The 51,073-nt window shown below is 57.5% G+C and carries 40 protein-coding genes and 1 tRNA gene; 13 read left to right on the top strand and 28 right to left on the bottom strand.

Translation table 11 applies throughout. The features are described from left to right. Nucleotides 1-93 precede the first annotated feature (93 nt). Nucleotides 94-2,622, bottom strand: coding sequence for a phosphoketolase (locus DXD77_RS07560; protein ID WP_117648337.1), 2,529 nt, complete (start codon nucleotides 2,620-2,622; stop codon nucleotides 94-96). 204 nt (nucleotides 2,623-2,826) lie between these two features. After that, entirely contained in the window at nucleotides 2,827-3,855 is a 1,029-nt protein-coding gene (locus tag DXD77_RS07555; protein WP_089573627.1) for a LacI family DNA-binding transcriptional regulator, read from the bottom strand. Nucleotides 3,856-4,038: 183 nt separating this feature from the next. On the opposite strand from DXD77_RS07555, the gene murB reads away from it, so the two are divergent. Then, nucleotides 4,039-5,001 (top strand): UDP-N-acetylmuramate dehydrogenase, encoded by a 963-nt coding sequence (murB, locus tag DXD77_RS07550; protein ID WP_117648336.1) that lies wholly within the window; start codon nucleotides 4,039-4,041, stop codon nucleotides 4,999-5,001. Nucleotides 5,002-5,224: 223 nt separating this feature from the next. Here the strand turns inward: murB and DXD77_RS07545 are convergent, their stop codons facing one another. After that, nucleotides 5,225-6,430, bottom strand: coding sequence for a hypothetical protein (locus DXD77_RS07545; RefSeq protein WP_117648335.1), 1,206 nt, complete (start codon nucleotides 6,428-6,430; stop codon nucleotides 5,225-5,227). Between the two features lie 268 nt (nucleotides 6,431-6,698). Between DXD77_RS07545 and galE the strand changes: the two genes are divergently transcribed. Next, nucleotides 6,699-7,760 (top strand): UDP-glucose 4-epimerase GalE, encoded by a 1,062-nt coding sequence (galE, locus tag DXD77_RS07540; protein ID WP_117564856.1) that lies wholly within the window; start codon nucleotides 6,699-6,701, stop codon nucleotides 7,758-7,760. An 88-nt stretch (nucleotides 7,761-7,848) separates the two neighbouring features. Here galE and DXD77_RS07535 read toward each other — a convergent pair whose 3' ends face one another. After that, nucleotides 7,849-8,160, bottom strand: coding sequence for a hypothetical protein (locus tag DXD77_RS07535; RefSeq protein ID WP_117564855.1), 312 nt, complete (start codon nucleotides 8,158-8,160; stop codon nucleotides 7,849-7,851). Nucleotides 8,161-8,466: 306 nt separating this feature from the next. Here DXD77_RS07535 and DXD77_RS07525 point away from each other — a divergent pair, with 306 nt between their 5' ends. Both DXD77_RS07525 and DXD77_RS07520 read left to right on the top strand, forming a co-directional pair. Continuing rightward, the gene (locus DXD77_RS07525) at nucleotides 8,467-9,753 is read left to right on the top strand and encodes an ATP-binding protein (RefSeq protein WP_158549112.1); all 1,287 of its coding nucleotides are present in this window, start codon (nucleotides 8,467-8,469) and stop codon (nucleotides 9,751-9,753) included. Nucleotides 9,754-9,895: 142 nt separating this feature from the next. Continuing rightward, complete coding sequence (locus DXD77_RS07520; protein WP_124786586.1) at nucleotides 9,896-10,414, top strand: hypothetical protein; 519 nt, start codon at nucleotides 9,896-9,898, stop codon at nucleotides 10,412-10,414. 899 nt (nucleotides 10,415-11,313) lie between these two features. Here the strand turns inward: DXD77_RS07520 and DXD77_RS07510 are convergent. The 10 genes from DXD77_RS07510 to DXD77_RS10665 form a co-directional block, all read right to left on the bottom strand. Then, nucleotides 11,314-12,948, bottom strand: coding sequence for an ABC transporter ATP-binding protein (locus DXD77_RS07510; RefSeq protein WP_084591801.1), 1,635 nt, complete (start codon nucleotides 12,946-12,948; stop codon nucleotides 11,314-11,316). Then, the gene (locus tag DXD77_RS07505) at nucleotides 12,932-14,230 is read right to left on the bottom strand and encodes a radical SAM protein (RefSeq protein WP_117648334.1); all 1,299 of its coding nucleotides are present in this window, start codon (nucleotides 14,228-14,230) and stop codon (nucleotides 12,932-12,934) included. Before DXD77_RS07505 ends, DXD77_RS07510 begins: the two co-directional genes overlap by 17 nt. Nucleotides 14,231-14,296: 66 nt before the next feature. Beyond that, nucleotides 14,297-15,085: a hypothetical protein gene (locus DXD77_RS07500; protein ID WP_035137757.1), complete on the bottom strand. Its 789-nt coding sequence runs from the start codon at nucleotides 15,083-15,085 to the stop codon at nucleotides 14,297-14,299. Further along, nucleotides 15,082-15,540: a hypothetical protein gene (locus tag DXD77_RS07495; RefSeq protein WP_147325429.1), complete on the bottom strand. Its 459-nt coding sequence runs from the start codon at nucleotides 15,538-15,540 to the stop codon at nucleotides 15,082-15,084. The genes DXD77_RS07500 and DXD77_RS07495 overlap by 4 nt, the downstream gene beginning before the upstream one ends. 358 nt (nucleotides 15,541-15,898) lie before the next feature. After that, on the bottom strand, nucleotides 15,899-16,819 hold the full coding sequence (locus DXD77_RS07485; protein ID WP_035137759.1) for an ABC transporter ATP-binding protein: 921 nt from the start codon (nucleotides 16,817-16,819) through the stop codon (nucleotides 15,899-15,901). A 702-nt stretch (nucleotides 16,820-17,521) separates the two neighbouring features. Beyond that, entirely contained in the window at nucleotides 17,522-17,851 is a 330-nt protein-coding gene (locus DXD77_RS07480) for a helix-turn-helix transcriptional regulator (RefSeq protein ID WP_158548972.1), read from the bottom strand. Nucleotides 17,852-17,859: 8 nt separating this feature from the next. Then, a complete protein-coding gene (locus DXD77_RS07475; RefSeq protein ID WP_035137761.1) occupies nucleotides 17,860-18,396 on the bottom strand; it encodes a hypothetical protein in 537 nt (178 codons plus the stop codon). A 120-nt stretch (nucleotides 18,397-18,516) separates the two neighbouring features. After that, nucleotides 18,517-19,008 (bottom strand): ATP-binding cassette domain-containing protein, encoded by a 492-nt coding sequence (locus DXD77_RS10500; protein ID WP_233505134.1) that lies wholly within the window; start codon nucleotides 19,006-19,008, stop codon nucleotides 18,517-18,519. A gap of 2 nt (nucleotides 19,009-19,010) precedes the next feature. Beyond that, nucleotides 19,011-20,120 (bottom strand): ABC transporter ATP-binding protein, encoded by a 1,110-nt coding sequence (locus DXD77_RS07465; protein WP_158548971.1) that lies wholly within the window; start codon nucleotides 20,118-20,120, stop codon nucleotides 19,011-19,013. 94 nt (nucleotides 20,121-20,214) lie between these two features. Next, nucleotides 20,215-20,547, bottom strand: coding sequence for a DUF3784 domain-containing protein (locus tag DXD77_RS10665; protein WP_369831499.1), 333 nt, complete (start codon nucleotides 20,545-20,547; stop codon nucleotides 20,215-20,217). A gap of 110 nt (nucleotides 20,548-20,657) precedes the next feature. Between DXD77_RS10665 and DXD77_RS10305 the strand changes: the two genes are divergently transcribed. From DXD77_RS10305 to DXD77_RS07450, 3 genes are read left to right on the top strand one after another with little or no spacing between them, the layout of a single operon-like run. Next, nucleotides 20,658-20,867, top strand: a complete 210-nt coding sequence (locus DXD77_RS10305; RefSeq protein WP_147324162.1) for a hypothetical protein — start codon at nucleotides 20,658-20,660, stop codon at nucleotides 20,865-20,867. Continuing rightward, nucleotides 20,867-21,913 (top strand): radical SAM/SPASM domain-containing protein, encoded by a 1,047-nt coding sequence (locus DXD77_RS07455; protein ID WP_117564845.1) that lies wholly within the window; start codon nucleotides 20,867-20,869, stop codon nucleotides 21,911-21,913. Before DXD77_RS10305 ends, DXD77_RS07455 begins: the two co-directional genes overlap by 1 nt. Before the next feature lie 12 nt (nucleotides 21,914-21,925). After that, nucleotides 21,926-22,108 carry a hypothetical protein gene (locus DXD77_RS07450; RefSeq protein WP_117564844.1) on the top strand — a complete coding sequence of 61 codons (183 nt, stop codon included), beginning with the start codon at nucleotides 21,926-21,928 and terminating at the stop codon, nucleotides 22,106-22,108. 319 nt (nucleotides 22,109-22,427) lie between these two features. Here the strand turns inward: DXD77_RS07450 and DXD77_RS10410 are convergent, their stop codons facing one another. Continuing rightward, nucleotides 22,428-22,658: a hypothetical protein gene (locus tag DXD77_RS10410; RefSeq protein ID WP_117564843.1), complete on the bottom strand. Its 231-nt coding sequence runs from the start codon at nucleotides 22,656-22,658 to the stop codon at nucleotides 22,428-22,430. Between the two features lie 829 nt (nucleotides 22,659-23,487). On the opposite strand from DXD77_RS10410, the gene malQ reads away from it, so the two are divergent. Both malQ and DXD77_RS07430 read left to right on the top strand, forming a co-directional pair. Then, entirely contained in the window at nucleotides 23,488-25,005 is a 1,518-nt protein-coding gene (malQ, locus tag DXD77_RS07435; protein WP_233506771.1) for a 4-alpha-glucanotransferase, read from the top strand. 129 nt (nucleotides 25,006-25,134) lie between these two features. After that, a complete protein-coding gene (locus DXD77_RS07430) occupies nucleotides 25,135-27,402 on the top strand; it encodes a glycogen/starch/alpha-glucan phosphorylase (protein WP_117648330.1) in 2,268 nt (755 codons plus the stop codon). Nucleotides 27,403-27,857: 455 nt separating this feature from the next. Here the strand turns inward: DXD77_RS07430 and DXD77_RS07425 are convergent, their stop codons facing one another. From DXD77_RS07425 to DXD77_RS07405, 5 genes are all read right to left on the bottom strand, one after another. After that, entirely contained in the window at nucleotides 27,858-29,057 is a 1,200-nt protein-coding gene (locus tag DXD77_RS07425; protein WP_117636044.1) for an ABC transporter ATP-binding protein, read from the bottom strand. 68 nt (nucleotides 29,058-29,125) lie between these two features. Continuing rightward, nucleotides 29,126-29,965: a carbohydrate ABC transporter permease gene (locus DXD77_RS07420; protein WP_117584245.1), complete on the bottom strand. Its 840-nt coding sequence runs from the start codon at nucleotides 29,963-29,965 to the stop codon at nucleotides 29,126-29,128. After that, a complete protein-coding gene (locus DXD77_RS07415) occupies nucleotides 29,965-30,819 on the bottom strand; it encodes a carbohydrate ABC transporter permease (protein ID WP_055252174.1) in 855 nt (284 codons plus the stop codon). The genes DXD77_RS07420 and DXD77_RS07415 overlap by 1 nt, the downstream gene beginning before the upstream one ends. An 87-nt stretch (nucleotides 30,820-30,906) precedes the next feature. Beyond that, the gene (locus tag DXD77_RS07410; RefSeq protein WP_055252173.1) at nucleotides 30,907-32,223 is read right to left on the bottom strand and encodes an ABC transporter substrate-binding protein; all 1,317 of its coding nucleotides are present in this window, start codon (nucleotides 32,221-32,223) and stop codon (nucleotides 30,907-30,909) included. A 306-nt stretch (nucleotides 32,224-32,529) separates the two neighbouring features. Beyond that, complete coding sequence (locus DXD77_RS07405; RefSeq protein WP_055252172.1) at nucleotides 32,530-33,249, bottom strand: GntR family transcriptional regulator; 720 nt, start codon at nucleotides 33,247-33,249, stop codon at nucleotides 32,530-32,532. 224 nt (nucleotides 33,250-33,473) lie between these two features. Between DXD77_RS07405 and DXD77_RS07400 the strand changes: the two genes are divergently transcribed. From DXD77_RS07400 to DXD77_RS07385, 4 genes are all read left to right on the top strand, one after another. Next, entirely contained in the window at nucleotides 33,474-35,924 is a 2,451-nt protein-coding gene (locus DXD77_RS07400) for a PTS transporter subunit EIIC (RefSeq protein WP_117648329.1), read from the top strand. A gap of 126 nt (nucleotides 35,925-36,050) precedes the next feature. After that, nucleotides 36,051-37,064, top strand: a complete 1,014-nt coding sequence (locus DXD77_RS07395; RefSeq protein ID WP_233506770.1) for a polyprenyl synthetase family protein — start codon at nucleotides 36,051-36,053, stop codon at nucleotides 37,062-37,064. A 139-nt stretch (nucleotides 37,065-37,203) separates the two neighbouring features. Beyond that, complete coding sequence (locus DXD77_RS07390) at nucleotides 37,204-38,109, top strand: peptidoglycan-binding protein (RefSeq protein WP_199409018.1); 906 nt, start codon at nucleotides 37,204-37,206, stop codon at nucleotides 38,107-38,109. A gap of 38 nt (nucleotides 38,110-38,147) precedes the next feature. Next, nucleotides 38,148-38,222, top strand: a tRNA-Gln gene (locus DXD77_RS07385). An 876-nt stretch (nucleotides 38,223-39,098) separates the two neighbouring features. On the opposite strand, the gene DXD77_RS07380 is transcribed toward DXD77_RS07385, so the two are convergent. The 8 genes from DXD77_RS07380 to acpS form a co-directional block, all read right to left on the bottom strand. Further along, nucleotides 39,099-41,291, bottom strand: a complete 2,193-nt coding sequence (locus DXD77_RS07380; protein ID WP_117648327.1) for a hypothetical protein — start codon at nucleotides 41,289-41,291, stop codon at nucleotides 39,099-39,101. A gap of 183 nt (nucleotides 41,292-41,474) precedes the next feature. Next, on the bottom strand, nucleotides 41,475-43,364 hold the full coding sequence (locus DXD77_RS07375; RefSeq protein WP_117648326.1) for a carbon starvation protein A: 1,890 nt from the start codon (nucleotides 43,362-43,364) through the stop codon (nucleotides 41,475-41,477). 677 nt (nucleotides 43,365-44,041) lie between these two features. Next, a complete protein-coding gene (gene tsaD / locus DXD77_RS07370; protein WP_117648325.1) occupies nucleotides 44,042-46,426 on the bottom strand; it encodes a tRNA (adenosine(37)-N6)-threonylcarbamoyltransferase complex transferase subunit TsaD in 2,385 nt (794 codons plus the stop codon). Then, nucleotides 46,413-46,919: a tRNA (adenosine(37)-N6)-threonylcarbamoyltransferase complex ATPase subunit type 1 TsaE gene (gene tsaE / locus DXD77_RS07365; protein WP_089573670.1), complete on the bottom strand. Its 507-nt coding sequence runs from the start codon at nucleotides 46,917-46,919 to the stop codon at nucleotides 46,413-46,415. Before tsaE ends, tsaD begins: the two co-directional genes overlap by 14 nt. Nucleotides 46,920-46,931: 12 nt before the next feature. Beyond that, the gene (locus tag DXD77_RS07360) at nucleotides 46,932-47,552 is read right to left on the bottom strand and encodes a uracil-DNA glycosylase (protein WP_117565042.1); all 621 of its coding nucleotides are present in this window, start codon (nucleotides 47,550-47,552) and stop codon (nucleotides 46,932-46,934) included. Nucleotides 47,553-47,560: 8 nt separating this feature from the next. Then, nucleotides 47,561-48,706: an alanine racemase gene (gene alr, locus DXD77_RS07355; protein ID WP_117565043.1), complete on the bottom strand. Its 1,146-nt coding sequence runs from the start codon at nucleotides 48,704-48,706 to the stop codon at nucleotides 47,561-47,563. A gap of 2 nt (nucleotides 48,707-48,708) precedes the next feature. Then, nucleotides 48,709-50,325 (bottom strand): NAD(P)H-hydrate dehydratase, encoded by a 1,617-nt coding sequence (locus DXD77_RS07350; RefSeq protein ID WP_117648324.1) that lies wholly within the window; start codon nucleotides 50,323-50,325, stop codon nucleotides 48,709-48,711. Beyond that, entirely contained in the window at nucleotides 50,326-50,865 is a 540-nt protein-coding gene (gene acpS, locus DXD77_RS07345) for a holo-ACP synthase (RefSeq protein ID WP_117565045.1), read from the bottom strand. Nucleotides 50,866-51,073: the final 208 nt, after the last annotated feature.

The following is a 51,073-nucleotide window of genomic DNA, read 5'->3' as shown; positions in this document are numbered from 1 at the left end:
GGCCTTGCTCCGGGAAGTTCGCGAAGCCCACTTCCCGGAGCAAGGCCACCCCGCCGGGCAAGGCCCCAGCGCGAGACCGTCCCGGATGCCCACTTACTCGTTGTCGCCCGCGGTCATCTGCGTTGCGGAAAGCGCGCCGTCGGCAGCAGTTGCAGCTGCAGCGTCGGGCCAGACCCAGTCGGTAAAGGCCGGGTGATCGTAGCCCTCATCGCACGCGAACTCGAAGGCCTCGGTGCGGAATGCCTCCCACTTATCAATCTGCTCGGCAAACTTATCGGCGTCGACCAGGCGCAGCACGTCGGCGGCCAAAGCCCAACGGTCCATGTTGTTCAGGCGCAGCATGTCGAACGGCGTTGTCGTGGAGCCTTTCTCCTCGTAGCCGTGGACGCGGAAGGCATCGTGGCCGGGGCGGTTCCAGATCAGGCGGCGAATCGTGCCGGCATAGGCGTGGAACGCGAAGAGGACGGGCTTCTCGCCGCAGCCGAACAGCTCAGCCCAGCGCTCGTCGCTGAGAGCCTGGTCGTTCTCGCAGACGTTCTGGATCTTGAGCAGATCGACCACGTTGACGAACCATACCTTGATGCCCAGCTCGCGCAGCATGTCGGTTGCAGCCAGAGCCTCAAGCGTCGGCACGTCGCCGCAGGTGGCGACCACGACATCGGCCTCGGCGAGCGAATCGGCGGTCGATGCCCACTCCCAGGTCGCAACGCCCTCGGCGAGCTCCGCCTTGGCCTCGTCGACCGTCTGGAAGGTCGGAGCAGGCTGCTTGCCGCAGAAGATGGCGTTGACGCAGTCGGTGGACTGGTAGACGCGCTCGGCAACGGCAAGGGCCATGTTGGCGTCGGCCGGATAGTAGGCATTCACGATGTGCGTGTCGTTGGCCTTGTTGAGCAGCAGGTCGATAAAGCCGGGGTCCTGATGCGAGAAGCCGTTGTGGTCCTGACGCCAGACGTGGCTCGACAGCAAAATGTTAAGGCCGCTGATGGGGGCACGCCACGGAATCTCGCGCTTGGTAGCCTCGAGCCACTTGCAGTGCTGGTTGACCATGGAGTCGACCACATGGACAAAGCTCTCGTAGGAGCTCCACACGCCGGAACGGCCGGTGAGCACGTAGGCCTCGAGGAAGCCCTCGCATTGGTGCTCGGACAGCTGCTCGACGACCTTACCGGAGCCTGCCAGCAGCTCGTCGTTGGCCTCGTCCTCGTAGAAGCCGGCGTCCCACTGCTTCTTGGTCACCTTGTAGGCAGCCTGCAGACGGTTGGACGCGGTCTCGTCGGGACCAAAGATGCGGAAGTCATCCATGTTCTTGGCCAGAACGTCGGCAGTGTACTCACCAAAGACGCGGGCGGCCTCGGTGGAGCCCCAGCCATGACCCTTAGTTGCGACGGGGACCTCGTAGGCATGAATATCGGGCAGCTCGAGCTCGCGACGCACCTTACCGCCGTTCGCGTTGGGGTTGGCGCCGATGCGCAACTCGCCGGTCGGCATAAAGGCCGTCACCTCGGGGCGCACCTGGCCCTCGGGCGTAAAGAGCTCCTCGGGCTTGTAGGAGCGCAGCCACTCGCGCAGCACGCGGAAGTGCTCGTGGGTGTCCTTGGCACTCGCCAGCGGCACCTGATGCGCGCGCCAGGAGTCCTCGGTCTTCTTGCCGTCGATCTGCTTGGGGCAGGTCCAGCCCTTGGGCGTGCGGAACACAATCATGGGGTAGGCCGGGCGGACCACGGTCTCGCCTGCGGCGGCCTGGGCCTGCGCGGTTGCCTTGATGTCACAGATCTCATCGAAGACCTGCTCAAACAGGGCAGCGAAACGCGCATGAATGCTTGCGTGGCTCTCGTCGTCAAAGCCGGCGACAAAGAAGTGCGGCTTATAGCCCATGCCCTCAAAGAACTTGGTGAGCTCTTCGTCGGACACGCGGGCGAGGATGGTGGGGTTGGCGATCTTGTAGCCGTTGAGGTGCAGGATCGGCAAAACGATACCGTCGGTTGCCGGGTTCACGAGCTTGTTGGATTGCCAAGAGGTCGCGAGCGGGCCGGTCTCGGACTCGCCGTCGCCCACCACGGCCACGGCCAACAGGCTCGGGTTGTCCATGACGGCACCGTAAGCGTGGCTGAGCGTGTAGCCAAGCTCGCCGCCCTCGTGGATGGAACCGGGCGTCTCGGGCGCAAAGTGGCTCGGGATGCCGCCGGGATAAGAGAACTGGCGGAAGAACTTCTGCAGGCCGGCCTCGTCATTGGTGATGTCGGGGCGAATCTCGCGGTAGGTGCCGTCGAGCAGCGACTGAGCAGTACCGGCGGGGCCACCGTGACCAGGGCCCATCAAGAAGATAGCATTCTGGTTGTGGTCGGCGATCAGTCGATTGACGTGGCCGAACAGGAAGTTGATGCCGGGCGTGGTGCCCCAGTGGCCAACCAGGCGGTGCTTAACGTCCGGACGACCGAAGTCGCGCACCTCACCGGTTTTCTCGTCGACAAAGTCGGAGCGCATCAGCGGGTTAGAACGAAGGTAGATCTGACCGACGGACAGATAGTTCGATGCGCGCCAATACAGGTCGACGCCCTCGAGCTCGGAAGCCGGCACCTCGTGGCCCAGCTTTTGCCACGGCGTCCCCAGTGTTTTAGCCATTGTTTATGTCCCTTCGCTGTGCGGTCACCCTCCAATACGGCAACCTTTCGTTGGGACCAGTATATTTGCTAAAACGTTTTATCATGGTGAAAAAACGTTTTACCACCCTTATCAATCCCATCGATTAGCAAAACGCGACATTCACCTGCGGCGTTGATTGTCACAGGTGCTCCACATTCGGTCTCTGCAAATTGGTAAACGTGTTTAGTTGTGTTTAGTAAGCTCGAGCACGCTGTCCTTAACGATAAGCTCCGGCTCCAGAACGACCTCTTCGGCACGCCTGCCGCCCCTACCGGCAAGACGCTTGGACATGCAGCCAAAAGCATGCTCCGCAAGGACACCAGGGTCCTGCTCAATCGCGGTCAGCGCCGGCTCAAAGAGAACGTCGGCCGCCGAGTTGTCATAGCTCACCACCGAGATATCGCCCGGGATGCTCTTCCCCATCTCGTGCAAGCGCTTAAGCAAACCGAGGGCAATGTTATCCGAGCTTGCGAACACGGCGGTGGCGTCAGTTGCGAGTACCGCCTCCGAGGCCTCGTATGCGCTCGGAATGTAGTACTCACTCTCAAACTCCAAACGCGCGTCGATTGGCAGGCCAACCTCGCGCAGCGCGCGCTCATAGCCGGCAAGTCGTTTGCGACCCGTATTGGAACGGCGCGCGTTAACCAGACAGGCGATGCGGCGATGACCCTGCTCAATTAGATACCGCGTGGCCATGTAGCCACCCATCTCGTGGTCGAACATCACCTTGTCGCACTCGAGTCCTTCAATGGCACGATCGACCATCACGGCAGGGATGGGTAGATGGCTGACCTCTTCGCGCAGGGCGCGGTCGTCGGAGAACTCGTCACCCACCACCAAAAAGACACCGTCGACGCCGCGCGTCACCAGCTGACGCAGCAGCTCAAGATCGTCGTCGGCACTTCCGCCCGAGCTGGTAATAAAGAGCGCATAGCCGTCCTCGCGGCAGCGCTTTTCCAAGCTGCCGGCAAGCGAGGCAAAAAAGCGGCTCTCGATGTTAGGGACGATAAGGCCTAGCGTGCGCGACTCGCGCATGACCAGGCTACGCGCAATCTGGTTGGGAACATAGTGGTTGCGCGCCGCGACCTCCTTGATGAGCTTGCGGTTTTCTTCTGAGATGCGACAGGGCCGATTATTGAGCACAAGCGAGACCGACGAGGGGGAAAGCCCCACCTCCTGGGCGATCTGCTTGAGGGTGACTTTGTTGGCCATCTCGCTCCTTCCGGGTTTACGCGCAATCTCTTGAAAGTATAGCGACTACCCCTCTACCTCGGTGATAAACACTTTACCAATCCGGTAGACGGCTGTTTTATCGCCGCAAGCGCACCAAATTCGTCCGGGTGGGGTATATTGCAATCGATTGATGACGACGACCACCAAAAGGCGGATATTCGTATGCACGAGAACGACTTTTTTAACGAGGACCTGCTGTGCGCGCTTGCTGGCGTTGCCGGCGAGGACAACGTACTGATGAGCGAGCCCATGCGCGAGCACACCACGTTTAAGATCGGCGGCCCGGCCGACGTCTTTGTCACGCCCGATACCGAGCAGGGCCTCGTCGCCACGCTCGATACCTGTTATCGCTGCGATTTGCCCCTCACCATCGTGGGCAACGGCTCCGACTTGCTCGTCGGCGACAAGGGCATCCGCGGCGTTGTCGTGGCGCTGGGCAAGGGCCTCTCCGACATTACGGTCGACGGCACGCACGTCACGGCGGCAGCCGGCGCCTTGCTTTCCGATGTCGCTGCGACGGCAGCCGAGGCCGGCCTCACCGGCATGGAGCCCATCTCGGGTATCCCCGGATCGGTCGGCGGCGCCTGCTACATGAACGCCGGTGCCTACGGTGCCTGCATGGCCGATGTGCTGGAGTCCGTGCGCGTCTACAAACCCGCTCGCCAGCTCGACGATGGCACCCGCGGCAGCGGCAACATCATCGAGTTCGATGTCGACGAACTCAACCTGGGCTATCGCAAGAGCCGCATCGCCGACGACGGCTTCATCGTACTTTCGGCCACTTTCAATCTCGCCCCGGGCAACGCCGCGATGATTAAGGCCGACATGGACGACTACCGCCAGCGCCGCGAGGACAAGCAGCCGCTCGACATGCCGAGTGCTGGCTCCACTTTCAAGCGCCCCGAGGGTTACTTTGCCGGCAAACTCATCATGGATGCCGGCCTGCGAGGACACGCCGTTGGCGGCGCGCAGGTGAGCGAGAAGCACTGCGGCTTCATCGTCAACGCCGACCACGCCACCGCCGCCGACGTCGACGAACTCATCCGCCACATCCAAACAACCGTCAAAGACCAATTCAACGTAGACCTCGAACCCGAAGTCAACCGAGTAGGCGAATTCCTCTAAACAAAGAAGGTCCCGAAAGGGGCCTTCGCCATCTTTATATCAGACAACCAGTCCGGTGAGTCGCGCTCAGGACCCGAGAGGGCCGCGTGCCCGCCCGCAATATATTTGATTGATCGCGAGTTCCGCACGCAAAGAAGGCCACTTAATGTGGCCTTCGTCTTGCGCAGGACTGCCCGAGCAGGCAATCAAATATATTGCGGGCGGGCACGCGGCCCAGTCGGCTTTACGACAACGCAATACCGCCGAGCCAGCCCCAGCGCACGCCAGAGCCAGTACCGTAGAACCGAATAAACGCATCAAGTGACTTAGACGTAATGGCGCCCTCGTTGCTCATAACGATGCCGCCACCAACATAGATGCCCACGTGTCCGTACAGCAGGCCCGGCGTACCGGTACCACTGTGCGACGAGTCGGCCACGATCATGCCCACCTGCAGCGCCGAACGATCGGAGCTGTAGCACCAGGCGTTAAACATGTCGCACGCGTTGCCGCCAAAGTAGCCCACGCCGGCGTTGCGGAATACGTTGGTAACCCAAGCGGCGCACCAGTTCAGGCCAGGCGAAGGGGTGGAGTAGCATGCGTTGACGACGGCCTGCTGCTTGCCCGAGCCGGCATTCTGTTGCGGAGTTCCGGGCGCATACGATCCGCCACCCGAGCTTGAACCACCCGAGTAGGAATTGTTCTTGTTTGCGGCAGCCGCGGCAGCGGCAGCCTTCCTGGCAGCCTCCTCTGCCTGGGCGGCAGCGAGAATCTCGGAATCACGCTGGGCCATGAGTTCCTTGACATCGTCGGAGAGGCCGTTCAGAACCGTCTGGACCTCCTGCTGCTTGGCCTGCATGTCCTGCATCTGAGCAGTCTGCTGGTCCTTGAGCTTCTCCAGGTCGGCCTTCTGCGACTCGAGCTCGGACTTCTGTGTATCGAGTTCTTTCTGGATGGTCTGGATGTCCTCAATGGCGTCGCGGTCGCTCTTGTTGATCTTCTCGACGTAATGCGCGTTGGCGACGAGCTCCTCAAACGAGCCCGAAGCCAGTAGCAGCGACAGGATATTGGTACCGCCCGACTTGTAGCTTGCCGCCACGCGGTCGGAAAGGTCGTTACGCTTCTTCTTGAGCTCCGACTTCTTGGTGTCGATCTGAGCCTGCGTCTCGTCGATCTGACCCTGAACGCCCTCGATATCGCTGAGGGTCTGGGCATTCTTGTTGGCGAGCGTCGCGTACTCATTGGCGATGCTGTCGAGCTGAGCCTGGACCTCGTCGAGCTGGGCCTGGGCGGCATTCAGTTTGTCGGTGGTTTCTTGGCTGGCCTCAGCCGCATGGGCGCGGGCGGGCAGGCCAAAAAGAACAGCCGCGGAAGCGGCGCCGAAAAGAGCCTTAAGGGCAGTGCGGCGCGAGAGCTCCTGCGTAAAGATGGAATCGTTGTTCGGTGACATATGTACTCCGTTACATGTTTATTTATATGTCGCTCAACTCAAACATATTAACGCACATCGCGCTTGTCCCAACTATTTCCACGAACGGCTGGAAAAGCATGGTCAGCGGCTCGCAAATACGTCCCACACCAAAGGTAAGGATTATGCAAATAACACCCTATGAGTACGTTAACATCAATCCTCTGGTTTTCCTGCCCCGCGTGTTTTGGGCGCCCCCAGCTGCGCTATACTCCCCTCAAGAAGTGTTCCTGATTCGATAGGAGACTACATGTCCAAAGCACTCGACCCCAAAGACACCTGCGTCCTCGTTACCGGCGGCGCCGGCTTTATCGGCTCGCACACCGTCGTTCAGCTGCTCGAGGGCGGCTACCAGGTTGTCGTCGTCGATGACCTCTCCAACTCCAGCGCCGTTGCCATCGACCGCGTCAAGACCATCGTGGGCGACGAGGCCGCCAAGAACCTCACCTTCTACGAGGCCAACGTGCTCGACCGCGATGCGATGAACAAGATCTTCGATACCCACCAGATCGACCGCGTCATCCACTTCGCCGGCTTTAAGGCCGTCGGTGAGTCGGTGAGCAAGCCCGTCGAGTACTACCACAACAACATCGAGAACACCCTGGTGCTCATCGACGTCATGCGCAATCATGGCTGCAAGTCCATCATCTTCTCGAGTTCCTCGACCGTCTACGGCGACCCGGACAACCCGCCCGTCACCGAAGAGGACCCCAAGAAGCCCGCGACCAACCCCTATGGTTGGACCAAGTGGATGATCGAGCAGATCCTTATGGACGTTCACACCGCCGACCCCGAGTGGGATGTCGTGCTGCTCCGCTACTTCAACCCCATCGGCGCCCATCCGTCGGGCCTGATCGGCGAGGACCCCAAGGGTATCCCCAACAACCTGGTGCCCTATGTCGCGCAGGTTGCCGTGGGCAAGCTCGAGGCCGTTCAGGTCTTTGGCAATGACTACCCCACTCCCGACGGCACGGGCGTGCGCGACTATATCCACGTTTGCGACCTGGCCTCGGGCCACGTTGCCGCCCTCAACTGGATGAACGGCAAGACCGGCGTCGAGATCTTTAACCTGGGCACCGGCACCGGCACCTCGGTGCTCGAGGTCGTTGCTGCCTTCTCCAAGGCGTGCGGCAAGGAGCTGCCCTACGTGATTCGCGAGCGCCGCGCCGGCGACATCGCCGCCAACTGGTGCGATGCCTCCAAGGCCGAGCGCATGATGGGTTGGAAGGCCCAGTACGATATCGCGGACATGTGCCGCGATAGCTGGAACTGGCAGAGCCACAACCCCAACGGCTTCGCCGACGCCGAGTAGCCACTCCCCCGTGCTAGGTTTTGTGGCATGCCTCAAAACCTAGCACGCGACATGCTCGGCACATGCCGCTTCCCGCATGGGTAGATTTCTAGACATGTCCCAAAAATCTACTGGCCCCGGCCTCCAATGTGAGGTCGGGGCTTTTTAGGAACTCGTTCTCGAGCTCGAGCTCGCGCATGCACTTGCGGGCGGCCCTCATCTCGGCGGTCTCGGTCTTGGCCGCGGCCGCCGCGACCGGGTGGTTGGCCAGTTCCTTCTTTCTGACCGTCACCCATCTTCCCAGGATCTTCTCATTGATGCCGAGGTCGGCGGCCACTTGGGCGATGGGCTTCCCCGACGCGACGGCGAAGTCTGCGGCCTCGGTGCGGTGCCCCGCTGTGCAGGAGAGCCTATCTGCCATGACTGAACACTCCTTTCTTTTTGGCGCTGAAACGATTATCGCCGCTCAACGCCATTCCTCTAAGTCAAGTGTCCTGGGATACAATACAGTTCAAATGGACGAGGAGGATCCGGCGCTCCTCTTGATGAGCCCGGAGAGGCCCCTGGTCGTCACCCTTCCCCGCGCGAACGCAAAGCGGACGGCGGCGAGCCATGTCCTCCCCGCGCGTTCCATTTAGGGAGTCCTCGAGAAGTCGATCTCCCTGTGCGATAATCGAGCTATTGAGTCTCGCGAGTTTAGAGCTGGTGATATGCATTGAAAATCAAGGTGAAAAACATCGGCAGGGTCGCTGAGGCCGATATCGAGATTAATGGCATTGCCGTGATCGCCGGGGAGAACGGGACGGGGAAAAGCACGGTTGGAAAAGCGCTTTATGCGGCCTTCAACAGCATGTCCGATTCGGAGAACAAAATCGACCGCATGAGGCGCAATAGTGTTGAACGCGCCATCAGGAAGGCATATGTGGGAGGCCCTCTCGACTCCACGTCTCGCCACAGGCGAACTGCTGGAAGAATGAATGGTTTCATCGACAGGGTTTTTTCGGGCGAGTGCACGAGGGACGAGCTTATTGATGAGATAAAGGAGTATTACGGGGAGGAGATCTCCCGTGAGATCGAATCCGATTTCACGAATGGCGTAGCAGGAGTTGCCGATCAGATTATCGAGATCATGGATATCTCCGATGATGAGGTATTTCGTGCGATTGCGACAAACAGGTTCCAAAGCGAGTTCAACGGCCAGATCAATTCGGTTTTCGGCGAAGAGCCCGGGAAGGTCGAACTCCAGATAAAGGACGCATCTACGGTTTTCTCGGTTGCAGGTGACGAGGTGGCGGAGGTGCACGATAGGAGGGTTTTGCGATTCAGGGCGCATTATCTGGACGACCCGTTCCTGATCGATTCTCTCGGAGGGCCCTACGGCCCCGCTTTTCGGTTCAGGCCCCTCCTTGGACACCAGGAGGAGCTGCGGCAAGATTTGATTCAGGCGACCATCCGTAACGATGACAGCGAGTCCTCGCTGTTCGACGAGATCGCGAAGGAGCGGCACCTGAAGGTTCTCATGGACAAGGTCTCCTCCTTATGTCCGGGGTATTTCGAGAGGAGCGAAAGTCGCGGTCACCTTACGTATCTCGAAGAGGGCTTCGCTCGGGGGTTGGAGCCTGGGAACCTTTCTGCTGGCTTGAAGACGTTCGCCATCATGAAGGTGCTCTTGAAGTCCGGCGCGCTAGATGCCGGAGGGACTATTATCCTCGATGAACCCGAGATTCATCTTCATCCTGCATGGCAGCTGGCCTTCGCCGAGATAATCGTGCTGCTCCAGAAAGAGCTCGGGATGCACGTCTTAATGAGCACCCATAGTCCATATTTCTTGAATGCGATCGAAGTGTATTCTAAGAAGCACGCTGTTGATGGATTGTGCTCATATTATCTTGCGGAGACCTGCGCTGATGGACGCTCTCGCTTTGCCGAAATAACCGGCTCGACTGAGGTCGCCTACGAGAAGCTGGCGGCTCCTTTTGATACGCTTGAGAGGGAGGAGTACGGCCTTGAGTAGCGACCTGTGCGCCTCCTGCCCTCATCCGAACTCTCCCGTGGTGCCAGATGGCAGCGATGGTTGCTCCCGTTGCAGGACCTGTATCCTAAGGGACTGCACGTCGACCATCTCCAAAACATCCAGAGACGGGAGCGTCTCTCTTGTGGATGACGATTTGCCTGTTGTCAATTTTGACTCTGTTAAAGAATGCTACTGCAAGAAGGTCAATAGGTGGATGCAACTCCCGCGCTCCGCCGATGCGCTGTATTGCGATCGGGAAACGTTATATCTAGTCGAATTTAAAAACGGCAGTCTGAAGGAGACGCTGGGGAAGAGGCTCAATCCCAAGGATGACGAAGAGCTTGGTATCAATCTTGGCCAAAGGGACGCCCTCATCGAGAAGTGCAAGGACAGCGTTTTGATCTGCTCGGACCTGTGGGGAAAGAGGACGAGATGGTTTCGCGAGCACTGCGTCTTTGTTTTGGTATACAACGAGGACAAGAACAAGACCGCGTTGAAGCGGGTTGCCAGCTCGATTAGGAAAAAAGCGCGTTTTGGGCTTCCTGACAAATTGAAAGGTTTTTGCGTGAAGGATGTCTTGACGCTAACCGAAAAGGAGTTTTCGACATCGCTCCTTTCAACTTGGCGAGACGCAGAAGAAATCGCGGAGGTCGACGCGTAGGAGACCGAAAAGCATCCGGTGGCTATTTGCTCCCGATATCGATCGTTCGTCTGCAGTCGGTTTTCTTTCCGCTGCGCCCGCCAGTTTGCGATGAGTCGCGCACCGTGTGAAGCTCAACACGGATGAAATACAAATATAATCCCCCCCCTTGCACTGTGTTGATAAATATTGCTCGTCGAACTCATCTGAACTGGGCTTTCTTGCATAGAACTGCCTGAAGCTGAGCGTTTTCGGGTATCGCATTGCCCGATCGAGCACCATCGCGACCTTCTCAAGCTTGTCCTCGGGCGGACTCATAGCCACAGCCCCGCATGTCATCCCGGTTGGAGCCGGGATGAGCCCTCAGGAAGCACTGCATGAAGTAGCGCATCCGGTTCACGGGCCCCAGCGGGTTCTGGCCGTCGGGAACGCCCTTGAGCAGCTTCGCGTTGTAGTGCTGGCTCTTCAGTGACAGATTGTTGACGGGAGCCGTGTGGCGCCCGGCTCCATGTCGTGGATGAGCGTGGAGCCGGGCGCCACACGGCTCCCGAACGTCGCCAAGGTCTTCGCCCTGCTTGTCTTGCCAAGGCCCTCCCGGATGAAGATTGAATTGCCTGGCTCATCGCAGCCGAGCGCGACACGGCCTCTACCCGAGACCATCATCTCTACACATAGCCCATCATTCGACAAGAACGCGCAGTTTGTCCTGCATAGGCGCATGGTGTCCCCCTCCGCCGCAAGAGGTGAGCAAAAGAGAGGCTCCCCTCGCCACTACCGGACAAAGGGACCTCTCTGGGGAAACACGCTATAAAACCTTCTTGCCGGGCGGTCGAGTACAGCACCGACGGCGTACCCGTGGAGACCTACCCAGAGCCCACGCCATTTCAAGTTTCTTGGTCTTCAACGCCACAATCCGATAATCATCCAGCCGTCGAAATGACCTCGTCACAGGCGGCAAGCATCTCCTCGTCATGAGTGACAACGATTACAATATGGTCTCTCTTAATTTCATGAAGCAATTTGATCAGCGCGCCTCGACTCTTCGCATCAAGTGCTGAGGTCGGTTCATCAAAAAGCATAACGTCCGGCGATTTCAACAGCTGTCTCACAATTGCAATCTTTTGCTTCTCGCCGCCGGACACCCCTCCTTTCCCGCCGTCAAGCATCGCCGTTGCCCCGTTCTCCACAGAAGCAACCATTTCGTCTAGCCCCAATATGACAAGCATCCGGTTCAGCTTATCCATCTCGTAATCATCAGAAAGCAGCGTAAGATTATCGAGAATCGTCCCCTCAACGATAGGGGGTTCTTGCTCCGTAATGCTGACTCGACACCGCCGCAATGCATATCGATCGATGCAACGCTGTGACACCCCGTTGTAGCGAACGGCCCCTTCTGTGTCATCTGGATATAGCCCCAATATCACTGACAGCAGCGAGCTCTTCCCCGAACCATTCGGCCCCGAGATTCCATATAGCCGACCCCTGGAAAACGCGAGCCCCTCAATGCTTAACGCGACCCTTTCCGCCCCTGGATAACGTAGCTTGATGTTCTCTAGACGGATTTCCTCAATCGGACCAAGCGCCAATTTGCCATTCGCTTCCACCGGGACATCCCAAATTCTTTTCAGCCGCTCATAGCATACGCGATTAGTCTGGTAATCCCTTCCCCAGCCCAACAAATACTGTACCGCTGAGCTTAAGTTCGAATAATATCCAACAGCAGTCACGAGAAAACCAGGCAACAGTCTCCCGCCCATCACTTCAACCGCGCCCACAGCAAGAAGACATCCTTGAGCGGCGGAAGCGACCAACGCGTTGCCAAAGGTAAATCTAGACCCTACTTCCTGATTTGCTCTCATCGTTGGATAGAGCCCATTAAAAGCTTCGACCAGTACAGCGCGGGACCTATCGAACAAAGCATGTTTGCGGATGAAATCAACTTTCTCCAACTGATCTTGTAGACAGGAAAAAAACCTCGCGCTCTGCTCTTGTACGTCAAAACTTCTCTCAAACAGCCTTGCGCGTGAAACCGCATAAAAAGCGGCACTCGCTGCCGCAAGAACAAGGCAGACCACACTCAACTTGATATTCAGGCTACCGAGAACAAACAGGGCGGACAAAAGGGTGATAACGTTGCTTGAAACCCCCACAACCGAGTTGATTACGAAGATGACAAGGTCATTAGCGTCGTGATTGATTTGCTGGTTATAATACGACGCGTTGAAGCCCTCGAAGAATGCCTGGGGAAGGTGCTTCACGTGCTCAAGCGTATCCGCATTTAAGCCGAACCCCGCATGCGACTGAAGGTTGATGTACAGCATCTCTGAGCAATACACTAGTCCCGCTCGAACCGCTTGGACCGCAACCAAAATAAGGCAACAAACGAGAACGGCGGCAAGATCGGCGCTGGCCGGCATCGCCAATCGGTTTACCACTATGCCGGTAAGAAAGGGACCCGCAAGCGCAAGCAGCCCGACCAAAACTGTTACGACAAGATAGGCGTAGAATCGACCGCCCAGTATATATTTTCTACAGAGATTAAGCATCAGCCTCATTTTGCCCCGCACCCCGTTTTGCCGTATTCATCATCTGGGAGAGCAGCATTTTTTGCTCGGCATCATACCGGAAGGAAACGCAACGTTTCCCCTCACCGTTTAAGGCGTGGTTGGGGCACCCTCCCATGCACATGGGAAAAGCAAAGCGCTCTTGGCATTCCGGGTCATCCGGCTCATATGCCATCCAGTTAATCATGTTCTTGCTCAACATTGGCGGCTCGAAAATAGTTCCGACCCTCCGCTCCTTCATTCCAATGTCATCCCAGCACTTATACAAATCTCCGACGGGATCAACCACGTACGAGTTGATTCCAACGGCGCAACATATCCCGAAATTCGTCCCACCAAAAGGTTGAACTTTGAAGCCCCGCGCAATTGCCCTTTTATAAAACTCAGTCTCCTCATACGAGAACTCTTTTACAGTAAAGCAGTGGCTGTCGTTCGCACATACCTGATTGATATCGTCAACAGGGGCTAAATAGAAGTGAACCTTATTCATCAGGCCATTTAGCTCGAGATAATCCAATAGCTCTTGAGCGGCCTCGATGTTGGTCTTGTCGACGTTGCTCCTTATCGAAATATCGATGATGTCGGCACACTCTTTGACGTTCTTGAGAATACGTTCGTATGTAGGGCTTCCGTCGTGAAGAATCCTTCTCGAATCGTGATCCGACTTCGATCCATCTATAGTCACTTGCGCGCTCGTCACACCACATGCCGCGAGCCTCCTTGCAACATCAGGCGTCAGCAGATAGCCATTTGTCACTATCGATGCGGAATATTCACACGTTGGCCCCACGACATCTTTCAGATCCGACGTAATCCGTTCGATCATCTTCATTCCGAGCAGAGGCTCGCCGCCGTACCATCCAACTGAGAGACTTGCGATACCAGGATAGTAATCTTTCACGAACTTGGAGAGCTGTGTCAAAACCTCCTCGCCCATCGTCGTGTACGCCTGTCCCTTTTCATAGCAGTAGGGACAGCAAAAGTTGCAAGCCATCGTTGGCGCAATGGTAAGGGACAGAGCAGTATTCGCAAAGCGCGCGGCGCGACTTTGCAACCTGATCTCCCCAAGCTCGTCCCTCTCCTCATTGACTAGGATGCCTCCCCTTATCAGCTCCGCGACAAGATCATCGGCATCTCGAACGTCCCCTTCTTGAATCCTTTTGAATTTCTGCGCGTATTCCGGATTTAACGACAGGATGCCGCCGGTTCGCGCATTCATGATAAGAAGACTTCCGTTATGTTCATGCACCACATTAAATTGCGACAGTTTCACTTCGCACCATCTCCATTTCCAATCAAATCCATATCGACCCTCAGACGCTGCGCATACGCCAGCGCACTACCTTCTTCGATAAAAACTGCACGAAAGCAGCAATAGACATGCGAGCGACACGATGACCGCATGGCCGCATGCAGCCATCAGGACCGTCCCGCCGGCAGCCCCGCACGCCCTCATCCAATAAGCCATGTGAACCGGGGGTAAAACGGTTGGGAAACTCATCGCGATAACAAGGCCCGCGAACGTTGCGACCAGCAAGGCTCCCGACACAAGAGATCTGATCCTGAACACCTCATATGCAACCGCAACCATCAGCGTATAAGCGGCGTCTATAACGATATTCGACAGGAGTGCCGAGGTCACATTACCAACCGTAAGGCTGTCTAGACCGCTTCCGGAGCACACGGCAAAGACCGCAGCGACACCGAGAGTAAACACGATGTAGGGGCACAGCGTATACACTTCGCAAGCCAATGTCTTTGCCGCAAACAGCTGCCAGCTGCGGAAGCCCCGAGCAATCGAAACTCCCCTTGCCGACACGCTCGTCGCATCACCGAATAGCGTCCCCGCCACAACAACAGAGACGATTGGGAAGAACACCGTATGCGCCATGGAGACGACACTTAGCCAGGAAGAGATACCCGTTGGCCCAACCCCTATCGAGAAAAGATAGCCCGGATCGGCGGAAAAGCCAAAGAACTGGCCCTCTCCCCCTGCGGAGACCCATGCGCCGGACCCGGCAAACACATAAATCCCCGCGATGCCCAAATACATCAGCGCTATTATCACGGCGAGTTTCATTCTCCTTGCGCGGAACAGTTCCGCCCTGACCGACATCCCAAGATTCATCGAACCGCCGTCCTTACAAATAGCGAGACGAGCGCAACTCCAACCGACACAAGCACAGTGCCGCCCGCATACAGCAAAACCTGAATTACCCCAACATTCTGCATACTCAGGGAACACAGGTTCATCAGGTAATACACGGGCGAGAGCATGAGCAGCAAGCTGGGCTGACCGCTTCCGTATGTACTTGGGAACCACACCATCACAAATGTCGAAACCGCTATTGCAACGACGCTGCTCGCCACCACACTCCTCGTGAGCAAATACAGGGCGAAGGTAGCGGCGTACATCGAAATGAGCAGCAGCGCGATCATCAGCGCAATCGATACAAATTGGGCAAACCCTGAGCACGAGGCCCCAACGTCCCATTGGGCCATCTTGGTTAAATACAGCGCAGTCGTAGAAAGAAGATACACGGCACCGACCAGAGTGCAGTTCACCAACAGCTTCGTGATCACAATCGCCGCCTGCGACACCCTCGCGATCTCGATACGGCGTAAGCCACGGATTCAAAGTCTCTCGACGTAGCGTAAACCGCGTAGAGAATCGTCACCGGAATCCAGACCACTGTAGACGCAAAAGACGTCCGGGCAACAGAGCCCAAAACGTCCCCTGCATCCACTAGGTTTCCAATAAAACCTATAGCCCCTCCAAGCGTATACGGGTCATCACCGGCGACCATGATCAGCACCTCAGACGAAGTCGCAGCCGCAACCACATACAGCACAGCCGCAAGCGCAATCATCAGAGCGGTCGCCGGGTGCCTGGCGAGCAACCATACCTCGCTCCGAAAAGCTGAGATGAACTCGCGTTTCATCACAGCTCGCTCTCTCGACCGATGAGCTCCGAATAAAACTCCTCAAGGCTCTTCCTATGAGAATACGCCTCCGCAACCCTCACACCTGCGGTCGAGAGCGCTTCGATTGCAATGCCCCGCCCTTCCTTTTTCTCCTCATAGCGCATAAGGACGCTGCCGTCCGGCAGAAAAGAATGTGAGGTCTCATCTCCGAGAACCGATCTCGTTCGCTCCAGATCGTCCACATGCAACACGAAACCACCGCGGCATGACTTTTCCAGCTGAGGTGCGGTCATCCTTCGAATGAGGCGACCATGACTTATGAAGAGGTAATCAGTTGCCAGCTTGTGCATCTCCTCAAGATTGTGGCTGGATACGAGAATCGTTTTACCTTGATCTTTGTTAAGATGCGTAAGGATTTTTCTTACTTCGACTATCCCCATCGGATCCAGGCCGTTTGTCGGCTCGTCCAGGATCAACAGCTCCGGATCGCCCAGCAACGCTATGGCCAGATCGAGACGCCTCCTCATTCCCATTGAGAAGTTCTTCACTTTCTTCCCGCCGGCCTCCCCCAAACCGACGGTTGATAACACACCGTCGATGGAACGATCGGTGGGAAGCCCCCACTCAATACAGCGAACGACCAAGTTGTCTCGCGCGGTCAGATTAGGATACGAAGCATTGAGGTCGGGCATATAACCCAGCCTTTCCCTGCAGCTCCGTATTTCACGTCTCCCGGTTTGCCCAAACATCGAGATCGTTCCTGACGATGGCTCCGAAAGCCCCGTGATCAATCGAATTAACGTGCTCTTGCCGGCACCATTCTCCCCAATGAGTGCACACAGCTCGCCTTCCATTAAAGAGAACGAGACTGATTTAACCGCTTCAAACCCGCCATATCTCTTGGATATGGCACGCAATTCAACTGGGACTTCCCGCATGGACGACATCCTCCCCGTCAATAAAAAGGGACGACATGGCAATTGTGCGGGGTTATAGGTAACGTCGGTTCGCCCCCCCATATTGCAATGCCACATCGCCCCTCAGGCGCTGCTGGCCAAAATATCTTTGAACAGTCTGTGCACGCCGTACGGCGTGCACTATCCGCTAAAAGCGGATAGTGCACTCCTGTGAAGAACACTTGGTGCTGCAGCTGCCGTGCGCGTAAAAGAAGCAATTGTTGCACATGGGCTCAGCCCCGGCTGACGGCTCGGTAATCCATTCCATTTCATTCCCCTCCTTTCGCGGTAGAAAGCCAGTTCATCTCTGCCCCCTAGAAACGGAACGTGCAGGACTGATTGGGGCACCTCTTCGTGCATCCCCCGTGCGCGTAGAAGAAGCAGTTGCCGCACGCGGGTGCAACGCCTTCCTCCGGCTCGTTAATCCAATCCATCTCTCCCTCCTTTCCTTGCATACCGAATTGATAATGTTATTCTAATTCAATATGTATCATATTTCAATATAAGCTTATTTATATATTACACAAGGTAAGCACCCCCCTGCATCCAGCACAGGAAATGACTCTCTCGTTCCCCAGTGACGCGGCGAGAAATACAGGCCACTGCAGGACGTTGAATGAACAGCCCGTGAAAACCGTTGTTTTCACGGGCTGCACCTGCTCAATACTTTTTTATTCTCCAGCCTCAGTCGTCTCTAAGATCGACCACGTAAACATGATCTGACTCCAGGACCGGGTCATCATCCGTCGCGGTCGCCCTGCTCAGCGCGTTGCGGGCGCGCCGCGTCGCCAGTTCCTCAAGTTCTCTTTCGTTGACGCGCTTAATAAGATCGCCAGGCTGGCAATCAAGCTCTACGCAAATATCCAGCAATGTCTTTAACCTAATTGCCTTCACCTTGCCATTTCGTATTTTTGAGATACTTGCCGGTGTGTGCCCGGTCGCCCGAATGATATCCGTACTCGTCTTTCCGCGTCGAAGCAATAAGCTTTCAAGCTCAATAATCAGATAGTCCATGCCGCCCCTCACACCAAATCCTCGGTCTGGTCTTGAAGCAGAGCTCCGTAGCGCCATATCGCAGAAATCGAGAAGCAGCAAACGGCCCCCAGCACAGCACCAATATCTATGGGCAGGGCCAGGTTTTCAAACATCGAATAGGCGTTCCCCAGCAAGTCGAAGGGGCCAATCACTATCGAAAGAAACCCCGGAGAAAACAAGAGGTCACCTATTGCTGCTGCAACAAACAGCCACCCGATAATCGAGATTCTTCGAGCATGCGAAAGGGTAAAGGGCGATTCGCCATGAGCCATGTCCATGCTGATTCCCCGCAGGGTCCATGTGGCCCCTCCGGAAATCAGAAGATACATCAAAGGAACCACTACGGAAACCGTCTTTGATGGATCATATAGGTTTCCTTGAGCAGCCATAAGCCCAATGGAAATAACCACCACCACCGAACAGCAACACACCGCTATAAACAGCGCCGTAAACAGAATCCCAAGCCTTCTTCCGAGAGTCATCATCTTCTGGATGGACTTATCGATCTTCTGGGCGCTATTCACCACAGCTCCTCCTAAAGCAATCAGAGGTCTTCTTACTTACTGTTTTTCCTACATTGTAACGAACTCGATAAGAAGAGGGTCGCTTCACGCCGCGCAATCCCGAACTCCAAGCGTTTCTCATCAGCATTGCCCATCTTTCGAGTCGAAATTTAAATCCAGTTTCTTATCGCATGCCAAAATCAAATCCTGATCGTGGCTTACAACAAGAATTAGCTGATTAAAGGGGTTTCGAGAGACATACTCCGTGAACTCCCGACGGCTTTCTTCGTCTAAATCATTCGTCGGCTCGTCAAACACAAGCACTTCCGGTTGCCTGCAAAGTGCTGAGATTATCCTTAGCTTCCGATACTCTCCACCAGAAAGGTCCCTACAATTCTTACCTTTTAACGATTCGACGGTTCGGCAGAAACTCGGCACAAGCTCGCAGAGATGCTCGCCCGTTCCCCGAATCGATGCCCTCTCAAGATAGTGTTCCACCGTTTCATTCGGAATAAAGAGCTTTTGCGGGCACACCGCAAACAGGTCATGTCGGATCGTCTCCATATCGAGCTCTTCATATGGCACCGACCCCAAAGTCCGATGCCCCCCAGCAGAATATAGTCCAAGAAGCACCTTCAGAAACGTGCTTTTGCCGCATCCGTTCGGCCCGGTAATGGCATAGGTTTCCCCCTCTCGACCTCCACGGAGAGATCGCGGTACAAGTAGGGCTTTCCCGCATATCGGTACGCGATGTTGGACAACGATATGCTCTCCACGTGCCCAACCGAGATGGTGCCGCGGTCCTCGGCGCCTTCCGACAGAGCCTCCAATCGGTCGAACGAGGCCCTCGCGTCCTGATATGATTTGAAATAATTCAAATAATATTTGAAGCATCCGAACGCCATCGAGTAATACGAGTTCACCATTGTGAACTCGCCAATGCTCATTCTTCCGCTTAATATTTCCATTCCGGAGATCACAAGCAACGCTCCCCGGAACACAGATGAGATCAGGCCGTCGCTCGAGGTGGCCAGATTCGAGACCCTACTTGCTTTCATGTAAATCGGGTAGTACCCCTCGAATACCCCCTTGAGCGTACGGGCACTCTGGTCATATGCCCCATCGCACTTAATGTCAAACAACTGCGACAGCTCGCCGCTCACGGATGCGAACAGCTTGCTCAACCCCTCTTTGTTCGCAAGCGAACTGTTGTACAGCGGCTTTTTCAACACCCTAAATAAAATGAAGTATGCCCCAAGCGAACATGTACTTAACGCCAGAAACACCGGGTTAATTGAAAACAGAATGATGAAAATAAACACAATCAGAATGATGTTAAGCCCGATTGTCAGGAAGTTGTTCACGACAAACGATGACACCGCATTCGAATCCGCATACACCCTCTGCGTTGTATAGGATGAATCCGCCTGCTCCCCCTTTTCCAAGGGCCCTCGTTCAAACGACTCACACGTGGCCCCCATCAGTCTCGTAGTCATCTCCAAAATGACGCGCGATACGTTCACGCCCATCGCATACGACATGAAGGATGCCGATATCCCTATGCTGGCAACAAAGGCTGCAAACCATACGACGCGAGATGGATCCCTATTCGTCACGAGAAAATCTACAAACCCACCGTTTAAGGCGGGCATGACGCACGAGAGAGCATAATTCACCGACATGAGAATCACGAAAAGCCGCGACCCTTTACAGCGAAATAACTCGTTAACCGTCTTCTTAAACATGCCAGCCCCCATCAAGCGACCTTTTATCCAAAACTGAATTAGTTCGCCGCTTAATCGCTCCCATACACTCCTTATTGTTAATCCTCGCAAAACACTATCGCGAGTTGCGATGCCCAGGATTCCGTTTCGCCTTGATATACATACGAATAGACTCCCTATTTACATAGGCAAGTGCGGCGATTATTACGGCAGCCACCATCAGACCGAAAATCGCCCTTTTGTCCGGAAAAAGGGACGAAAAAAGGAGACATATTGCGGAGAAAACTATAACCGCCCCCACCGCTCGGTTTGTGCCTAGAGACTCGGCCGTCCGCTTTTCCTCCTCTAAACGCCCTCCCGATAGCGATGACATTCCAGCAAGCAATCCCGTGAGCTTGCCTCGATACATCATTATTCCGAACACCAGCAGCAGGCATGACCCCACCATTGGAACTATAACGTCCGACATCGCCATCACTCAAGTCCACTCCTTCAATAACAGCCTAATCGTCAAACAACAAAACGTCTTACAATTGCAGCCCTACGCTGCTTGCCAGCGTGCTCGACCGTCTTGCAGAATACTACGAATCTTCCGCTCCCAAAGCCTACCGCACGCTCAGAATAGATGCGCCTAATTCCACCCCAATTGCCGAGCAACTTGACCGTTCCAGCCAGCACCTTGGCTTCTTCTTAGTCGGCACCCTGCCCGACGAACTCGACTCGGGCGACGTCAAGCTATTTGTTCGTCCGCTCGATAAGGAGCAATAATGAGCATGACAGCAATAATCGGAGCGCCTCACAGCGTTGCGCTCGACATTACAAACAAATGCAACCTTCGTTGTCTACACTGCTTCAACAACAGTGGAGAAAACGACGTCCTCGCAAACGAATTATCCGATAGCGAAGTCCTCGAACTCGTCGACTCGATTTGTCAAATGCACCCCTTTAGCTTCTGCTTCTGCGGAGGCGAGACCCTTCTGCGCAAGAATCTTGTCGTCGAATCTTTGCGGCGGCTCAGCACATCTGGCGTCAAATGCAACCTCGTGTCAAACGGACTGCTCGCAAGCTCAATTACTTTGCATGAGCTCGAACATACCGGTTTAAACGGCATACAGTTTAGCCTCGATGGCCTACGTGATTCTCATGAACATATGCGGGGGTTCCCGGGGCTATACGACCGGGTACTAGACGCCATCGATATCACGCTGAACGAAACTTCGCTGCACCTTTCGATTGCCTTTTGTCCAACATCATTTAATGTCGACGATTTCAAACCAGTTTGCACGATGCTCCGGGACAAGCTGAAATCGTCGAGCAGGACCGACCGAATTGACCTTCGAGTTCAGCCACTTATGCTCCTCGGCAGAGCCCGAAAAAACCGCACAATTCGCCCTTCAAATAATCAATACCGTCGGTTGGTCAACACGATCAACGACCTTCGATACGATCCAGGCTATCGAGGCTACTTCATGTTTGAGTGGGGCGACCCCATCGACCACTTGGTCAGATTCCCCCAGCTGCAGATGCAATTTGACCAAGTGGCCATCCACGCCAATGGCGATATCGTCGTATCCCCCTATATACCTCTCATCATTGGAAACGTTCGCAAACACAGTCTTCAGGAATACTACGATGCCGGAATGGCAACCGTTTGGGATAAACCCGTTATTACCGCGTTGGCCAATCGCATGCACTCGATTGACGAGATGGAAGAGATCTCATCGTTGATTGCAGACATCAATATGGACGGCGACCTCTATATCGACCTAATCGATGACGATCTAGGCGACCTGAGCGTCCTGTCCCAACTCTAAGGAGATGTTCCCATGTACGAGACCCCAGAAGTAGAGAAGATGGATTCCAAAACCGGCCCCATTCCCGTTGTAGTCAACTTCGCAGCCGTCGTGGATAACGTAGTTGCAGCCGTCTACGATGCCGTCGTTGCGGCCTACGCATTCTGGTACTCGGCAGATAACGACGGCACCGGGGCAAGTACGGCACAAAACTAGTCGCCAACCCATCGAGCAATCACCTCGCCTATCGCTGCATGCGATTGACTGCGCAGCCCTAGCCAACGCCCAGAGCGCCTTGAAGAGCTGCTTGTAAAATTCGCTCATTCAACAACGCGATCTCTTCACCAATCTCGGCCGGCCCGACAGAACTGCACACCAGTCGGACCGGCCAGACCCATAAAACGCTGCGTCCCGTCCACACCACACCTCACGAAACTCGCACTGCCACCACATGGGCGATTCGCGCCTCGATGTTGCGGCGCGATACTATCACGAATAGTCCCCGTCCAACAAGGCTATCCCTTCCACAGGCGTTTCAACTGTCAGTGGTAGCATTAAACTGAACGGTGAAAAATACACTAACACTAACAGCGGAGATGACGACGTCGATGCCCTTCATGCAGCTGAGCACGTCCATCGTCGGCTTCCATCGGGGCTGTTCCGACTGGGACTCCACCTTGGATTCCAGGTCCTTCTTCTCGTCTACCGCCCGCTTGACGCGCTCCTTATAGCAGTCGAGGGTCTGCTGGGCCGTGGGGTCGGCCATCTCCGCGGCTTCGATCCAGGCCCAGTGCGCCCTGGTCCACGTCCCGAGCCTCCTTCTCTGGTCGTCTCCGCCGGGGTGGCACTGCCCATTCCTGGGCAGGTACTTGGAGAGGCGCTGCTTGACGGTAACACGGTAACCTCTCCCGGGCATCGGCGGGGGCCTGGGAGAGGTCCCTGGCGCCCTCGCACTCGCAGTCGGGGACGTGGACCTCGACGATTTCGTGCAGTGCGAGCTGCTTGGCCGAAAACTCGGCGTCGCGCTTGTCGGTCTTGCGTCGCTTGTCGGCCGCGGGCCTCTGCATCTTGGAGACCGCGCCGATGACGCAGTCCACGCCGAGGCAGCGCGGCTCCCTGCAGAAGGGAAAGCCGGTGACGCCGGACTCGTAGACTGCCCCGGGCGACTCGATAGAAAGGATCGAGTCGGCGACGGAGGCGGGGTCGTAGGAGAAAGGGCTTCCCGCCGATCTCGCCCGTGAACGGATTGAAGGCGCATCCTTTGATGCTGCGGGCGTGCACCTCAAGGCCAATAGAGGCAACATGTGGCATTGTGAGCCAGTCTCGCATTGTGGCAACCTGGCTGGCTGCCGGATTTTAATGACGACGACCATTGTCAGCCTTGGCCCACGAATCAAAAGACGATACGAAGCAGGGGCTCACATTGTTCTGCTCATATCGTCTTTATGGCGCACTACCATTCACCGAAATTCGGCAACTTTTTCATTCTCTATATACATGTTTAAACAACATGTTCTACAATAGGGACAATAGAAATGGAAACTCGGGACGAGCCGTCTATCCATCTACGGCGCAGCCCCTTATTCAAAAGGACGGTGAGTGCATCCATGGAGCGTGCAAGCGGTGTTCTGATGCCCGTTTCGTCATTGCCCGGGCCTTACGGCATCGGCGGCTTTGGCTGGAATGCCTACGACTTCGTCGATTTTCTTGCCTCGTGCAAACAACATTACTGGCAGATTCTGCCCCTTACGACGACGAGCTATGGCGACTCGCCCTATCAGTCGTTCTCGGCCCGTGCGGGCAACCCCAACTTTATCGACTTTGCCGAGCTTATCGAGGCCGGCTATCTGGAGCAGCACGATATCGACGGCGTGTACCTGGGCTCCGATCCCAGCAATGTCGACTACGGTGCTATCTTTGGCGGCCGCCGTCAGATTCTCGACCGAGCCGCTGAGCGCTTTGCTGCCGACAAGCCGGCCGATTTTGATGACTTTATCCAAGCCAACGAGGACTGGCTCATCCCCTACTGCGAGTTCATGACCGTCAAAGAGGAGTGCGGGCTCAAGGCCTTCTGGGAGTGGCCCGAGGAGCTCCGCCGCCGCGGCGAGGCATCCAACAAGATCTGCGCCGCCCACCCCGAGCGCATGCTTTACCACCAGATGACGCAGTACTTCTTCGATCGCCAGTGGAGCCGCCTCAAGGCCTATGCCAACGAGCGCGACATCCTGATCATCGGCGACCTGCCCATCTACGTCTCGCGCGACTCCGTCGAGATGTGGGCCACGCCCGAGCTCTTTAAGATCGACGCCGCCGGCAATCCCGTCAGCGTCGCGGGAACACCGCCCGATCAGTTCTCGGCCACCGGCCAGTATTGGGGCAACCCCATCTACGACTGGGACGCCATGGAGTCGGACGGCTTTTCCTGGTGGGAAGGCCGCATCCGAGCCGCCCTCGACATGTACGACATCATCCGTCTGGACCACTTCCGCGGTTTCGAGGCATTTTGGGAGGTGCCGTTCTCCTCTCCCGATTCGTCATATGGTTCATGGACGCAGGGACCCGGCCTCAAGCTCTTCAAGGTGCTCGAGGAAAAGCTCGGCACGCTTCCCATCATTGCCGAAGACCTGGGCTTTCTTACCCCTGGTGTCATCGACATGCGCGACACCACGGGCTTCCCTGGCATGAAGATCCTGCAGTTTGCCTTTGAGGGCACCAACTCGTACTACCTGCCGCACAACTACATTGCCAACACCGTCGCCTACGTCGGAACGCATGACAACGAAACAGCACGCGGCTGGTATGAGGGAACGGCCACCCCGCGTCAGCGCGAGCAGGCGGCCCTGTATACCCACCAGCAGGCAGGCGAGTCCATGGCCGATGCGCTCAACCGCACCATCGCCGCCAGCGTGAGCGATACCTGCATCTACACCATGCAGGACCTGCTCAATCTGGGCAACGAGGCGCGCATTAACACCCCCGCCACCCTGGGCGGAAACTGGACCTGGCGCATGCTCGATGGCGCCATCACCCGCGAGCTCGAGCATAAACTCACCGACTGGACCGAGACCTACTTCCGCATCCCATCGGAAGCCGAAATCGAGCTTCCTCAATAGGAGCCACCGCGCCCGACCCCACCCCACCGTGCGGACGCGACCGCTTTTCCCGCGCGAGGCCACTCCAATCCCCTCGCGCGGGCTTCTTTTGAATTTCTGACATGTCGTCAACTCGCCACAGGAGGAAACATGCCCTGTATCAATCTTGCGGATCTTGCCGAGCAGTCCTTTGGAACTTCGCTCGAGCAACTCGATGACCGCCGCATTTACAAACTGCTGGTCAAGCTCGTGCAGGAGCGCTCTGCTGCCTGCCCACTCAACAATGGCAAGAAAAAGCTCTACTACATCTCTGCTGAGTTTTTGATTGGAAAACTGCTGATCAACAACATGATCGACCTTGGCATCTATGCCGAGGTTAAAGACCAGCTCACCGCTGCCGGCCACGACCTCAACAAGATTGAGGAGTTTGAGGTCGAACCGTCGCTGGGCAACGGCGGCCTGGGCCGTCTGGCCGCGTGCTTCCTGGATTCCATTGCCACGCTGGGTCTTACCGGTGACGGCGTGGGCCTCAATTACCATTACGGCCTGTTCCGTCAGCGCTTTGCCGACAACCAGCAAAAGGCCGTCCCCGACGAGTGGCTTGGCGAGCAGGACATCCTGATCGATGACGACCGCTCCTACACCGTCGAGTTTGGCGATTTTGCCGTTACCTCCAAGCTCGTCAACATCGATGTGCCCGGTTACGACCAGCCCACCAAGAACCGCCTGCGTCTGTTTGACCTGGCAAGTGTCGACGACGGCCTGGTCCCCGGCAGCTCCATCGACTTCGACAAGACGAAGATCGCCAAGAACCTCACCTTGTTCCTCTATCCGGATGATTCCGATGAGCAGGGCCGCCTGCTTCGCATCTACCAGGAGTACTTCATGGTGAGCAACGCCGCCCAGCTCCTGATCGACGAGGCCGTCGAGCGCGGCAGCAACCTGCACGATCTGGCCGACTACGCCGTGGTCCAGATCAACGACACGCACCCCACCATGGTCATTCCCGAGCTCATCCGCCTGCTCACCACCGAGCACGACATCGAGTTTGACGAGGCCGTTACCATCATGCGCTCCATGGTCGCCTACACCAACCACACGATCCTTGCCGAGGCGCTCGAGAAGTGGCCGCTCGCCAGCCTGCAGAAGGTCTCGCCCGCCATCGCCGACATCATCGTCAAGCTCGACGAGGTTGCCAAGGCCGAGCACGACGACCCGCGCGTCGCCATCATCGACGAGCACGACACCGTCCACATGGCCCACATGGACATTCACTTTGGCTTCTCCATCAATGGCGTCGCCGCACTCCACACCAAGATTCTGGAGGACACCGAGCTTCATCCGTTCTACGAGATCTATCCCGAGAAGTTCTCCAACAAGACCAACGGCATCACCTTCCGCCGCTGGATCCATGGAGCCAACCCCGCACTCGCCAGCCTGCTCGACGATGTAATCGGCACCGACTGGCGCAGCACCGGCGATCTGAGCAAACTCGCCAAGTTCGCCGACGACAAGGACGTTCTTGAGCGCCTGGCCGCCACCAAGGTCGAGGCCAAGGCCATCATGCGCCAGTTCATGGCGCTCGAGCAGGGCGTGACCATTCCCTCCAACGCCATCATCGACGTCCAGGTCAAGCGCATCCACGAGTACAAGCGTCAGCAGATGCTCGCGCTCTACATCATCTGGAAGTACTTCGATATCAAGAACGGCAACAGGCCTAAGCACCCTGTCACCATCATCTTTGGCGGCAAGGCGGCGCCTGCCTACACTATCGCGCAGGACATCATCCATCTGATCCTGACGCTGTCGCAGTGGATTGCAAACGACCCCGACGTGGCTCCCTACCTGCAGGTTGTCATGATCGAGAACTACAACGTCACCGCCGCCGAGCGCGTGATCCCCGCCGCTGACATCTCCGAGCAGATCAGCCTGGCCTCCAAGGAGGCGAGCGGCACCTCCAACATGAAGTTCATGCTCAACGGCGCCCTAACCCTGTGCACGCTCGACGGCGCCAACGTGGAGATTGCCGAGCTCGTGGGCGACGAGAACATCTATACCTTTGGTGCCTCGTCCAAACAGGTCGAGCAGCTCTACGCCGACGGCACCTACAACGCCGGTGCGCTCTACCGCAAGCCCGGCATTAAACTGCTGGTGGACTTCATCACCAACCCGGCCTTTATGGCAACCGGCAACGCCGAGCGCCTGCAGCGCCTGCACGACGACATTAAGGGCAAGGACTGGTTTATGGCCCTGCTCGACATTGAGGAGTACATCCAGACCAAGGAGCGCGTGCTGGCCGACTACGAGGACCAGGACGCCTGGATGCGCAAGGCGCTCATCAATATCGCCAACGCCGGCACCTTCTCGTCCGACCGTACGATCTCCCAGTACAACGACGAGATCTGGCACCTGAGCTAATTCGGTTTCATCGCCCATCCTCTTGAAAACGGAGCCACGGCAACGCGGCTCCGTTTTTTGTGCCCGCACGTTACCCTGTGATCCGACTCGGCCAAACAATCTCGATCCATAACAACTACTCAACCAAAACGGTCCCAGCTGTTACAGATTGAGACATACCGGCCCCTCCCCTTGGGTTTATCTCAATCTGTAACATCTAGCAGGTGTAATTCGCCTTTGGTGTTACAGATTTAGATGAAATGGTTAGCTCAGCGGAACCGTCTCGATCTGTAACATCTAACGTCCGAAATCGGCCCTATCCGTTACAGATCGAGACAAACGACCGGTCAGACAGTCCCAACACAAAGAAAGGCTCCCCTCTCGCCCAGTGGACGGGAGGGGAGCCTTATATGTGACCGCGGCAAAAGGATGGCAAAGCCGCAGTCGCCCAAAGGAAGGGCCTGGTTGCACCGGGCCTAGATAAGGTTCTTGCCAGAGACCTTATCGAAGAGGTGGGTCGCGTTCTTCTCAAACTTGAACCAGATGGGGTCGCCCGCCTTGAGCGCGCCCTTGGCCTCGAGGTCGACGACGGGAATGATCAGGACAAACTGGCCGTCGGGAGCAGTCACGTGGACATGCTCGGTCGAGCCCATGAGCTCGGTCACCTCGACGGTGCCCTGGAGCGCACCCTCCTCGTCCTTGTCGGCAAGCAGGATCTGCTCGGGACGCACGCCGGCCGTGATCTCCTTCACGTCGCCGCCGTCCCAGTTGAGAGCAAGCTGAGCGCAGGTCTCGGGGGCGAGCGCCACGTTCATATCCTCGGTCTTGACAGTAAAGCCGTTGCCCGAGCGCACCAGCTGGGCATCGAAGAAGTTCATCTGCGGCACGCCGATGAAGCCGGCGACGAAGATGTTCGCGGGATGGTTGAAGACCTCCTGCGGCGTGGCGATCTGCTGGACGACGCCGTCCTTCATGACCACGATGCGGTCGCCGAGGGTCATAGCCTCGGTCTGGTCGTGGGTAACGTAGATGAAGGTGCCCTTGATCTCGTGACGCAGCTTAATGAGCTCGGCGCGCATCTGGTTACGAAGCTTGGCATCCAGGTTGGACAGCGGCTCGTCCATCAGGAAGACCTTGGGGTCACGCACGATGGCGCGGCCGATGGCGACGCGCTGGCGCTGGCCGCCAGAGAGCGCCTTGGGCTTACGGTCGAGGTACTCGGTAATACCCAGGATCTCGGCAGCGGAGCGAACCTTGCGGTCGATCTCGTCCTTGGGGACCTTCTTGAGCTCAAGCGTAAACGCCATGTTCTCGTACACCGTCATATTGGGGTACAGAGCATAACTCTGGAACACCATGGCGATGTCGCGGTCCTTGGGCGCCACGTCGTTGACGCGCTTGCCATCGATGAACACATCGCCGGAGGTGATGTCCTCCAGGCCGGCGACCATGCGCATCGTCGTGGACTTACCGCAGCCAGAAGGGCCAACGAGGACGATGAACTCCTGGTCGTGAACGGTGAGGTTGAAGTCCTCTACAGCGAGCACACCGTCCTCGGTAACCTTGAGGTTGTGCTTCTTCTCCTCGGTCTTCTTCTTTTTGCCAAAGAAGCCCTTCTTTTTTGACTCGTTGTTGGGATACACCTTCTGAACATGTTTGAGAACGATCTCGGCCATGTCTTTACCTTTCGATACGCGGCGCCGCGCTGAGAGGCGCCGCCAAAACTTGCAAAACAGTTACGGCATCAGCCCTTGACGGCACCTGCCACCACACCGTCGATGATGTACTTCTGGCAGAAGATGTACATGATGACGATGGGGATGACGACCATCATGATGCACGCCATCATGGGGCCGAGCTCGACGTGGCCATAGCCGCCACGGAAGTACTGGATCAAGATAGGAATGGTCTTGTACTTGGTGGAGTCGAGCGTAAGGTAGGGCAGCAGATAGTCGTTCCAGACCCACATGGTCTCAAGGATGCCGACCGAAAGATAGGTGGGCTTCATAATGGGAAGGACGATCTTAAAGAACACCTGAACCGGGTTGCAGCCGTCGATCATGGCCGCTTCCTCAATCTCGAGCGGGATGTTCTTGACGAAGCCGGCGAACATAAAGACCGCGAGGCCCGCGCCAAAACCAAGGTAGATGAAGCAGATGTTAAACGGCGTGTTAAAGCCGATGCGGTCCGCGAGGTTGGACAGCGTGAACATGAGCATCTGGAACGGTACGACCATCGAGAAGACGAACAGGTAATAGAAGAAGTTCGAGATCTTGCTGTTGACGCGCACCACGTACCAAGCGCACATGGAGCAGCACACCAGAATCAGCACGACCGACGTGACCGTGATGATAAGCGAGTACATAAACGCCGAGGCAAAGCCCTGCTCGTTCAGAGCGTGCACGTAGTTTGCGAGGCCGTTGAACGTCTCGGGCGTGAGCAGATCGAACGCCGTGGTGGTGCTGATTGCGGTCGCTTTCTTAAAGGAATTGAGCGCAATCATGAACACGGGGTAGATCCATGCGAGCGACAGGATCGTAAAGAAGATCGAGAGCGCGCGGTTGATAGCCTTATCGCGTTTCATTACTGCTGCACCTCCTTGGACCTCGTGGCCTTAAGCTGGATCATAGAAATAGCGACAACCAGGATGCAGAAGATAACTGCCTTGGCCTGACCGATGCCCTGCCATGCGATGCCAGCACGCGAATAGAACGTGTTGTAGATGTTCAGGGCGAGCATCTCGGTGGAGTGCGCCGGGGCGCCACCGGTAAGGGCGAGGTTCTGGTCGAACAGCTTAAAGCCGTTGGTGATGGACAGGAACAGGCAGATGGTGATGGTCGGCATCAGGTTGGGGATCTTAACCTTCCAAAACGTCTGCCATGCCGTAGCGCCATCGACCTTGGCGGCCTCGATGTAGTCAGACGGAATGGACTGCAGACCGGCGATGTAGATGATCATCATGTAGCCGACCTGTTGCCACAGGGTCAGGATGATAAGGCCCCAGAAGCCAGCGGCGGAGTTGAGGGCGATAAGCTGGGCACCCACGTTGGAGAGCAGGCAGTTGATCAGAATCTGCCAAATGTAACCCAGTACAATGCCGCCAATCAGGTTAGGCATAAAGAAAATCGTACGGAAGATGTTGGTGCCCTTGAGCGCCTTGCGAGTGAGCGCCTGCGCAATGGCCAGCGCGATCACGTTGATGAGCACCGTCGACAGGAAGGCAAACGCCACGGTAAAGAAGAACGACGTGGAGAACTGCGGATCGGACAGCGCGCGCACGTAGTTCTCGATACCGACAAAGTGCGCGTTATTGATGGTAATAAACTGGCAGAACGAGAGATAGAAACCCTGGATAAAGGGAATCACGAACCCGATCATAAACGCCAGGCACGTGGGCAGCATAAAGAGCGGCCACCAGCGCTTGAGTGCTTTGCCCATAGAAGGGTCCTTTCAATATGCAGGGGGCGGGCAAACCTACGTCTGCCCGCCCCCTGTCGCTAATCAGATAGCTTGGGCAGCAACTGCTTACTCGGAAGCAGCCTTCTCGGTCTTCCAGCCATCGACGAAGGCGTTCTTGACGCCGTCCCACTTGGTGTTGTCGGCAGCATAAGCGATGAGAGCCTGCTTGAGGTTCTTCTTCCACTCCTCGGAGGGGATGTAAACGAAGTCCCAAGCGACGGTCTTCTTGCCGTCCTTGGCCATAGCAACGGCCTGCTGAGAGAAGACGTTGGTGGTCTCCTTAGCGCTCTTGAACGGGGCGGTCAGACCCATCTTGTCAGCGATGATGCTGGTGGCGGTGTCAGAAGTGACGCACCAATACATGAAGTCCTCGGTGGCCTTCTGGGCATCCTCGGAAGCCTGGGAGCTGACGCACCAGTAGTTCTCGCCGCCGGAGCACAGGCCCTGGTTCTCCTCGCCGTCGACGCCGATGTAGATCGGCAGCATGCCGAGCTGGTCGTCGGTCATACCGGCCTTGGTGAGGTCGGCGTAGGCCCAAGAGCCGTTCTGATAGAAGACGGCCTTGCCGGTTGCGAACTCGTTGGTGGCGTCGTCACCGGTCTTGGAGGCGAGCTGCGAAGGATCGCAGGTGGAGTCGGTGATGTACAGGTCGAAGATCTGCTTAAAGTTGTCGAGATACTCGCCCTTGATCTCGTCGTCCTCCTGATTGTGCTCCTTCTCGAACTCGTAGTAGAGCGGGAGGTTGGCGAGGTGCGTGGTGTAGCGCCAGCTGGAGGAGTCATCCATACCGGCGGAAGTGAAGGCACCGTCAACGCCGAGCTCGTCCTTGCGGGCCTGGATGTCATCGGCGCAAGCCTTCAGCTTGTCGAAGGAGTTGATGTCCTCGGCCTTGTAGCCGGCCTTCTCGAGGAGCTCCTTGTTGTAAATGATGCCGTAGCTCTCCTGAACCCAGTCGATACCCAGATCCTTGCCGTCGGACTGCAGCGCCAGGGAGTCGTCGATGAGCTCGCCGCGGAGCTTGGTGTCGGAAAGATCGGCGCAGTAGTCCTTCCAGTTCTTAAGGCCGGTGGGGCCGTTGACCTGGAACAGCGTCGGAGCGGAGCTCTTGGACATCTCGGACTTGAGCTTCTCCTCGTAGGTGTTGGAGGCGGCGGTCACGATCTTGACCTCGACGCCCTTCTCCTTCTTGTACGCCTTGGCGATCTCCTTCCACTCCTTGTCGACCTCGGGCTTGAACTGGAGGAAGTAGACCTCGGCAGCGTCACCAGAAGCAGAGGAGCCAGAGCCGGCAGAACCACCGCAGCCCACGAGGCCCAGACCAAGAACCGCAGCCGCGGAACCAGCAAAGCCCAGGAACTGCCTTCTGCTCATTTCGTTCTTCATTACAATCCACCCTTTCACACCGTGGCGGCACCCTTTGCCGCCGCCTTCGGAGATTGGCTCGGGGACTTTGCCCCTTTTGCTGACTTGTACAATACGCTATTTGGCTAGTTGTTTGAACAAGTATTACTAGAGCGGTAGAAAAACTTCGGTGAACGGTAATTTCGACTTGATACTTGACAAGTTTTGTATAAACAATTATTTGTTATCGAATGCAGAGAAAACGCCCGATCAAGCCGATGCATCGTCGGTTTGACCGGGCGTTTTCGCTTTGAGGGCATGAGTCTCGTCAGGCTGCGAGCTAGCCGGCTATCGCTTGGAATTGACGCGGTAATGGAAGATCTCGGGGTGTGTGCGGGCATGCGTGACCTCGAACAAGATGCCGTCCGAGGTGTACGACTGGCTCTCCATAACGGCGACGCAGTTGTACTTGCCGAGGTCCAGATAGCTGCAGTCTTCATCGTTGGCGAGCTCGACACTCACCGTACGACGGCTCGCCATCACTTTGACGCCGCGCTTGTGCTCCAGATAGCCGTAGATAGAATCCGCCGCGATCTCGGGGGTCAGGCCCTTGGCGATCGACGCCAAAAAGTAGCCATGGTCCACTTGGCGCGCGCTGCCGTTGAGGCTTCGGACACGCACTACGCGAATCAGCTCCTCGCCCACCTTAAAGCCCAGGCGACGTGAGAGTTGCTCAGTGCAAATCAAATGTTCAAAAGACTTGACCTCGGTCGATGCGACGGCATTGTTGCGTTTTGCGAACTCGCCAAACGACTCAACCTCTTCGAGTGCGCCCAGCATGTCGGTTTCGCCCTTAAGCCAAATAACGCGCACGCCCTTACCGTGTATAGGCTGCACAAACATCTGGTCGGCCAGCATGCTCAAGGCGCGTCGAACGGTATTGCGCGTGCAGCCAAACTCCGCGGTCAGCTCGGCTTCGGTTGGCAGCATCTCCTGAAACGCATAGGTCCCGTTGATGATGCGCGAACGGATCTCGCGGTAGATTCCTTCGTAAATCGCTTTTGGCATGATTTCACCTCTAATGAATATGTATGGCTAGGCACGATAGCATTTCTTAAAGTTGTTTAAACCGATTATCGGTAAAGCACGGATTATTTACCGTCGACGGTTCCCCCGAAACCCAAATCGGACCGAATCAAAACCGTCAATGCGGCAAGCAGCCAGTCCTCTACAATGAGTTCATTGTTTAAACGTTCTTGCTCGCACAGCATGTTGCATCCGAAAGGCATATTATGCTGCAGAAAATCCAACGTTTTGGCGGAGCCATGTTCGCGCCCGCCATGCTGTTTTCTATATCAGGCCTCATGGTCGGCATCTCCGCCCTCGCAACGACCGTGGATATCGTCGGCGACCTCGCCGTATACGGAACCCCCTGGTACGTTTTCTGGACTATCATTCAGCGCGGCTCGTGGACGGTCTTTAAGCGCCTTCCACTCCTTTTTGCCGTAGCGCTGCCTATCGGCCTTGCCCAAAAGCAACCGGCACGCTGCTGCCTCGAGGCGCTCGTAGCCTATTTTGCCTACTGTTTCTTTTTGAGCGAGATCATTAAGCTGAGCGGAGACAACCTTGGGCTTAAGTACCCGTCGTTTTTGACCTCCGCTAGCGGCATCACCGTCATCGACGGCATCAAGACGCTCGACACCGGCATTATCGGCCCGCTGGCGGTGTCGGCAACCGTCGTCGCGATCCATGACCGCTTCTACGATGCCAAGGTTCCCGATTGGCTCGGCACCTTCTCGGGTTCCTCGCTGGTCTACCTCATCAGCTTTTTTGCCGTGTTTGCCCTTGCCGCCATCTCGGCCGCCATCGTGCCTTTCGCATACGCTGTGACCGAAACGCTGCGCCACGCACTTGCGGGCGTCGGCCCCTTCGGCGTGGGCATCTTTGTGTTTTTGGAGCGAGCGCTCGAGCCCATGGGGCTGCACCATCTGCTCTATATGCCCATCTATTACGACAATCTGGTCATTCACGACGGTATTTACGCCACGTGGACCAACCTGCTCCCCATTCTCTCCCATAGCACGCGCCCTTTAAATGAACTTGCGCCCTGGGCAGGTTTTACCGCCACCGGCTGGGGCAAGCTCTTTGGCCTTCCCGCCATCGCGGCAGCATTCTATTTCACCGCCAAACCCGAACGCCGCGCCGGCCTTAAGGTCATCCTTTTGCCCGCCATCGTCGCCTCGGTGGTCTGCGGCGTCACCGAGCCGCTCGAGTTTCTCTTTATGTTCACCTATCCCGGACTCTTTTTGCTCTACGCCGTCCTGTCCTCCTGCCTTGCCATGACCATGAACTTCTTTGGCATCGTCGGCATCTTCTCGGGCGGTCTCATGGAAATGACGGCCTTCAACTTCATCCCACTCATGCGAATGCATGCCGGCTCCTACCTTTTGGCGCTCGGTATCGGTCTGATGTTTAGCGCTGTCTTTTTTCTGGTCTTCCGGGGCCTCATTCTGGCTTTCGACCTAAAAACCCCAGGCCGCGAGGATCATATCGCCAGCGATGCGGCGCTCGCACGTCTGACGGGAAAAAGCTCTGCCAAAGAAGGCGCGGCCCAAAACGGCACCGACAACCAATCATCCCAAGATCATCTGCTTGCTGAGCAAGTCGTTGCGCTCTTGGGTGGCGTTAGCAATATTGTAGGAGCGACCAATTGCGCCACGCGTCTGCGCGTTGAGGTCGCAGAACCTTCCGTTGTCGCAGACAACGCAGCCTTCGTCGCGGCGGGCGCCAAGGGCCTCATCATTACGGGCAAGACCGCCCAGGTGATTATTGGCATCTCCGTTCCCCGCGTTAAAGAGCATTTTGACCAGATCATGGGCCTCGAGCCGGGATTTGTGCCCACCACCTCGGCCTCCCCTGCCGCCAGCGCAGCCCATAAGCGCGGCGATATCTGCTTCTTCGATATCGACGGAACACTCGCCTGGCAAGACCCTCGAGTGGCACAAGAGCTTCCCGAGAGCGAGCGAGACCTCTCCCCCTATCCCAATGAAGCGGTCTCACAAGCCATCCGTGATTTTGTCGCCAAGGGCAATATGGCGTTTATCTGCACAGGGCGCACGCTGAGCTGCATCCATCCAAAGCTGCTCGAGCTGCCCTGGACCGGCATCGTCTGCCTCGCGGGTGGCTATGTCGAACTTGAGGGACACGTGATTCGCGATTTGGCGATGACGCCCGGCATGCTGCAGCGCCTTGCTCCCATTCTTGAGCAATCGGACGAAGTGATTCGTTTTGAGGGACTCAATGGCGTCGTTCGCATGAGTGCCGATGCGCCCGACGCCCCGGGATACGCCCGCACCGTGGGCGATGCAATTACGCAGCTGCAACATTACAGCGCCTACAAGATCTTAATGTCCACGTCGCTTGCCAACCGCATCGCTCAGGATCAAGCGTTTGAGCCGCTGCTCTGCTTTAACGAGCTCGAGCTCGAAGTGACCGAGATTTCGCCTCGCGAATGCACCAAGCGCGAGGGTATCCAGTCCGTACTCGACGCCCTCGATCCCCACCACGGAACCGTATACGGCATCGGCGACGCCAGCAATGACGTCTCGCTGATGAACGCCGTCGACGTCGGCATCGCCATGGGCAATGCACCGGACTATCTCAAAAAGCGCGCGGACTACATCACCGACTCGGTCGACAAAGATGGCGTCGTCAAGGCGCTCGAGCACTTTGGACTGGTCTAACTACGAAACTCGTCCGACATGCGCCGTTGCCTTAAATCCCCAAACCTGCCACGCAGGCAGGCACAATGTGGCAATATGTTGCCTGCACACTACATCGATGCAACCTAAGAAAGAATGCGAGAACCCGTGTCCAGTCCGTTTACCTGCTTTTTAGCCCAGCACTTTGACCAGATTAATGACTATCTGGCCACGTTCTTTGACGGACAGGCGACCCCTGCCGATATCGAACGCTACCTGTACGCGCCGCTCTCGGCTTTTACGGCCAACGCCGGCAAGCGCCACCGCCCGCTTATCTGCATGCTCGCCGCAACCGCAGTGGGCGGTAGCTTTGAGAGCGCCCGCAGCGCCGCGGCAGCTATCGAGCATTTCCAGTCGGGTGCGCTCATCCACGACGACATCGCCGACAACGGACAGCTTCGTCGAGGCAAGCCCTGCATGCACCTTACCGAGGGCACGGGGCTCGCCATCAATTGTGGCGACCTGGCGCTCACCATGGTCACCAAGACGGTTCTCGACGATCCCACGCTCGAGTCCGACGTGAAGCTGCGTGTGCTCCACGAGCTTACCGAGATGATCGTCCGCACCATCGAGGGTCAAGCGCTTGACCTGGGTTGGGTCCGTGACGAGCGCTTTGATATCTCGGTTGATGACTACCTGGACATGGCGACGCACAAGACCGCGTATTACAGCGGAGCCACGCCGCTTGCCGCCGGAGCCATTATCGGCGGCGGCAGCGAAGAGCAGGTCGAGGCGCTACGCGCCTTTGGCCTGCACACCGGCCTTGCCTTTCAGATTCAGGACGACCTGCTCAACTTGGTCGGCACCAAAGAGGCCGCCAACAAGGACTTCCGCACCGACATCACCGAGGGCAAACGCACGCTCGTTGCCGTGCACGCCCTGTCTGATGAGCGCCATCACGACGAGGTCGAGGCAATCCTTTCCTCGGGCACCGAGGACCCCACGCAGCTCGCGCGCGCCGTGGAGATCTTCCAGGAGACCGGCTCCATCGATTACGCCCACACCTATGCGCTCGACCTGACCGCTAAGGCCAAGGCCGCTATCGAAGGCGTCGAGCTCGACCCGCATGCGCGCGAGCTCTTCCTCTCAATGGCAGATTTCTTTGTGGAGCGCCTCAACTAGCGGGGGTCACAAAACCTGTGGGCAGCGCGTTTGGGTACAAGTTGCTACACTGTTGAGTGCATGTTTATGCATTGTCTCGCGTTGTCTATCCGACACGCGCTCAAAATAGTACGAATCGTACGCCGAAAGGGGTTCGTTCATGGAACCTATTACCACGGGCATGCAGGGAGCAGCCGTCGAGGATGTTCAGTCCCGCCTTCTGCAGCTCGGTTACGCCATCGATGCCGACGAGGTCGCCGACAAGCGCTTTGGCACCACCACCGAGCAGGCCGTTGGCACGTTTAGGCTCGATAGCGGCCTTGCGGCCGGTTATGCCGTCGATATCCCCTGTTGGAGCGCCCTGGTCGACGCCTCGTATAAGCTGGGCGACCGCACTCTGTATCTGCGCATGCCCAATTTCCATGGCGCCGATGTGCAGGCCCTGCAGCGCGCTCTCAACGTTTTGGGCTTTGCCTGTGGCGAAGACGACGGCTACTTTGGTCCGCATACCGAGGCCGCCCTGCAGCAGTTCCAGGAAAATGTCGGCCTGTTTGCCGACGGCATGGCCTTCCAGGACACCTACGCCTACATCAACCGCCTGCACCATATGTGGGAGGGCAAGCCCTCGGTCACCGAAGCCGAGTCTCGCATCGGTTTTGCGCGCGCCGCCAACGTGCTCGAGCGTTTCCAGATTGCCGTCATCGGCGAGGACCCTATCGCGCGCAGCGTAGCATCGCGCATGTGGAACATCGCCACGGCGACGACCGACAGCAGCGGCATGATGCTTTGCGATTCCGAGGTTCCGACCGATGTCGACCTGGTGCTCGAGATTGCAAGCGACGAGTTGCCTGCAGACGCCGCCCCGCGCGCCACGATCGCCCTCGCCGAGTGCCACAACCTGGCCCAGCGCATCCGTACCGCCAATGTCGCCGCACAGCAAAAGCCGGCACGAATTCGCATCGAGCTCACGGGAATGACGCGCTACAACGGCACCTTCACGGCCAGCGACGCGCAGACCCTCGCCGTACGTCTGCTCGATGGCGTTTGCGATGCCCTCGCAGATTAGGTAAACTAGACGAGTTGCTTTTGGGCAACGCCAAACATTGGGACGTAGTTCAACGGTAGAACTCCGGTTTTTGGTGCCGGCTGTTGGGGGTTCGAATCCCTCCGTCCCAGCCATTAAAATTGAGCGCCCTGAGCCCATAACGGCCCAGGGCGCTTTCTTGTGGGCAAGCGGAGGGATTTGAACCCGCAAGGGTGCGGAGCTGAGGAAACGCGAAGCGTTTTCTAGCGCAGCACGCAAGGAGCGAAGCGACGCAGCGGGGCGCGGCCGCCGACCAGGCGGACGCGGAATCCCTCCGTCCCACACCAGCCAAGAGCCCCTCACGTCAAGCAAATCGAGCCAACGCCGCCAAGCGGAGGAATCCGAACCCGCAAGGATGCGGAGCGACGCAGCGGGGCGCGGCCGCCGCAGGCAGACGCGGTGCCGGCACTTGGGGACGCTCCTAAGTGCCGGCATTATAGGAACGTCCCCAAGTGCCGGCTCGGGACTATTTTCGAGGACCCTCCGAAGGACTGTGGCCAAAAAACGGCAAATATGAGTACTGTTACCGTTGTAGCTACATTATTTTCGTTAATAAAAGAAGATCTTAATGAGATTTATTCGCATCAAGGTCTTCCTTTAATGAACACTTGAGGAGATACGGCAGCTTATCTGCTCGATCGACACGTCAAATCACCTTAAATGTGGTCAAAATTACTGCTACTAAAAGAGTATCAGTACTCATATTTGATGTTTTTTGGCCACGGCTCTTTATAGACACCCTGCACAGCGACGGTGGTAGATTTCGGAACGTGTCCGTCAGCCCCGTTCCGAAAAGCGAGCCGCATGCAACGGCCAAGCCACGACAGGCCCCGGGAGAGCGGGGACACCGGCTTAGGTTTATCGCGAGTTCCGCACGAACAGGAGGCCACTTAATGTGGCCTCCGTCGTGAGCAGGACTGTAGAGCAGGAAACCTAAGCCGGTGTCCCCGCTCTCCCGGGGCCGGCGGAATTTAGTTGTTAAGCATGCGGTCGAAGCTTCCCGAGTCGCCATCCCGATAGTCGGCGGTCATCAGAATCTCCTGCGGAATGCGCCCGCCCTCGCGCAGCACATTGCGGAACTGCACGCGCGTGACCATGGGCAGATCCTTGATCGTCGCTGCCAGGTTCTGCGGCACACCCTGGTTGGCAGCCGCGGGCTCGCACTCTCCGCCGGCCTTCACGCGACGCTTATGCTCGGCGAGCATAGCGCGATACATGCCGGCATGCAGGCGAATCTCAACCACATTGGCATTGCGAGTCTGCTCGACGATGCGCGCGCCCTCGCGATCGATATCGCCCACGTAGTAGACGTAGTTAAAGCGATAGCCAATCTCGGCCAGATAATCGTCCAGGGCATGCGAGACGCTCGCCTTGCATCCGCCGCCAAAAATCACGCCGCCCACCTTGATGCCAAAGAGCTTGGCGTGCTTGCGGCCACGCAGCAGCTTGACGATCTCGTCGTAGGTGTCCAGGTTCTCGACCATAATGAACGGCTTGTCGGCTCCCAGCGTAAAGAAGCCCGTAAAGTGCACGGGGCGATTGGGGGCGACCTTGATCGCCTGCATGCTGATGCCCTTTTCGGTCATACGCCTGATCAAGCGCTCACCGTGCTTGCCGTCAAAAGCCTTCTCGTCGTTAAAAATCTGGTAGGCACGCTGGCGGCGCGAGGCAACCGGCGTATCGGCACCTCGGTTTTGCTCGATCCAAGCCTGGATGATTGCGATTTCCTCGGCAATCTTGCGGTTGGACATCTCGTTGTGCTGAGTGCGCTGCGGAGCCTTTTTGCCGTCCTTGCCCTCGACCTTTACGATCTGTGTCTGCTGCTCCTTGATCTTAGAGAGCGCCGTAGGCGTAGGGACAACTTTGAGCAGCTGCCTGCCTAAAACGCGGGCAAGGGCAAACGCCGATACCTCGCCGTGGACGGCCGACTCGGGCTGCTGGGCAGCAGCATCTGCTGCGGCAGACTCCGGCTTCTTCTGAGACCTGCGCTTAGAATCGCCTTGGGAATTGCGCTCGCGCTTCGGCATAGACGCCTGCTTCTGCGGACGATCGGACTTGCTCTCCTTCGCCGGCTGGCGCTTAGGCTGCCCCGAAGAAACCTCGGCCTTCGCATCCTCGTCCTGCGGCGTGGTCTTCTCGGCTGCAGTCTCGGCATGGGAACTGCGACCCCCGCGATGGCGACGGCGGCGAGGCCTGCTCGACGCGCCCTGCTCCGTCTGCCCATCAGTAGGCTGCTCGCCCTTGGCCTCGGCAGCAACCTCAAGCTGCGGCTCAACAGGCTTCTGCTCGCGAGCCGCCGGCTCAACGGTTTTCTCGGTTTGTTCGGCCTTCTTGTCCTGAGTGGTCGAAGCCGGCTCGCCCTTCTCCTGACGCCTTACGGGATACGCGCGCCTCGCAAAACCACGTCCGGGACGACATGAGCCCGGGGCCTTCTTGGCAGACTCCTCAACATCGTCTGCGGCCTCGGAAAGCTCTTCAACCTCATGCGCGACATCCTGCTGCGCAGCCTTAAAGTGGGCACCACGGCGACGCTGGGGCTCCTGGGCCTCCACGGGCTTTTGCTCCTTCGCGGGCCTCTGCGACTCGGCAGCAACCTCGTTCTCAACAGCCTCGGCATCCGTCTCACCCTTTTGAGCAACGGCACGACGGAAGCGCTCCGGCTGGGCGCGGCGCTGCGCATCGCGCTTGCCACCCCCGCCAAAACCGCCGCGTCCTGCCTTGGCCGTAAAGGCACGCACGACGTTCTCATCGAGCAACTCATCGGTATCGACATGCTCACGCGGAGCAGCTTCTTCCACAGCAGGCACGTCAGCGGAATCCTCGACGACAAAATCTTCGACGGACTCGGCAGGCTGCTCCTGGGCATCGCGGATCTCGACATTGATGGTATAGAATGCCGGGCGCCCGTTAATGCCGCTGCCCTCGATCTTGGTCACGATATTTGCCGCGATAAGCTCATCGCGCATCGCCTTGGTGTCGCATTCCTTATCGACGGAGCGGAAAATCTGCGCCAGCGCGCTCGACTTAATCTTGAGCGCCTTGCGGCAGAGCAGGTCGTAGGCAACCAGCTTGGCGCGCTCGGCAGAAAGCGATGTCTGGCTGCTCAGACGCTCAGCCAGAGCATCGACATTGTTTTGATTATCGGAATATACCGTCTTGGCCACGGGGCCCCTTTCATATGCACACATATACGTCCATATGGTACAACGCACGAGCCTATCCACGCAAAACATCTGCGAGAACGCCCTTGCACCACCTGTTCTCACAAGAAAAAAGACCGGGTCCGCTTGATTGCGGACCCAGTCTTTCCGAGTCAAATAGATGGGAGATTCAACCCGTCCGACCGACTAGGCCTTGGCGGCCTCGGCGTCGGCAGGAGCTTCAGCGGCAGCGGCGCGACCGTACTCGGCCTTGCCCATCTCGGACCACTCGGGCTCCTCATCAGGCATGGAGCCGGCCTCCTTGCCGAAGAACTCCTTGAGGCAGTTGACGGCGACGATGAGGCCCAGGACCATCAGCAGGACGGCGAAAACGAGCTGCAGGCCCTTGGTGGCGGCGACGGAAACGGCGGCCGTGGTGGCGGTAGCCGGGATGGTGCCGAAGAAACCGTAGGCCTGGACGGCGGTCATGCAGCCCATGGCGCTCTGGACCAGCGAGGTGAAGGTGCAGCAGAGCAGGAAGGCGACGGGCACGTAGAGCATCCAGCCCTTGCGGCCGGTGCACTTGCAGAACACGGCGAGGGTGATCATGGTCATACCGCCGAGCAGCTGGTTGGAAGCACCAAAGAGCGGCCAGATGTTGGCATAGCCACCAAAGGCAAGGGCGAGACCGGGAAGCAGGGTGACGACCGTGGCGAACCAGGGGTTGCCGAGAACCTTCATGTAGCCGGCCTTGGACTCGATGGCCAGGGCGTCGTTGGTCTGGGCAAAGAACTCGGAGAACAAGGTGCGGGCGATGCGGGCGACGGCGTCGAGCGAGGTCAGGGCCAGAGCGGAAACGTTCATGGTCATGAAGACGGTAGCGAGCGTACCGTCAACACCGAAGGCCTGCATACCGCGGGAGATGCCAGCGGCGAAGATCTGGAACGGGGTGGAAGCGACACCGGCGTTGAGGGCGCCGGTACCGGCGGTGTTCATATCGGAGAACATGATGCCGGCGACGATGATGGCAAGGATGCCGACGAAGGACTCGACGATCATGGCGCCATAACCGACCTTGACGGCGTCCTGCTCCTTCTCGACCTGCTTGGAGGAGGTACCAGAAGAAACGAGGCTGTGGAAGCCGGAGAGGGCACCGCAGGCAACGGAAACAAACAGGACCGGGAACATCATGCCAGAAGCGCTGGAGAAGCCGGTAAAGGCCGGAGCGGTGATGGTGGCCTGGCCGTTAACACCCAGGACGACGATACCGAGGACAGCGCAAACGATCATGACGATCATCATGATGGAAGTGAGGTAGTCACGCGGGGTCTTGAGCATCTGGATGGGCATAGCGCCAGCGAAGACCAGGTAGACCATGACGACGGCGAACCACTGGAACTTATCCAGGTAGACCGGGAACTGCATACCGACGGCAAACATGAGAACCATGAGGACCACGCCGGTGACGAACTCGGTAGCACCGGTGAGGTTGAACTTCTTCTGGGCCCAACCAAAGGCGATAGCGACGAAGGTGAACAGGATGGAGATGGTACCAGCGCAGCCGGCGGCATAGGACTTGGTGAAGTCGATGGCACCGGTAGCAGCACCAGAAGCGTCAACGGCCGGGGTGAACATGAACGTCTTGCAGACCATGTCGGTGAAGGCGGCGATGACGATGATGCAGAACAGCCAGCAGAACAGCAGGAACAGGCGACGGCCGGTCTTGCCGATGTACTTCTCGATGAGCTGAGCCAGGGACTTGCCGTTGTTCTTCATCGAAGCATACAGAGCACCAAAGTCGTGGACGGCGCCAAAGAAGATGCCGCCGACGAGGACCCAGAGCACGACGGGCAGCCAGCCAAAGGCCATGGCGACGATCGTACCCGTGACAGGGCCAGCACCGCAGATCGAGCTGAACTGGTGCGAGAACGCGGTAAAGGCGGAGACGGGTGAGAAGCTCTTGCCGTCCTTCATGCGCTTGGCCGGCGTGAGGGCCTCTTTGTCAACGCCCCACTTGTTGGCCAGCCAGCGGCCGTAGCCCAGATAGCCGCAGGCGAGCACCGCCGCGGCCACAACCATGAGCAAAACTCCGTTCATTACATTTCCTCCTCTAAAAAGAACTTCCTAGACATAAAAAATGAGGGCCGTCGGTTGCGCTCGACGGCCCTCATCTTCATCAGCCGCCCGTTATCGTACGGGCTAGCTGTATGTGCTAACCCGCATCAGATAATTACTACGCTGATAATGTTTAGCTGATGCGTGAACATGTCTAAGAAATCCTCTTCGATCATGATGCGAACGATCCGTGCGTGTTCACATCCCCCAGTGGATGAAAAGCAGTATGAAACTTTAGTTACCTAAAGTCAACGCAAATTTGTAATGAATTTTCAACTTTTTTTGAAATTCTCGGTATAAAACGCCACTGACCTCGGACTTTACCCAACAAAAGTTTTTGCATGAGAGATGCCCCTCGGGAGCCGCGGGAGCTCCCATCCCAAATGCGGAGCAAAGCTCCGCACACCATCTTTTTCTTTCAGCTAAAGCACGCCGGAAATTCGACGCAGCTGGCTAACCTTGCCGGACGTTGTCGACGCCAAACCAGCTCAGAAGCTATATCGATACAGAAAGGTCCCCGGACGGAGGGGCCGGATATAAGGTTTATCGCGAGTTCCGCACGCAAAGAAGGCCACTTAATGTGGCCTTCGTCTTGCGCAGGACTGTAGAGCAGGAAACCTTATATCCGGCCCCTCCGTCCGGGGACCGCGCCGTACCAGCTACAGCGTCATGTTTGGATCGGCGTCGACGTCGAACGGCGAGATTTCACCTCGGTCGAATTTACGGCGGGCGACCTCCGCGATCATGGCAGCGTTATCGGTGCACGCCGAAAGCGGCGGTACCGTCACGCGGATCCCCTGACGCCCAAGCTTCTTGATCATCATCTCGCGCAGATGCGGATTAGCCGAGACGCCGCCGCCGATGCAGTATTCCTTGCATCCGGTGGCATGCAGGGCGTTTTTGGCCTTCTTGTACTGAACGTCAAAGACGGCTGCCTCAAACGAAGCCGCCAGATCGGGCAGGTGAATCGTGCGCCCGGCCTTGGTCTCCTGCTCGATGTAGAGCGTCACGGCCGTTTTAAGACCCGAAAGCGAGAAACGATAGTCTCCCCTGCTGTTAAGCGCGCGAGGAAAATCGATCGCCTTGGGGTTGCCCGTCTCGGCCAGCTTGGAGATGATGGGGCCACCGGGATAGCCCAGACCCAACGCCTTGGCTACCTTGTCGAAGGCCTCGCCCACAGCATCGTCGAGTGTCTCACCAAGTACCTCGTAGTCGCCCCATGCCTTCACGTGCACGAGCATGGTATGACCGCCCGAGACGAGCGTGAAGATAAACGGCGGCCTGAGATCGGGCTGCGCCAGCAGATTGGCGAACAGATGGCCCTCCAGATGGTTGACGCACACGAGCGGTTTACCGGCGGCATAGGCAAAGCCCTTGGCGAAGGCGACGCCCACTACCAGAGCACCCACCAGGCCCGGACCCTGTGTCACGCCAACAGCGGCGAGTTCGCTCGGCGCGATGGCTCCACCCTCAAGACCAAGCGATGCTGCGGCATCCTCGAGCGCCGCATCCACGACACTCACAATCACCTCAACGTGTTTGCGCGAGGCGATCTCGGGCACCACGCCGCCAAAGCGGGCATGAAAATCAATCTGTGTCGACACCTGGTTGGCCAGCATATTGCCATCCGCATCGATAATCGCCACGGCCGTCTCGTCGCAGGAACTCTCGATAGCGAGCACTAGGCGGCGGCGCTCAATTTCGGCACGCTCCCCCTCGGAGCGCCCAGGCGCAGGCAGCGGCCATACGCGCTGCTCTGCCGCCGTCGGCTCGGGCGAAGCATTGTCGACCGGAAGCACCAGGGGCAGCGGAGCCGTCATGACGATGGCGTCCTTGCCGGCACCATAGTAGCCGCGGCGACGGCCAGCCTCGGTAAAGCCCAGAGCGTTATAAAGCGCGATCGCTCCCTCGTTACCGTCCTCGACCTCGAGCGAAGCCGTGGTGCAGCCGAGCATCTGGGCATCATAGCTCACGTGCGACAGCAGCTTGCGGGCAATGCCCTCACGGCGATGTGCCGGGTCGACGGCGACATCCAGAATCTGCACATCACCGTCCACGACCATACCGCCGGCAAGGCCCAGCAGCTTGCCGTCGTCGTGTGCCACCCACCAACTACGCGGCGCAGCGACGTCCTCGCCCAGTTCGGACAGGAACATGCCCGGCGTCCATGTCTCGTGTCCGGCACCTTCAAAGCAGGCAGCCTCCAGCGCGCTCGCGCCCTCGGCATCCGCCGCGCCCATGGGACGGAACTGCAGATGACGACCGGCGAGCTCATCGGCAACACCCGTAATTTCGCTCTGCGCACTCTCGGCAAGACCAAGACGCTTGCGCTCGTTTTCCTCGGCATCCGAAAGGCGCGTGTAAATCGGCAGGACGCGGGCCGGATCGCCGTCACCCGCAGCGTGCGCGAGCAGCAAGCCCTCGCCCGAAGGCCACCACAGGTCGCGCTCCACGCAGCGGGCGGCCTCGTCCTCACCCAGCAGCTTGCCATAGCGCACGAGACCGTCACCGGTCAGCTGAACCTGGCCCCAGTCCGCTGCTTGGCGCCACTCATCGAGCGCCACGGCGGCCTTGACCACGTGTTCGCGCTCAAATTGACGCTCGGGACCCTCATCGACCAGCATATACAGCGCCGGATATACCTCACCGCGCATAGCATCGGCCAAGATACCAAGCTTGCCGCGCACGCCAGCCTTCCACGCCGTCCAAGCGCAAGCGTCGAGCGTCGACACGCCCAGCAGCGGAACATTGGCACCACGCGCGAGGCCCTTGGCAGTGGAGATGCCGATGCGCACACCCGTAAAGGACCCCGGGCCGCGGCCGACCACATAGCAACCAACATCGCTGCGATCCAGACCGGCTTGAGCCAGCACGCCATCAACGGTATTCACGAGCTCAACGTTGGCGTGACGGCGACACATGTGGTCGCCACTCACGAGCTTCGTCTCACCCGTCTGCCCATCAATCCAGCTTGCCGCGCAGGCAAGCATGTCGGTCGAGGTATCGAGCGCCACCACCAGCGCGTTGTCGTTATGCAAGCTCATCTTGTACAGCCTTATCAATCAAATGGGAAAGCTCCATTGCGCGGTCACCGTGCGCCTCAAGCGTTATCGTTCGCACATCGCTGTCGCCCTCATCACGCCTGAGCGTCACCGAAAGATACTCATCCGTCAGCTCGTCCTGGAATTGTTCGCCCCATTCCAGCAGGCAAGCACCCTCATAGCCCAGCACATCGAAAATGCCCGTATCCTCGAGCTCGTAGGCATGCTCCAGGCGGTATAGATCAAAGTGAAACAGCGGAATACGACCTTGATCGTGAACGGCCATGAGCGCAAACGTAGGACTCGTAACCATATGCCCATCGCCCAGCCCGCGCGAGACGCCCTTGGTAAAGTGAGTTTTGCCCACTCCCAGGCCACCGGTCAGGATGAGCACATCTCCGTCCTCAAGGCACGGTGCAATTAGCTCGCCAAAGTACTCCGTATCGGCAGCGCAAGTCGTTTTGTAAGTACCTACCCCCAGGCGCTCCAGGGACATATATGCTCCTTATTATTCCGAGGCGTCCTCTGGTGCGGGATGTCGCCCCAGATAGTCGCCCAGCATCTTAAAGTCTTCCTCCAGCAGCTCCTGCCACGCTGGATTGCGTAGCGCTGCTGCCGGATGGAAAGTGGGCATCACCACAAAGTGCCCCATCTGATGGAACCTGCCGCGCAGCTTGGTAATGCCGATCTCGGTCTTGAGCACAAAGTGCGTTGCGGGGTTGCCGAGCGTCACGATGATATCGGGCCAGATGCTTCGAATCTGCTCGCGCAAAAACGGTGAGCAAGCCAGCACTTCCTCGGGGCGCGGATTGCGGTTTCCCGGCGGGCGGCACTTAAGCACGTTGGCAATGTAGACGTCTTCGCGTTTGAGCCCCGCCAGCGACAAAATGCCGTTGAGGTCCTCGCCTGCCGCCCCCACAAAGGGCTCGCCCTGCAAATCCTCATTACGGCCCGGCGCCTCGCCAATAAACATCACGCGAGCGCGGGGGTTTCCCACGCCAAACACGATGTTGTGGCGCGACTGGTAAAGCTGGCAAAGGTGACAATCGCCCAGAACGGCCTCGATCTCCTCGAGTGCGACCTCACGCGGCGCCTGATGGCTATGGCCGGGAATGTGCATGACGCCCATAGCGACTCCTACACGTAGACCTTGTCGAGACGCATACCAAAGCCGCAAGCGACCTCGTAGTTAATCGTGCCGCGTAGGCGCGCCATCTCGTCCATGGTAATCTCGGCATCTCCATCGCAGCCGACAATGATCATCTCGTCACCATACTCGGCCTCGGGAATCTCATGCGCCGGGTTGGACTGAATGGCGACCATAAACTGATCCATGCAGATATTGCCAACCTGATGCACGCGCTCGCCGCGATACAGCACATCCATACGATTGGAAAGCGTACGCGAAAGGCCATCGGCATAACCGATCGGAAGGGTGCAGATCTGAACGCGCGTGCGCGGTACGCGGTAGGTAAAGCCGTAGCCCACGCCCTCGCCCATCGCAGGATGCGCCACGCGCGTCACACGCGCGTGGACGCTCATGACGGGATCAAGCTGCATCACACGACCACTCAGCTCACATGGCTGCAGACCATACAAACCGATGCCGGCACGAATCATGTCAAAGTGCATTGAAGAATCGAGCATCGAGGACGGCGTATTGGCACAATGCACGATACCGCATTCAAAACCTGCGTCCTTAATGGCCTGAACGGCCTCGGTAAAACGCTGGCACTGCAGCTTGTAGTCCCAACCCGAAGGTTCATCGGCCGTGGCAAAGTGCGTAAATACGCCGTCGCACTGAATACCGCGATGGAAGCTGATGCCGCGGACAAAGTCGAGCACCTGTGTGTAGTGAACGCCGATACGATTCATGCCCGTCTCGATGGCAAGATGGTACTTGCCCACCTTGCCCGCCGCGACGGCACATTCGCCATACGCAAGAGCAAAGTCAGACGTATAGACCGAGGGCATGATATCAAACTCGAGCAACGTCGGAATAGCCTCGATAGGCGGCTCGCTTAGGATGAGGACGGGTTTCGTAATCCCGCCCTGTCGGAGCTCAACGCCCTCGTTAACCGTCGCCACGGCAAACATGTCGGCACCGGCCGAATACATGATCTTGGCGCACTCAACAGCTCCATGACCATAAGCATCGGCCTTGACCACGCAGCACAGGCGCTGACGCGGATTCAGCAAGTTCTTATAGGCCCTCGTGTTGCGACGGAGCGCCCCGCGGTCGATCTCGACCCAGGACCAGCGCGTCAAATCGGCTTTATTCATGATTAGTCATCCGACCCTTCGTCCATGATTCCCAGATCTTCGAGCGCATCCTTTGCCGCCAGCTCCATGGCAGGACCGATCAAGTCGATAAGATCGGTCGCGATGACGCTCTTCTCACCATACTCCGTCGCCGCGGCAAAACCGGCGTAGCTGTGAAGTGCGACGGCGTACGAATACAGCAACTCCCAACGATCCATCTCGTCGCGCATGGTGGCAAGCGTGCCGGCCAAAATACCCGCGAGAACATCACCCGAACCGGCAGTTGCCAGAGAAGCCGGACCCGAGAGCGGCAGCAGCACACGCTCAACGCCACAGATAGCCGTCGTCGGCCCCTTGGCAATGACCACCAGATTGTCGGAGCCTGCAGCCCAGACAACCTTCTGCGCGGCCGCAATCGCGGTACCAAGGTCGTTCACCTCGTCACCGGCAACCAGACGCGAAAGCTCACGATAGTGCGGTGTCATAACCAACGGCTGCTCGCGACGATACATCTCGGGGTTACTATCAATACCGTCAATGGCAATCTTAGCAAGGCAGTTGAGTGCATCGGCGTCCAAAATTAGCGGTACATCAAGCTCGAGCAAGCCCGAAACCACCTGCATAGCGCCGGCAGACGTCGTCATACCGGGACCGCACAGCACGCAGCTGTACTTCTTTGCGATCTCGCACACCGTCATGCGCGCAGCGGCGCCAAAGGAGCCGCGGGAATCAGACGGAATAGCAAAGACCGGAATCGAAGGAAGTGCCATGCGAATGAGATTGGCGCAGGCGTCAGGAGCCGCGACTGCCACGTAACCAGCACCCGCGCGAGCTGCAGACTTGGCCGCCATAATGGCAGCACCAGGATATTGCGCTGATCCGGCGACAATAAGCACGGAGCCACGGGAATACTTATCGATATTCGATGGTAGCGGAGCAAAGTAATCAACTAAGTCACCGGGCTCGACAATCTCGGCGGCGTGGTCGACATCATCGATGACCTCGTCAAGACGGTCGTAAAGATTGCCGCAGATCAAATCGCCGGCATACTCAGGACCATCAGCGCTATACAGACCAATCTTGGGCGCAATCATCGTCACCGTGCGCTCGGCACGAATGCAGTCGTCATCAACAACGCCCGTCTCGGCATTCAGGCCCGAGGGGACATCAATGGATACGACACAATCGGCGCATTCATTGACCGTAGGAATCCAAATGGAGAACGGCGCACGCAGATTCCCGTGGAAACCGGTACCAAAAATGGCATCGACAACAACATCGGCCTTATCGATCAAAACCTCGAGTTCATCACGCGAGGGGCCGACGCAAACGTGCACATCGCGGCCGGCAGTACGACGAGCAACGTGACGTGCCAGAGCAGCAGGAATCTCATCCGGTTCAACCGGAGAAACGATATCCACGTCCACACCCTTATGGCTCAGGATATCGGCGGCAACCCAACCGTCGCCGCCATTATTACCAAAACCGACCAAAACGAGAACCCGATCGGGATTGAGCTTCAAGACCTCGTTAGCGGCAAACTCACCCGCTAGCTCTATAAGCTCGGCCTTCGAAGTTCCTTCGCGTTCGATGATATCCTCGAGACGAACGACTTCTTCGGTACTCAAAACCGGTTTCATCTATGCTCCTAGCGTATCTTGCGAAGCATCGCCCAGGTGCTCCGTCAATGCTGAATTCTGCAGCTGCTCGAGCTCATCTAATACAGAGCGAGCCTCTTTAAATGTCTGCGCAACGCGTTTCTTGGTGCTCACCTTTTCATCTTTTGGCTTAGGCCGAGCATCTTCGGTAATCGCGATGGCATTCGCAACGGCCAAGTCTCCCGTAATCGTAATGGAAAGAGCGACCTCAACAACACCCAGTTCTTGAGCGATCTCGAGAGCACGGCCCGAAAGCAGCGCCCTCGGTTTGCCGAGTTTATCACGCGTCACCGAAACATCCTTGCGACCCACGCCTTGACTAAAACCCGTGCCGAGAGCTTTAAGCACCGCCTCGCGCGAAGCAAAGCGGCTCGCATAGTGAGCAGCGGGACGCGATGATGCATCGCAATACGCACGCTCTTCTTCGGTAAACACACGCCGAGCAAACGACGGCGTCTTTTCAAGAATTGATTTCATGCGGGAAATCTCGACGATATCAACGCCGATACCAGCTTCAGCCATGTTCACCTCCATATCGCACAGACTAAGTTATTGTAGCCCGTTCACAGAAGATGCGACAAACGAGGGTTATAAAACACAGCTACTATGTGAGACAAATTGCCCGTAAACGCAAGAAAGGGGGAGACCGCGAGGCCTCCCCCTTCTTCAAGTCATCCGACGGCTCGGTGCCGTCCACCGGTCAGCGGCGCCCTGGCCTCCCACGGGCTGG

Origin of the sequence: Collinsella sp. TM09-10AT (assembly GCF_003436275.1) — a bacterium.
Classification (GTDB): domain Bacteria; phylum Actinomycetota; class Coriobacteriia; order Coriobacteriales; family Coriobacteriaceae; genus Collinsella.
The sequence above is the reverse complement of the archived record's forward strand: the minus strand, read 5'-3'. Positions and strand labels throughout refer to the sequence as shown.

Bases quoted from the DNA above. Each gene is read 5' to 3' on its own strand.
- DXD77_RS07560 (WP_117648337.1), bottom strand. From the start codon at position 2,622: ATGGCTAAAACACTGGGGACGCCGTGGCAAAAGCTGGGCCACGAGGTG.
- DXD77_RS07555 (WP_089573627.1), bottom strand. From the start codon at position 3,855: ATGGCCAACAAAGTCACCCTCAAGCAGATCGCCCAGGAGGTGGGGCTT.
- murB (WP_117648336.1), top strand. From the start codon at position 4,039: ATGCACGAGAACGACTTTTTTAACGAGGACCTGCTGTGCGCGCTTGCT.
- DXD77_RS07545 (WP_117648335.1), bottom strand. From the start codon at position 6,430: ATGTCACCGAACAACGATTCCATCTTTACGCAGGAGCTCTCGCGCCGC.
- galE (WP_117564856.1), top strand. From the start codon at position 6,699: ATGTCCAAAGCACTCGACCCCAAAGACACCTGCGTCCTCGTTACCGGC.
- DXD77_RS07535 (WP_117564855.1), bottom strand. From the start codon at position 8,160: ATGGCAGATAGGCTCTCCTGCACAGCGGGGCACCGCACCGAGGCCGCA.
- DXD77_RS07510 (WP_084591801.1), bottom strand. From the start codon at position 12,948: ATGAGGCTGATGCTTAATCTCTGTAGAAAATATATACTGGGCGGTCGA.
- DXD77_RS07500 (WP_035137757.1), bottom strand. From the start codon at position 15,085: ATGAATCTTGGGATGTCGGTCAGGGCGGAACTGTTCCGCGCAAGGAGA.
- DXD77_RS07485 (WP_035137759.1), bottom strand. From the start codon at position 16,819: ATGCGGGAAGTCCCAGTTGAATTGCGTGCCATATCCAAGAGATATGGC.
- DXD77_RS07480 (WP_158548972.1), bottom strand. From the start codon at position 17,851: ATGGACTATCTGATTATTGAGCTTGAAAGCTTATTGCTTCGACGCGGA.
- DXD77_RS07465 (WP_158548971.1), bottom strand. From the start codon at position 20,120: ATGTTTAAGAAGACGGTTAACGAGTTATTTCGCTGTAAAGGGTCGCGG.
- DXD77_RS10665 (WP_369831499.1), bottom strand. From the start codon at position 20,547: ATGGTGGGGTCATGCCTGCTGCTGGTGTTCGGAATAATGATGTATCGA.
- DXD77_RS07455 (WP_117564845.1), top strand. From the start codon at position 20,867: ATGAGCATGACAGCAATAATCGGAGCGCCTCACAGCGTTGCGCTCGAC.
- DXD77_RS07450 (WP_117564844.1), top strand. From the start codon at position 21,926: ATGTACGAGACCCCAGAAGTAGAGAAGATGGATTCCAAAACCGGCCCC.
- DXD77_RS10410 (WP_117564843.1), bottom strand. From the start codon at position 22,658: ATGGCCGACCCCACGGCCCAGCAGACCCTCGACTGCTATAAGGAGCGC.
- DXD77_RS07430 (WP_117648330.1), top strand. From the start codon at position 25,135: ATGCCCTGTATCAATCTTGCGGATCTTGCCGAGCAGTCCTTTGGAACT.
- DXD77_RS07425 (WP_117636044.1), bottom strand. From the start codon at position 29,057: ATGGCCGAGATCGTTCTCAAACATGTTCAGAAGGTGTATCCCAACAAC.
- DXD77_RS07420 (WP_117584245.1), bottom strand. From the start codon at position 29,965: ATGAAACGCGATAAGGCTATCAACCGCGCGCTCTCGATCTTCTTTACG.
- DXD77_RS07415 (WP_055252174.1), bottom strand. From the start codon at position 30,819: ATGGGCAAAGCACTCAAGCGCTGGTGGCCGCTCTTTATGCTGCCCACG.
- DXD77_RS07410 (WP_055252173.1), bottom strand. From the start codon at position 32,223: ATGAAGAACGAAATGAGCAGAAGGCAGTTCCTGGGCTTTGCTGGTTCC.
- DXD77_RS07405 (WP_055252172.1), bottom strand. From the start codon at position 33,249: ATGCCAAAAGCGATTTACGAAGGAATCTACCGCGAGATCCGTTCGCGC.
- DXD77_RS07400 (WP_117648329.1), top strand. From the start codon at position 33,474: ATGCTGCAGAAAATCCAACGTTTTGGCGGAGCCATGTTCGCGCCCGCC.
- DXD77_RS07390 (WP_199409018.1), top strand. From the start codon at position 37,204: ATGGAACCTATTACCACGGGCATGCAGGGAGCAGCCGTCGAGGATGTT.
- DXD77_RS07375 (WP_117648326.1), bottom strand. From the start codon at position 43,364: ATGAACGGAGTTTTGCTCATGGTTGTGGCCGCGGCGGTGCTCGCCTGC.
- tsaD (WP_117648325.1), bottom strand. From the start codon at position 46,426: ATGAGCTTGCATAACGACAACGCGCTGGTGGTGGCGCTCGATACCTCG.
- tsaE (WP_089573670.1), bottom strand. From the start codon at position 46,919: ATGTCCCTGGAGCGCCTGGGGGTAGGTACTTACAAAACGACTTGCGCT.
- DXD77_RS07360 (WP_117565042.1), bottom strand. From the start codon at position 47,552: ATGGGCGTCATGCACATTCCCGGCCATAGCCATCAGGCGCCGCGTGAG.
- alr (WP_117565043.1), bottom strand. From the start codon at position 48,706: ATGAATAAAGCCGATTTGACGCGCTGGTCCTGGGTCGAGATCGACCGC.
- DXD77_RS07350 (WP_117648324.1), bottom strand. From the start codon at position 50,325: ATGAAACCGGTTTTGAGTACCGAAGAAGTCGTTCGTCTCGAGGATATC.
- acpS (WP_117565045.1), bottom strand. From the start codon at position 50,865: ATGGCTGAAGCTGGTATCGGCGTTGATATCGTCGAGATTTCCCGCATG.